The sequence below is a fragment of the Variovorax gracilis genome, assembly GCF_030317115.1.
Classification (GTDB): domain Bacteria; phylum Pseudomonadota; class Gammaproteobacteria; order Burkholderiales; family Burkholderiaceae_C; genus Variovorax; species Variovorax gracilis.
Genome location: NZ_JASZYF010000023.1, coordinates 1 through 54,851, shown reverse-complemented (window position 1 = coordinate 54,851; position 54,851 = coordinate 1). Strand labels below are relative to the sequence as shown.

Sequence of the window (54,851 nt, the reverse complement as noted above, 5' to 3'; positions counted from 1 at the left end):
GATCCGCTTCATCGCCAAGGCGCCGCCGGTGACCGCCTTCGGGCCCGGGAAGGTGCCGATTGCGATGCTGGCGCTGGACTTCGACCGTTCCGACTTGATGGAGCGGGTGGCCGTCGCCGACTTCTCGTTCCAGGCGCTCCTGAACCGGGCGACCGGGATGCGCTACCTGGACCCGAGTGCGGCCGGCTACGTGGCCGCCTTCTGCGGCGATCCGGTCGCCCGGGCGGCGACCCTCTTCTGCGCACGCGAAGCGCCCTGACCTCGAAAGCGCATCGGCTGCTGTGCGCGCCAGAAAAGGCGTCGCATGCGCACGGGCCTGCGAGCCGCTCGGTCGCACCCTGCCACGGGCCTGCCAGCCCCTGCCTTCGTCGGTCCGAGTGGGAGCAAAGCCTGTGGAGATCGAAGCCAGTCGGTATGGCCTACACGGTGTGGGCGGACCGGATGACACCCCGACGTGGGTTGCCAGCGGTATCACTCGGGCGTGCACCTCTCCCGCGGCCAGGCAGCTTCAACGTTGCGCAGCCGGGGAGGGGCCGCTGGTCCATTGCCACGCTCGCTCGGGAGACGCCGGATGATCCACCCTCTCTTCAAGGCCGCACTGAAGCGGCCGGACCTCGTGCTTCACCATTTGGCCAACTACGGCGAGCTGCTCAAGTGCGAAGCCGCAGACGCCGGAAAGGGCCTCCTGGTCCAGGCCGCCGCGGGCGTCGCGGCGGCCGTCGCCCTCCTGCTGGCGCTGGGCTTGACAGGGGTCGCCGTCATGCTGGGTGTCCTTCATGGGACCTTTCACTGGGTCCTGGTGGCCGTGCCCGCCGTGGGGTGGCTCGGCGTCATCGTCGGCGCGGTGGTGGCGACGCGTTCCGCGGTCCAGCGGGACATCCAGGACGTGCGCGATGAAGTCGAGCGCGACCTCCACCTTCTGCGACTCGCAAAGGAATTGAAGAATGAATGATTCGTTCAAAGCCCTCACGCCCAAGGACAAGCTGGCGCTGTCCCGGGCGGAACTGCTCGCCGCGATGGGTTATCAGCAAGTCGACGGCACCGTCGGGATCACCGACGTGCAAGCGCTTGCGCCGCCTCAGGGCTGGACCGCCGACGGCAGGTTGGGCTTCCTGGCCCGCTGGTGGCGCCGGCACCCCGCCAGCACCGCGCTGGAGCTGGTGAAGCCCGGACTCGCCCGCTACGCGCATCGACATCCCGCCAAGCTCGTGGCCTACAGCGCATCCGCGGGCAGCCTGCTCGTGCTTCTCAAGCCCTGGCGATTGCTGTCGGTCGGGGCCCTGATCGCGCTGCTGTTCCGTGCGTCGGACCTGTCGGGAGCACTCTACACGGCGTTGCGCTCCGCCGGTCATGCCGCGGAGCGCAGCGCGGACCGGCTCCTCGACGACGCGTCGGCCGGCACGGCCGCCCGTGTCGGCTGGCATCCGTGAATCGACGGGGAGTTTTGATGCAGTCTGGAATTCGTGGTCGATGGCATGAGCGGGTGGGCGTATCGCTCCTCGCCGCCTTGGCCGGACTGGCCACCGCCGCGGGCGCGCAACCGACGGGCAACCGACGGGCAACCCCCAGGGCACCACGGGCCCGGCGGTCGAGGGCGCGAGCGGGAAACCCACCCCTGGGCGGCCGATCCGACAGCCACAGCGCCTCCCCTCGACTCGACTCGCGGCACGGCCCCACGGAAGCACGCACGCAACGCTCCGAACCGCCGGGCGGTGGGCTCGCCGGCGGCTTGCCCCGGAAGAACCTGCAGGACGCGCCGTCCTCGCCGCGAGGCACGACGGGCCAGGGCGCTGCCGCGCCCGCCTCGGCTGCGCCCGCCCCGCGACGCTAGTCGGCGACGGCGCGGCGCATTCAACCGGCGATACGAGTGACTCCCACGACGATGCAGGTTCGCATTCCGGTGGACGGCACCGAAGCGGTCCAGGGCACGATCGTCGCGGCGCCGACGTCATTGCCCGGTGTCCTGATCGTTCACGGCTGGGACAGTGACCAGGCCCATTACCAGATCCGTGCGGAAGACCTCGCGGCCCTCGGCTGCGTCTGCATGACCTTCGATCTGCGGGGGCACGGGCGACGCGGGGACCTCAAGGCCACGGTCTCGCGCGCGGACAACCTGCGCGACGTGCTGGCAGCCTTCGATCTGCTCGCCGGCCAGGCGTCGGTCGATCCCGCGGCCATGGCGCTGATCGGCACGAGCTACGGCGGTTATTTGGCCGCCATCGCGAGCGCGGAGCGCGAGGTGCGATGGCTGGCGCTGCGGGTGCCGGCGCCCTATCCGGACGATGGATGGAACGTGCCGAAGCAGCAACTCGACCGCGCCGCGATCCGTGCCTACCGGGAGAAGGTGCAGCCGCCCGAGTCGGACCGCGCACTGGCGGCCTGCCTGGCGTTCCGGGGCGATGTGCTCGTCGTCGGTTCGGACTGCGACCGACTGGTTCCGCGCGAAGGCATCGCGAGCTACGTCCGCGCCTTTCAGGCCGCGAGGTCGATCACCCATCGCATGATCGCGGGCGCGGATCACGGGCTCAGCGACGAGCGAAGCCAGCGCACCTACGACGCGCTGCTGTCCGGCTGGCTCACCGAGATGATTCTCGGCGCGCGCACGCCAGACACCCATGAGCGGCCCGCAGCAGCACCTGCGCGCTGAGCGCGCGATGGGGTGCCCGCGGCGCCTCGCGTCCCGGCGCGCGCTGCGCCGTCCGACATGCTGGCGCGCCCAGGCGGCTCGACAGCCGCCCATTCGCCCCGTAGATTGCACCCATGCCCGCACGCGACACCCCTGCTGATCCGCTCGAACGGTACTGGTCCAAGCGCGACTTCTCGGTCACGGCCGAGCCTCGCGGGCAGCGGCAGTCCGCCACCTCGAAGGCGCTGGCCTTCGTCATCCAGAAGCACGCCGCGAGCCGCCTGCACTACGACTTCCGCCTGGAACTCGACGGCGTCCTGGTCTCATGGGCGGTGCCGAAGGGCCCGAGCTACGACCCGAGCGACAAGCGCATGGCCATCCATGTCGAGGACCACCCGCTGTCGTACGGCGCCTTCGAAGGCACCATTCCGCCCAAGCAGTATGGAGCGGGCACGGTCATCGTCTGGGACCACGGCACCTGGGAGCCCGTGGGCGACCCGCACGAGGGCCTCGCCAAGGGCAAGCTCGTGTTCCGTCTGCAGGGGCAGAAGATGGCCGGCCTGTGGGAGCTGGTGAAGATCGCCAAGGGCGGCGAGAAGCAGGAGCCGTGGATCCTGTTCAAGAAGCGCGACGAGTTCGCGCGACCGAAGGCCGAGTACGACGTCGTGAGCGCGCTGCCCGACAGCGTGATCGCGAAACCCCTGAACCAGCCCGCCGCAGCCGGGGCGCGCAGCGGGCGCTCCTCCACCACGGGGTCTTCCAAGGCGACCGCCGGGCGCAACGGGGCCCCGCCGCGAGACGGCGTTCCCGGTGCGGTCGCGGCCCCCCTTCCCGCCAGGCTCGCGCCTCAGCTCGCGACCCTCGCCACGGGCGTGCCGGCCGCGGGGCAATGGCTGTTCGAGATCAAGTTCGACGGCTACCGCATCATGACCCGGATCCGGAACGGCAAGGCCAGCCTGATCACGCGCGGCGGCCACGACTGGTCCGCCAAGATGCCGGCGCTCGTGCGCGAGCTCGAACAGCTCGGCGTGGGCTCGGCATGGCTCGACGGCGAGATCGTGGTGCTCGACGCGCAGGGCCTGCCCAGCTTCAATGCGCTGCAGAAGGCGTTCGATGGCAAGACGGGCAGCGACCAGATCGTCTACTTCCTGTTCGATGTGCCCTACTTCGAAGGTCACGACCTGCGCGACGTCGCGCTCGTGTCGCGCCGGCAACTCCTCCAGGCGCTGCTCGACGAAAAAGGAACGGAGCACGTGCGCTTCAGCGCCGCCTTCGAGGCCGATCCGGCCTCGGTGCTGAGCTCGGCCTGCCGCATGAACCTGGAGGGCGTGATCGCCAAGCGCGCCGACGCGCCCTACGCCTCGCGACGCACCGAGACCTGGCTCAAGCTCAAGTGCCAGCAGCGCCAGGAGTTCGTGGTCGCGGGCTACACGGACCGCACGGACGGATCGCCCCAGATCGGCAGCCTGCTGCTGGGCGTGCACGCGCCCGGTGGTGAACTGGTGTCGGTGGGCAGCGTGGGCACCGGCTGGAGTGCCGAAGAAGCAGCCGCGCTCAAGCGAAAGCTGGCAAGGATCGAGATTCCGAAAGCCCCGTTCGCAGCGGGCGCGGCCAAGCCAGGGCGCTGGTCGCGTCGCGCGGCCGGCAGCGAGCGCTGGGTCGAGCCGCGCCTCGTCGCCGAGGTGGCCTTCGGCGAGTGGACCCCGGACCACCAGATCCGGCACGCCACCTTCGTGGCGCTGCGCGACGACAAGCCCGCCGGCGCGATCGTGCGCGAGACGGCCAGGTCGATCGGTGGGTCCGGACCGGTGCGCACCGCAGGCAAGACGGCCGTGGGCGGCATCAAGGTGAGCAACGCGGACCGCGTCATCGATCCGGGTTCGGGCCTCACCAAGCTCGACTTGGTGCGCTACTACGAGTCCGTCGCCGACTGGATCCTCCCGCACCTGAAAGGCCGGCCCTGCTCCCTCGTGCGCGGCCCGTCCGGGGTCCAGGGCGAGCTCTTCTTCCAGAAGCACGACGAGAAGATCAGCATTCCCGGCATCAAGGAGCTCGACCCGTCGCTGTGGCCGGGCCATGGCGCGCTGCTGGAGGTCGCCACCGCACAGGCCCTGGCCAGTGCGGCGCAGATGAATGTCATCGAGTTTCACACCTGGAACTCGACGGCCCGCAGCATCGATCAGCCCGACCGGATGATCTTCGACCTGGACCCCGGTGAGGGCACCTCCTGGCAGCATGTACAGGAGGCCGCGGTGCTGGTGCGCGCGCTGCTGTCCGAGCTTGGTCTCGACGCCTGGCTGAAGACCAGCGGCGGCAAGGGCTTGCACGTCGTCGTGCCGCTCGCGCCGCGCTACGACTACGACACCGTCAAGGGCTTCTCGCAGGCGATCGTGCAGCATCTGGCCCGGGCGATACCGACGCGCTTCGTCGCGAAAAGCGGGCCCTCCAACCGCGTGGGCAAGCTGTTCGTCGATTTCCTGCGCAACGGCCATGGCGCTACGACGGCGGCGGCGTTCTCGGCGCGCGCCCGGCCGGGGCTGGGCGTGTCGATGCCCGTGGCCTGGGAGGACCTGTCGACGCTCAGGAGCGGCGCCCAATGGAGTATCGCGACAGCGCGCGAGCATCTGTCCTTCCAGCGCGAGGATCCCTGGGCCGGCTTCTGGAAGAAGAAGCAGCCGCTGGCCGCGGCGATGAAGATTCTGGGCCATGTACCGCCTCGCAAGGCGCGGGCGTGAGCGGCAGCAGCAGAGGGGTGTGGCGCTAGAGCCCGAGGGGCAGCCTGATCGTGAACTCGCTGCCCCGGTCCTTTCCCTCCGAGCGGACCTGCACGAAGCCCTGGTGCGCATCGACGAGGTCCTTCACCAGCGACAGCCCGACGCCGAACCCGCCCTCGGACTGGTGCGGATTCTCCTGCGTGAACAGATCGAAGATCTCGGGCAGCAGCGCGGGGGCGATGCCCACGCCCGTGTCCTCCACCTTGATCACCGCCTCGTCGACCTCGACGCTGCAGTTCAGCCAGATCAGGCCACCCTTGGGCGTGTACTTGACCGCGTTGTGCAGCAGATTGAACACGATCTGGTGCACACGTTCCTTGTCGGCCAGGATCAGGATCGGCTCCTGGGGGACGTTCACGCGCAGCGTCTGTGCCTTGCGCAGCGCATCGGGCTGCACCACCGCGGCGATCGCGCCCAGGTCGTCCACGAGGTTGAAGGTCTGCTTCTTCAGCTGGAGCTTGCCGACGCCCGAGCGCACGACCTCCGCGAGGTCGTTCATCATCCGCACCATCAGGTCGACCTGCCGCTGCACGATGGCCAACGGCGCGGCGACTTCGTCGTGCGCGCTCTTGCGCTCGATCAGGTGGCTCGCATGGCTGATCGGCGCGAGGGCGTTCCTCAGCTCGTGGGTCAGACGGCTGAAGAAGACATCCCGCTTCTGAAGCGAATCGTTCGCGTGTTCCAGCCGATTCGCAAGGGTTTCCATCTGCGCGCGCAGGTTGGTCCGGTCGCACATCACCTTCGCGTAGCCGACATGGCGGCCCTGCTCGCGCAATGCAAGCAGGCTCCCGCAGACCCAGATGCGCGTGCCGTCCTTGCGCACGTGCCACCGATCGTCTTCCGAACGATCGGCCGACACAGCGACCGAACGCTCCAGTTCCGGCAGGCCGAGCGCACGGTCTTCCTCCGTGAACAGGAAGTCGATGGTTCGCCCGAGGACCTCCGCCTCCGTGTAGCCGAACATCCCCGCAGCGGCGCCGCGCCAGCCGATGATGGCGCCCTGCCGATCCTGCAGCACGAAGGCCATGTCCGGCGACTGCTGCCCCATGAGCTCCAGCGCCCGTTCGGCCGTCCAAGCCTCCGGTGGGCGTGCGGCCACTTCTTCCTGCGCCGGCACCGGGGCCCGCGGGCCGTCTTCCTGTTTGCTCATCGATTCATTGTCGCCAAGGTCTGCCGAGTTTCCAAGGCCGCGCAGCGCAAGCAGCTGACGGCAGGGGTTCAGCCCCGCCGGTTGCCCGGCAGGGTGATCCCGACCGTCCTCACCGGACAGGCGATGCAAGCGCCGTCCTCTTCCCGTGGACCCCCGTTTGTGGCAAGTTTGGGTTTCCTGCGGCCGGATCGCGCCGCCTCGACACGGGGAAATCCATGGCTGCACGTTCCATCGCATCGCTGTCGCTCAGCTTCGGGCTCGTCTCGATTCCGGTGAAGCTCTATTCGGCCACGGAGTCTTCGGAGACCATCCGCTTCAATCTCCTCACGAAGGACGGCAGCCGCGTGAAGCAGCAGTACGTGTCCGAGAAGGACATGAAGACCGTCGTGCCGCGCAGCGAGATGATCAAGGGCTATGAATTCGAGAAGGATCAGTACGTGCTGTTCCAACCCGAGGAACTCAAGGCGTTGGAAGAGGACACCAGCCACGTGATCGACATCGTGGCCTTCATCCCCGAGAAGGAAGTCGATCCGATCTACTATGACAAGGCCTACTTCCTCGCGCCGGACAAGCGCGGCGGCAAGCCTTACAGCCTGCTGCGCGCCGCCATGCGCGACAGCGGCCGGTGCGCGCTGGCCAAGTGGGCCTGGAAGGGCAAGCAGTACGTGGTCCAGGTGCGCGCCGCCGAGGACGGGCTGGTGCTGCAGCAATTGCTCTACGCCAACGAGGTGCGCTCGCTCGCCGACCTCGACATCGAGATCACCGAGCCGACGCCTGCGGAACTGAAGCTGGCGCTGCAGCTCATCGACCAGATCTCGCAGGACAGTTACGACCCGACGATGTTCGAGGACGAGGAAAAGAAACGCATCCTCGCTGCCATCGACGCCAAGATCGCCGGCCAGGAAGTCGTGGCGTCACCGCATGCCGAGGGCGGGGAGTCCGCCGGCGGGCAGGTCATCGACCTCACGGCGGCCCTCATGGCGAGCCTGAAGCGCGCTCCGTCTGCGGCGGCAAAGGCGGGCGCCAAGACCCCGGCGGCGGGCAACGTGAGCGCGATGGGCAAGGAACGCAAGGGCGCGCGCCGCGCCCCCAAGGCCGAGGTGGCGGAGCCGGTGGCAGCGCCGGCACGCAGCCGCGCCAGGAAATGAACGGGAACCGAACGGGGAACTGAACGCCGGGGGTGGATCTGGAATCGCACACGATCCGACGCGTTCAGGAGATGCTCGGCCTCTCCCGCAGCGCCATCGTTCGCCTGGTCGAGTTGGGCTTCGTGACGCCGCGCAGGGGGCCGCGCCGCGCGTACCTGTTTTCGTTCCGGGACGTCGTGCTGCTGCGCACGGCCCATGCGCTTCGGGCGGCCAATATCCCGACTGCCAAGATCCTGCGCTCGTTGCGTCGCCTGAAGGACGAGCTGCCGCCCGAGGCTTCCTTGTCGAGCCTGCGGCTCTTGGCCGTCGGCGGGAACATCGCGGTGCGGGAGCGCGATGCGCAGTGGGAAGCCGAGTCCGGGCAGCTGCTGATGAACTTCGACGCCAAGGCGCCGCTGCATCGCGAAGCGATCGCACCGGCGGCCCGCCCGCTCGCCCGCCCCTCCCCCCGCGCCGCCGGGCGCAGCCCGGCGTCCGCCGAGGCGCTCTTCGCTCGCGCCGAGGCGCTGGAAGCGGTCGATGCGGATGCGGCCCGACGCGCGTACGCGCAGGCCATTGCGGCACAGCCCGACTTCACCAACGCCTACCTCAACCTCGGTGCGCTGCTGTGCGAGAACGGGGAGTGCCAGGAGGCCGTGCGGATCCTCGGCAAGGGCATCAAGCACCGGCCCGAAGAGCCTCTGCTGTACTTCAACCGCGCCGTGGCGCTGGAAGACCTGCACCGCTTCGCCGAGGCGCTGGCCAGCTATGACCAGGCACTCCAGCTGGACCCCCGGCTGGCGGACGCGCACTTCAACGCAGGTCGGCTGCACGACGAACTCGGTCATGGGCAGCGGGCCATTCGGCACTACAGCGCCTATCGGCGACTGTCGCGCGAGACCTGACCGCGTGAGACCGCAGGCCCGGCTGGTCCTGCGTCCATGCCGATCCCCTTGTATCGGGGGACCTGCGCAGGGTTATCGGGCCGGTGCCGGCGCCTTCTGCGCGGACTCGGCGCTCGGGCGCGCCAGAGGCGCGTCCGAGGTCTTCTCGCGCGCCAAGAAGTTGTAGCTCAGCGCGCCTACCACAAGGATCACCACGGCGATGACGACCCACCGCAGCACGCGCGTGTTGTCGCGCTCGTCGCCCTTGACTTGACCGGGGCTTTTCATCGCCGTCCCCTCTCAAAAAACATCAACTTGCCCCGGACTATCAGGACGCGTTGTCGGCGTGCGCCGCGTGGCGATGAGCGACAGTCGGCAGGTGCGACGGCGCCGCCGCGCGCGGGCGCAACGCATCTCTGGACGGCTCGGGGGACCCGCAAAGAACCCGCTCGATGGCATCGAGCAGCGCTTGTGCCCGATACGGTTTCCTCAGGATGACGGCGCCTTCGGTCCGCAGCAAGTTCTGCCGCGGCGTCAGGTCATCGACGTCCATGACAAGAAGGACGGGAAGGCAGAGGGTCCGGAGCCACCGGCCGATGGAGGGTTCGCTGCGCCGCGCGGTGCGCACGTCCAGGACCAGGCATCCGACGCCGCAGGCATCGCGCGCGCTCAGAAAAGCGCTCACACTGGGGAAGGTCGCGGCGCGCAGTCCCGCGCTATGGACGAGTTCGCGAACTGAATCGCGATGCGCCGCATCGTCGTCGACGATGAAAACCGTGAGAGGGTGCATGCCGGTCATGGGACTCTCTGCGCGAGCGTCACGCAGGTCAAAGCAAGCCCGCGCTTTGCGCCGCGTCGAGCACCGTGCGGGTCAGCTCGCGGAACTGCCCCCCGATGTCGGACGACGGCGACGCCGCGAAGGTGGAGGTCCACACCATCCGGCCGTTGCGCGCATCGCTGACGCGTCCCGTCGCCGAGAATCCGGTGCTCCCCCATCCGCCGATCGGCGCGCTCAGGCCGATGCCCGCACCGCCGCCGCTTCCGAAGTTGAAGCCGCCGATCCCGATCGACATGCCCGAGCCCATCGAAGTGGTCGCCGGGGTCATCGTCAGGATGAAGACGGTCTTCGCTCCGGCCGCATGGGCACTGGCCGCGAGCTGGCCTTCCCACTCGCGAGGGTTCATCGCGGTCGTGTCCACCGGGGCGGCGACGGCATTGACGCCTCGGCCTTCGAGCGCCCGCCGCAGGTCGTCCTGGCACTGCGCGCGCACCGAAATATCGAAGGTGTCGCACGCCACGAGGACCTTGCCGTCGCGCAGGATGCCAGAACTGGAGCCGAGGGCGGGATCGATCCACTCGCCCCAACGCTGTGGCGGCGCCGTCGTGCAGCCAGCCAACACGAGCGCGGCAAGTGCCATCACGGCCGTCACGCGCCGGGCAGAGAACCAGTCTTTCATGGCGAACCCCCGAATTTCCGTTGGAACCCTCGCACGGTAGGCGCTCGCGTCGTCGCGCTGGGGGCAGAAAGAACGGTCGATGCGAGTAGGAGGATGCCGGGACCGCCATGGTGCGCGCCCGCGCGGACGACGCTCGTCCGTCACGCCCTTCACGTCGCGACCCTTCGCGCGAACCTGACCAAGCGACCCACCACGTCGTGATGGCAGCCCGCCGGCCGCAACCAGGGCGCATCCCCATCCGCTGCTAGCACCTTGCGGCGTGCTCCTACGTCCTGCACCCGCGTCGCGCCCGACGCTGAGATTTCTCCCTAAACCTAACCCCTGGAGCCCCACGATGCCCACCACCAAACGAGCCGAACCCGACGCCTGCAGCCTGCTGGATGCGGATCATCGCAATGTCAAGAAGCTGTTCAAGGCCTATGAAGATCTGACCCGCTCCAAGGCCGCCAGCGCGTCGCAGCAGAAGCGCGAGCTGGCCAACGAGATTTGCGCCGAGCTGACCGTGCACGCGCAGATCGAGGAAGAGATCTTCTATCCGGCCCTGCGCGGGGCCTTCAAGGAAACCGACCTTATCGACGAGGCCGCGGTCGAGCATGCGAGCGCCAAGGACCTGATCGCCCAGATTGAGGCGGCCGCGGACGTCGATGACATGTTCGACGCCAAGGTCACGGTGCTGGGCGAATACATCGACCACCACGTCAAGGAAGAACGCAACGAGATCTTCGTGAAGGCGCGCGCCGCGCGCGGCCTGGACCTCGTGACCATGCGCGAGACGCTGGCCGCCCGCAAGGAAGAACTGATGGGCGAACTGCAGGGCGAGACCGCCTGATCTGAAAAACGTGGGGTTGGCAGCGGCACCGCCACTCCTTTGGCGGGCCTCAATGCCGAGCGCGCAATCCACACGGGTCCAGTACCCGGCCTTCCTCGAGCCTGTCCTCGCGTTGATGCGCGCTGCACCACGCGGCGGACGCGAAGACCGCCGCTGCAACGCGCTGCGCCGCAGCGAGATCGCGCCCCAATGGCTCGCGCCGCCCGGGCCGCGCGTCGCGACGCGTTGCGGAGGTCCTGCGCACCCGCGGACCTATCGCTCGTCGGCCAGGCCCGGCTCGCCCGCCTCCTGCGGCGACGCCGCGCGATCCTTCAGCACGCCGTTGACCTCGGCGCCGAAGATCAATGTCGCCGCGCTGATGTACAGGAACACCAAGGTCGCCACCACCCCCGCGAAGCTGCCGTAGACCAAGGCCAGCTTACCGGCGCTGCGCAGCGTGTAGGACAGCGTGGCCGCCGCCGCAACCCAGAGCGCCGCGCCAATCACGGCACCGGGAATCACCGTGGCCAGCCGCTGGCGAATATCCGGCAACCAGGCATAGAGCAGCGCGTACAGCAGACTCAGCACCAGGAACGCCGAGCCGTAACGCACGCCGTTGTGAAGCCACAGGCCCTCCGGTCCCTTGCCCACGCTCGCCTCCACCATCCGCCACACGACCGGCATGATGATCACGGAGCTGAACACGACCAGGACGCCGGCGCCCACGATCACCGTGAACAGGGTGACCTTGACACGCGCCTTCCAGAACGCAAGGCCGCGCTCGATGCCATACGAACGGTTCAGGGCCGTGCGCACGGCCTGCAGCCCCGAGGATGCGGTCCACAGCGTGGCGATGATCCCGATTGTCAGCAGCGCCTGGCTGCGTTGCGCCAGGACCTGGTCGATGACCGGCTGCAGCGCATCGCGCACCACCTGAGGCGCGTACTCCATGACACGGCTGGCCAGTGCCGCCGCATCGCCGGGCTGCCCGAAGAAGCCGGCCGCGGCGGACACCAGAAGCAGCAGCGGAAACATCGCCAGCACCGACGAGAACGCCAGGCTGCCCGCCTGGTTCGCGCTCTGGTGCAGGATGTAGCTGCGCAGGGCCAGCAGGAGGACGCCCAGCCCCGGCGTGGCGAGCGCGGCGTGCCGCACGCGTCCCCACCACGCGGAGGCGAGTCCGTTCATGGCCCGGAAAACTGGAGGGTGCCGCCCGCCGCTGCACGGCACGCGCGCGGGGGGCAGCGGGTGCCGACCACGGAGCGGGCGCTCGCGAGCGTCGAGCGCTTCGCTGCGGAGGTTCGCCAGGAGCCCCTGGGTCCCCCCGTGCCGTTGCCGGGGGCGGCTTGCGGGTCCGACAACGTCATGCGGGAGGTCGCATCAATCCTTGAGGTCTGCAGGCACCTTCCCGCCGTTGGCGGCGACCTTGGTCATGACCTGCCGGTGAAGCCAAATATTCATGGCGGCCGAATCGTTCATGTCTCCCGAATAGTGGAGTTCCTGGGCCAGTTCCTTGCGCGCGGTCAAGGAACTGTCGAGTCCCAATAGCTTCATCAAGTCCACGATCGAGGTCCTCCAGTTGAGCTTTTCGCTCGACTTGGCCGCCAGGCCATTCAGCATGCCTTCCACGTCGACCTCGCTCATGGCCGCAGGCGGCGCCGAGGCCGTGGCCGCGCCCCCTGCGGGAGCCGCTGCACCGGTGCCGGCGGTGGTCGGTGGCGCGTTGCCCGCCGCCGGGGCGTTGGCTGCATGGGAGGACGGAAAGATCTTCCCGAGGATGTTGCTGAGAATGCCCATGATGTTCTCCGTCGATGAAAAGGAGCAGCGTGCACCGCGCGGCGGCTGCGCGCTGTCGGACTTCGCCGCCAGGACAAGCGCACGATCGCCTAGGCCCTGCAATGCTTCGCCCGCAGGCCGCCTCTGCTCTGCCGCCGATCGCTCGCTGTCAGCCAGGCGCCTACACACACTGCGATGCGCAAGCCGCTTGCCTGTTGCGTGGGCATCGCAATGGAACCCAGGCCCCATGCGGGCGCGCGCTGTTTGAAGAGGGGTTATCCACAGAGTCATTCACAGTTGACGGGGACAAGCCAGGCCTTGACTTTTGCGGACAACCCGAGAAGAAATCGATCAGCAGTCGCTTCGGCAATGTCCTTTGGGGCGCCTCGGACGCTTCACTTCTCCACACCCCCGAAGCGCCAGGGCATTCCGCAAACACGAGGAAGCCGGGTGGCGCGGGCAAAAAAATGATGCAGGATCTCGCCTACACGGGCCACAAGGCGAAGTGCCGCCTTGGTGTCCCCGGAACTAGCCGCGCAGACCGCCGAAGCCGAAGGGCCCGTGCGCGCCGCGCGTGTCTTCCGAGGAATCCGCCTCCGGGGCCGACGGCGGCGCCGCTTCGGCGGGCGCTGACACGGCGTGGGCATCGGAGCGCCGGGGACCGGACTCGAGATCGCCCACCAGGCGTTGAAGCACCCACAGGCCGGCCGCCATCGCCTCCCGGTAGGTGTTGGAAGTCTTCTTGGCCGCTTCGATCTGCACCCAGCGTGGCGGCTTGGCCCGATGCTCGATCAAGATCCATCGAAACGTGCCGTCCCGGGCTTCGTCGACGTAGACGGCAATGCGGCGGATCGGGGCAGGAGGCATTGAGGAACTCTACAACGCGGCGCCGCAGCTGCGGCGGCGCCGCTGCGTTCACGCCGCCTTGCGCTTCGCGGCCGCGGTCTTGCGCGCGGCGGCCTTCGGCGGCGCCTTTCGCGCAGGGGCCTTCGAGGACTTGCCGCCCTTGAGGCTGCGAGAGAGAAGCTCGGTCAGGTCGATGATCTCCGCGCCTTCCGACGGCGCCTCTTCTTCCGGCTGGATCACCGTCTCTGTGTCGCCCGCCTTCACCTTCTTGTCCACCAGCTTCATGATCTCGTGCTTGAACTCGTCCTTGAAGTCACTGGCATTCCAGTCGCCGGACATGTCCTTCACAAGCTGCTCGGCCATCTTCATCTCGGCCGCGCTGATTTTTGCGCCTTTGACACCGGCGGCGGGCAGATCCAGGCCCTCGAGGGACTTCACGTCATCACCCCAGCGAAGCAGGTTCAGGACCAGCGCCTTGTCGCTGGGCACGAGCGCGGCCAGATGTTGCTTGGTGGCAATCACCACCTTGGCCAGGCCGATCTTGCCGGTCTTGTGGAGCACTTCCCGCAGCAGCGCATAGACCTTCTGCCCACGATTGATCGGCGCCACGTAGTAGGGCCGCTCCAGGTAGACGAAGGGGATCGCGTTCGCATCGACGAAGCGCTGGATCTCGATGGTCTGCGTCGTGCGCGGATACACCGCCTCGATTTCGTCGGGCGAGATCACGACGTACTTTCCGTCCTCGTACTCGACCCCCTTCACGATGTGGTCCTTGTCGATCTCCTTGCCGGTCTTCTTGTTGATGCGCTTGTAGCCGACCGGGTCCATGGTCCGCTGGTCCAGCCAGTCGAAATCGACCCCCTCTTCCGTGGTGGCGGTGTGGAGGCCGACGGGAATGTGGACCAGGCCGAACGTGATCGCGCCCTTCCAGAGCGTCCTGCTGCCTGTGGCCATCTCACTTCTTTCCGAGGTGCTCGGCGATCTGGTCGACCGAGACGCCGACCTCGGCCACCGCCTTGCGCAGGTCTTCCTCCGTCACGCCGAAGCGCTGGGTCCAGTAGCGGACCTCGTGAGACTCGTTGATGTTGATGCGGCTGCGGTCCTGTACCCCGCGGTTGCCCAAGTCGTCTGCCATGTCGTTCTCCTGTGATGAATGATCCGGTGGCGGGCGTTGACTGGCGGGCCTGAGCCAACGTCCGAATCCGCGGTGCCTACGCCTTGGCGCGCGCGGCGTTTCGCAAGTCGCGAATCTGGTCGTGATTCTTCTGCGCGCCCTCCGCCTGGCGCTCGACGACGCTGCGCACGTCGGCCGGCAGGTTCTGCTTGAGCGCCTTGCGATACCGCGCGACGGCGGTGTCTTCCCCGCGTTCGCAGGATTCGAGGATCGCCAGCTCGCTGTCCGCGCCGAGGGAGCCCTTGACGTGCACCCAGCCGCGATGCAGCGCGCCGGCGGCGGTGCCGCCCTCGGCCGGCTTGCCGCCATAGGAGGCGATCAGTGTTAGCAGTTCGCGCTCGGCCTGGCGGCATCCGTCGGCACGGCTCAGGAACAGCTGCTTGGCTGGCGCGGACTCGACTTCTTCGGCACAGGCCTGGAAGCCGTAGCTGCCGTCGCGGGTGTTCTCGAGCAGGTCGTTCAGGACGTCGACCACCTCGTCGTTGCTCAGGGGCGTGGTGTCTTGGTTGTCTGTCATGGTCAAAGTCCTTTCGAGGGCCCCCTTGTCAAAAGGGTACAGGCCGGGTGGAGAACCCGAGCCGTGGCTCGGGGCTGGGATCACTGTCGCCGCGACCCGGGTGTTCGGCCGTCAGCCGGAGGATTTGCTCCGTGTAGGGATTGACGGGCGAAGCAGACAACGGCAACGGCGGACGGCGCCGACCTCGAAGTCCGCGCGAGCCTACATGCCGCCGCACGGCGCCGCGCTAGGGTGGAGCCGTTGTCCATCCACGCACCCCCGGAGGCTCCATGTCATCGAACGACACCCCCATCGCGCCGAATTCCACCGGCCCCAGTAGCATCGACCTGAACTCCGATGCGTCGATCGCCGAGTGGGCGCGCAAGCTCGACGTGACCGAGGCCCAACTCAGGGAGGCCGTCGAGGCCGTGGGCGACCGGGCCACGGACGTCGAGCTGCACCTCAAGGGCGCGCGCAGCACCACGAACGAAGAGCAGGTTCGCGGCGCCGGAACCTGAGCTTCCGGCCACGGCGCAGGGGCGCCGGTTCGTGTCAGCGCTTCGCGGGATCCCGCTTCGCGGCCTCGGTCTGCGCGGCATCGGTGCCGCTATCGGGCGTGCCCGGAAAGCCCGACGCCTTGTCGGCCTCACGGCCCATCCGGCTGCCCGCCGCGGGATCGTCCTGGCCTATGGCGCGGTTTTGTTCGATGTTGCGACCGGACGCATCGCCTCGGTCGCCGAGTCTCGCTTCGTGCTCGCCCAGCGGGGTGGGCGGCGCCGGTCGTTGAGTGTCGTTCATGACGCTTTTCCTTGTCAGGTTGGAGAGGTTCTACAGCTTCCCCCACGGCGGCGCCGGAATCCGGCCGTCCGCGACAGCGCCTTCGCGTAGGCGTTCTTCGGATCTTCCGGTTACCACAGTCACGCACGCACTGGCGCGCGCTGAAGACGTGCTTTGCGGCAAGCACCTACATGCAACAGCTGCAGCAAGGTGTAGCTTGCCTGTGACAAGGACACCCCGAGTTCAATCATGGCCCCGGCCCCTTTTGTGCTGTATGGAGCGCCAGGCTCCGGCGCCACGCCGGTGCATGCCGCCCTGATGCTGATCGGTGCCCCCGTCAAGGTGGTGGACGTCGCGCCCTGGCAGGGAGAAAACGAGCGTGCGAGGCTGCAGCCGATCAATCCGATGCGCCAGGTCCCGGTGCTGGTCCTTCCGTCCGGCGAGATCATGACCGAAAGCGCCGCGATGCTGATCTGGCTGGCCGATCGCTACCCCCACGCGAAGCTCGGGCCGCGGTTCGACGATCCTGAGCGAGCGCAGTACCTGCGATGGATGCACTTCGTCTCCTCCTCGATCTACGCGCTGTACTGGATCCGCGACGAGCCGTCCCGGCTCGCCGACACGCCGAAGGACGAAGCGCTCGTCCGCGAGCGAACCGCCGAAAGGATTGCGGAATGCTGGCGCTGCATGGACGCGCAGATGCCCCGTCGCGGCCGCTACCTGCTCGGTGACCATCTGACGGCGTTGGATCTCTATGTCACCGTCATTTCGCGCTGGCAGCCCCGGCGGCTGCGCTTCTACCGCGAAGCGCCACGCATGGCGGAGGTGGTGCGGCGCGTGGACAACGAGCCTCGCCTGCTCGAGCATTGGGCGGCGCGCTATCCGTTTGCTGGTGCGTGGGAAAGCGAGGGACCCTGACCATGCGGGACCTTGTCGTCATCGGCGGCTCGCTCGCTGGGCTCAGGAGGCTGTGCGGGCTCATCGATCAACTGCCTTCGACATTTCAGGCGCCGATCCTGGCCGTGGTCCACGCCTCACCCGACCGCTCCGCGTCGCCCGTCAAGCTGCTCGGGGCCTGCACCTCGCTGCCGGTGACATATGGCGCCGAGGGCGCGAATCCCGTGGCGGGGCGGGTCTACCTCGCCCCTGGGAATCAGGACCTGATCGTGCGATCACCCGGGGTGCTCGGCCTGGCCGCCGCCGGTCGGTCCGGCCCTTCAACCTCCCCCTCCGCCTCCGACCGTTTGTTCGAGTCTGCGGCCCGCGCCTGCGGGCCACGGGTGATCGGCGTGCTTCTGGCCGGCGGCGACGTCGAGGGCCTGGACGGACTGCGCGCCATCAATGCAGCCGGTGGGATCGGGGTGTTCGAAGCCGCGGAGGACGCTGAGGAAGCCGTGCATGCGCGTACCCGGTCGCGCGCGGGGGGCGGCGGCCGCCATTTTCCGGAGGCGCAGTACTGCCTGCCGCTCGACGACATCGCGGAGCTGCTGCGCCAGTTGGTCGACGGCGTGGACGTTACGCCCGCGTAGGTCGCCCCGAGCGCTGCGCGCGCAATCGCAAGCATCGCGGCCGACCAAGGTTGCGTTGAGTCGCAACCCATGGGCACCCCTTGAACGCTTTCCTTCGTGCACATGCTCCAAATGCCTACGCCGGAGGAGGGGCCCCACGCGAAACTGCGTTCGCCGTTGGACCAAGGAAGGATGCGCGCTTGCCCTGCACAAACCCATATTGCAATCTCGATGCTGATTCGAGGAACCCTCCAGAGCATGCGTGAGGCACACGAATTCGAATTCTTCCGCGCCGGAGGCGTGGAGCAGGTCCTGATCCGCAGCGGCGCCGACATTGCACACATCGGTGAACTCGACCAGAAACTCTGGGTCGCCCTCGCCTGCCCGACCCGCGGCATCGAGTTCGACAGGCGCACGCTCGACTTCATCGACACGGACCACGACCTGCGCATCCGGCCGCCCGAGCTGATCGCGGCGTGCGAGTGGGCATGCGCCCACCTGCACAGCCCCGAGGAACTGATGGAGGGCGGCGACGGCATCGCGCTGAGCGCGTTGCGCCAACCCGCGGGCGAAGACGACGCACTGGCGGACGAAGCGCGCTACGTGCTGCGTCTGCTGCAGAAGGAAGACGCGAGCGTCATCACCCTCGACGATGTCATGCGACGCACCGGCATGCTCGCTGCCATGCGCTTCAACGGCGACGGCATCGTCACACCCGAGACCGCCACCGAGGAAAGCGTTCGCTGCACGTTGCGCAGCATCGCGCAGACCCATGGCAGCACGCGGGACTGCAACGGCCGCGACGGCGTCGACAAGGAGCGCGCACAGGCCTTCTTCGCCGAAGCCGAAGCCATGCGGCTCTGGCAGGCGGGAGACGGCACGGCCTGCGGCAGCGCGGCCATGCTGGAGGCGGCCGAGGCCGTGGGTGCGGTGCGCGAGAAGGTCGAAGACTTCTTCACCCGCTGCCGCCTCGCGGCCTACGACAGCCAGGCCGCCGCGGCGCTCAATGCTTCGCACGAGACCTTTCTGGCGCTGGGCGGGCAGGAGCTCACGCTCGACCACGAGCGCATCGCCGCGCTGCCGCTGGCACCCATCGGCCCGGGAAGGCCGCTGCCGCTGCGCGCGGGCGTCAACCCCGCGTGGTCCGAGGCGCTGGCAACGCTGCAGCTCAAGGCCATCGCGCCGCTGCTCGGCGACGCATCGGTCGACCAGATCGACGAGTCCGCGTGGAACGAGCTTCAGCGCCGAGTCGCGTCCTGCCAGGCCTGGCTTGCGCAAAAGCCGGCGTCGCCCCTGTCGCATCTGGACGGCCCGGCGCTCTCGGCACTGCTCGAGGCACAGGGGGCGGTGATGGCGCTCATCGAAGAGGACGAACGGGCCGCGCCGCACAACGCGCGCTTGCGGGACCTGGAAAAGCTGCTGCGGCTGAAGCGCGACCTGCGGCGCCTGCTTGAGAACTTCGTGTCGTTCAAGGCCTTCTATCACCGCGAGGGCGCCATCTTCCAGGCGGGGACGCTCTACCTCGACAGTCGCAGCTGCGACCTCACGGTGCGGGTGGATGACGTCAAGCAGCACGCAGCACTGGCGGGGCTGGCCAAGACTTGCCTGGCCTACTGCGAATGCCGGCGCGGGAACGAAAGGATGCACATCGTCGCCGCCTTCACCGCAGGCGATGTCGACTTCCTCTTATCGGGCCGCAATTGCGTTTTCTACGATCGACAGGGCCACGACTGGGACGCCACGATCACGCGGCTGATCGAGAACCCAACCAGCGTCACCCAGGCCTTCTTCTCGCCCTACAAGAAGTTCGTCCGCCTGATCGAGGAACAGGTCGCCAAGCGCGCCGCCGTCAGCGAGGCCGGAGCCCAGGGAGCGCTGAGTTCGCTGGCAAGCAGCCTCGGGACCGCCGACAAGGCCATCACCCCCGCTGCGGCAGCGGGGCGACTGCCCGGCAGCCGCATCGACGTCGGCACGGTGGCGGCGATCGGGGTCGCGATGGGCAGCATCAGTGCCGTGCTCGTGGCGCTGTTCAGCAAGTTCATCGATCTCGGTCAGTGGATTCCGATCGCGCTGGGCGGCATTGTCATCGCGATCTCCGGTCCGAGCATGCTGATCGCGTGGCTGAAGCTGCGTCAGCGCAGCCTGGGGCCGATCCTGGATGCCAGCGGCTGGGCCATCAATGGGCGCATGAAGGTCAATGTGCGACTCGGCGCCTCGCTGTCCAGGACCGCGCACATCCCGCGGCATGCGATAAGGCTGTTGCGCGACCCTTTTGCCGAACGCCGAGGCATGGCGCGCCCGCTCGCGGCGGCCTTGACGCTGGCCGCGGTGGTTGCCGCGCTGGCGTGGCAACTGGATCTGCTCGATCGGGAATTACCGCGCGCGCTGCAACACACGCGGTCGATGCCGGGAAACTGACATGGAGGCGACCCGTCCAGTGGCTGCGTTGCGCGGTGCTGGGCGGGTGGCCCACCGTCGCTGGGCCGGCGCCCGACCGCCGCGAGAAGCGGATTACTGCGGCGTGCCTGTCTTTTCCTTCGGGTTCGTCGGCACGTCCGGCCGCTCACCCTTCACGCCGGCCTGCGGCTTCAGCTCGTTCTTGGTCGGCTTCACTTCGGCCCGGCTCATGGCGCCCGTGGGCTGCGGCGCGTTGGGCTGGTTGTTGGTCATGGTGGAAGGCTCCCCCTTGGGGACCACCGTGTTCGCGGGACTCTTGTTTTCCGCGCGCGCTTCCGACTTCACCGCTTCGCGCGACGCGGGATTGCTGCCGTCGGGACGCTGCGTCGGATTCGCGACGCCCGCGGGGGTCTTGGTGCTCGCCTGTCCGCCCTTGGCAGGATCGGGGGCCGCGGGCACGGCGGTGGTCTGTGCAAGGCCGGCGTTGGATAGAGTCAAGAAAACGGCCGCTGTTGCGGTGATGAGTTTCAGCTTCATGTTGTCTCCAATGCGTTGAAAAGCTTCCAATCTAGGAACTTTGCAGCCGAAACGTGTGGGGAATGCGCAGCGCTGCCTGTAGGTCAGCGCTCTCGCTGCCTCATCGCTCGGGGTGCGGCTTCTCGACCTTGTGCGCCTGCGCGCAGGCGGGAGGCCGCGGCCGTTCACCCGTTGCTCGTGAAGCGCTCGCCTGCGCGTCCTGTTGCCTGAGCCACTCCGCGGCCGAGGGTTGCCGCAGCGCTTCGTCTCTGGACAGCGTCTGGATGGTGTGGACGAGTTCGTCGCGCCGCGTCATGCGGCCCACTTGTACAGGGAGGACTTCTTCGACTTGTAGGCCCGGCGCGGGACGCAGGGTTCCGGCTTGCCTACACCGCGTGCCTCAGGACCGGTCCAGGATCGCTCGCACCTTGGCCGCCAGGTCAATGAGCTCGAACGGCTTCGTCATGAGGTCCATGCGGGGTGCCAGGTGTCCGTCGCCGATGACGGCGTTCTCGGCGTAGCCCGTGATGAACAGCACCTTGAGCGCCGGCCGGGTCGTGCGGACCGCATCGGCCACCTGCCGGCCGTTCATGCCGCCGGGCAGGCCCACATCGGTGATCAGCAGGTCCACGCGGCACCTCCCGTCAATCAGGCGCATGCCTTCGGCACCGGTGCCTGCTGCGAGCACCTCGTAGCCCGCTTCGCTCAGCACATCGGACACCAGCATCCGAATGGCGGGCTCGTCATCGATGAGCACGATGGTCTCGCCGTTTCCACCCTCGGAGACCGGCAACGCCACCGCGGGCGGCGCAGCCGCCATGCTTTCCGCGAAACTCGGCAGGTAAAGGCACACGGTGGTGCCTTGCGCGACCGCCGAGGCGATGCGGACCTGGCCGCCCGACTGGCGCACGAAGCCGTACACCATGGACAGGCCCAGACCCGTGCCCTGCCCGATCGGCTTGGTCGTGAAGAACGGATCGAATGCGCGCTGAATCACCTCCGGGGTCATGCCCGAGCCGGTGTCCGTCACGCTCAGGCCGATGTACTCGCCGGGCTTCAGGTCGTGCTCGCGCGCTTCGCGCTCATCCATCGACTGGTTGGCGGTCTCGATCCTCAGGCGCCCTCCGCGCGGCGCCATCGCATCGCGTGCATTGATGCACAGATTGAGCAGCGCACTTTCCAGTTGCGACGAATCGATTTTCGTGACCCGCAGGCCTGCGGCGCCAAACACCTCCACACTGACGTCCGGACCCACGCTGCGACGGATCAGGTCTTCCATGCCCGCAATGAGCTGGTTGACGTCCGTCGGCCTCGGGTCGAGCGCCTGACGGCGCGAGAACGCCAGCAGGCGGTGGGTGAGCGACGCGGCACGCCGCACGGCGCCTTCGGCCGTGTCCACGTAGCGCGTGAGACGCTCCGAGTCGTTGGGCAATTGATGCTTGATGAGTGTCAGGCTGCCCCCGATGGCGGCCAGCAGGTTGTTGAAGTCGTGCGCCAGGCCGCCGGTGAGCTGTCCCACCGCTTCCATCTTCTGCGCCTGACGCAAGGCTTCCTCGGCCTTGAGCAACTGGCCCGTGCGTTCCTGCACCCGTTGCTCCAGCACGAGGTTGAGATCGGACAGCGCCATCTGCGTTTCCTTCTGGTCCTGGATGTCGCTGTTGGAGCCGATCCAGCGAACCACCCGCCCATCGGTGACCAACGGAACCGCCCGCCCGATGTGCCATCGATAGGCCCCGTCATGGCGCCGCAGCCGAAACTCCGTCTGATAGGTCTGCGCGCTGGCGAGCGCCCTGCCCCAGCGCTCGCGGGTCTCCGGCAGATCCTCCGGGTGGACGATCGCCGCCCAGCCGTGTTGCTCGAGCTCGCCCGGGGGCGTGCCCGCATAGGCATGGACCGTGTCGTTGACCCAGTCGAGCCTGCCCGCCGCCGAGGCCGTCCAGACCTGGTTGGGCAACGCGCGCGCCAGCGTCCTGAAATTCTGTTCGCTGGCCCTCACTCCGGCCTCCGCCGCCACGCGTTCCACATGCGCCCATGAACGCTCGGTCACTTCGCGAATCAGCGCGATCTCGCTGTCGGTCCAGCTTCGAGGCTGCCTGTCATGGACGGCCATCAAGGCCTTGAGCCTTCCGAGCTTCACCAGCGGCATGCAGATCGTGGCCGTGATCCCGATCGCCTGGAAGGTGGCCGCCTCATGCGGCGCGATCTCTTGCGTGTTGTCGTTGATCACCAGCGGCAGCCCGGCGCGCAGCCGATCGACCGCGAGGCTGCCGAAGTCCTGGAGGCGGTAACGTCCCACGATGGTCGTCAGGCCCGGGGCGACCCAGTCGCCCCGGATCGTGAAGCCGTCCTCGTCCTCATCCATGTCGGCGTAGGCGCAGATCGACACCTTCATCGACTCGCCGGTCATGCGGGTGGTCAGGGCCAGCACCTCGTCGGCGTCCTGCGCGATGCCCACGGCCCGGTTGAGTTCGTCGAGGAAGCGGAAGCGCCCCTCGCTCAGGCGCAGGTCGCGCACGGCGCGCACCCGTTCGACCGCGGAGCGCGTGCGCGCAGCCACTTCGCGTGCCAATGCAACATCGAGTTCGGAGGGCTCGTGCGCATTCTCGTAGTGAACAAACATCATCGCCACGAGGCGCCGGCGTTCCATCACCGGGACGTTGATGAAGGAGCCGACGCCCACCCCGGCGAAGGCCGCCGCATGCGCGCGGGTGCGCTCGTCGCTGCCGACGTCCGCAACGACCACGGTCTGGCCCTCCTTGAGTTCTTCGACGAATCTGCCGTAGTCGCCGAAGCTGAAGGCGCCGGACAGCGCGGCGACGGCGGGCGCGTGCCATCCGTCACCGACGCGCACCGTCTCGGCGCTGGCGTCGACCGTGGCATAGCCCACCCGGTCCGCGCCCAGCGCGGCGCCCAGGGCCTCGGAGGCGCGACGCACGATGTCTTGCGGGTCGTCAAGACTGGCGAGCGCGTCGGTCAGGCCCATCAGCACTTCCCTGCGATGCTCGGAGTGCACCCGCTCCGTCACGTCCACGCCCTGCACGAAGATGCCTGTGGTGCGGCCCGCCTCATCGCTCACCGGCTGGTAGACGAAATCCAGGTAGTACTCGCGCTGCCGACCCGTCAGTTCGTCGTAGAGCACCACCTTCGCGTCCACCGCCGAGAAGGGTTCGCCCGTCTCGTACACCCGATCGAGAATCCGCGTGAAGCCCTGGCCCACCACCTCGGGCAACGCCTCCGCCACGGTGCGCCCGAGCAGCGTCCGACCGCCCACCAGGCGGTCGTAGCCCGGGTTGCTCAGACGATAGCGGTGCTCCGGACCCTCGAGCAACGCCATGAACGTGGGCGCCTGGGCGAACATCTGAGCGAGCCGGTCGCGCTCACTCGCCGCCCGCATCTGTGCCAGCACGCGCTCGGTCGTCTCGACCACGATCGCGACGACACCGCCGGGTCTGCCGTTCTCCGCGATCACGGGCGAGTAGCCCAGATCCATCCAGCCCTTCTCCATCACGCCACGGCGGTCGAGGACCAGCTCGCGATCGTGGTAGGTCAGCGTGCCGCCCGCCATCACCACCCGCATGATGTTGGCGTTGAATTCCGCCACCTCGGGCCACGCCTCGAGCACCTTGGCGCCCAGGATCTGAGGATGGCGACGGCCCGCAAATTGCGCATAGGCGTCGTTGTAGACCATGATGCCGTCGGGCCCCCACAGCAGCACGATGGGAATCGGTGAATGCACCAGAAGGCCGACAGTGGTCTTCAGGCTGGGCGGCCAGTGCTCGATGGGACCGAGTGACGAGCGCCAGTCGAAGGCCCGGATGAGGGCCGCCATGCCGCTGTCGCCGTAGAGAAAGGAGTCCGCCGCCGCGCGGGACGCTTGGGAATCGGGCACGTGTCACCTGTGGCCAAGGGGAGTACTGCGCCGTGCGTGGCCCGACGGCGTGGGCCGATTCTATGTGCCTCGCGCAACCCGGTGCGCCCGCCGCAGGCGTTGGTGCGGCACGCCTTCTGGCGATGCCTGCGGTCCCTTGCGGTGCCGCGCAGTGCCTGCTAGCGCCGTTCCAGCGCCGCCACGGCCTCACTCAGCGCCTCGAGGGAGATGGGCTTGTTCAGGTGCAGATCGAAGCCCGCAGCCTTGGACTTCGCCACGTCCTCGGGTCGGCCAAAGCCCGTCAGCGCGATCGCCGGCCAGCGGCGGGCGTGTGGCAGCTGGCGCAGCCGCGCGATCAGCTCGAATCCATCCATGCCGGGCATGCCGATGTCCGAGACCACGACGTCGAAGGCGCCGCGCCGCGCCTCCTCCAGCGCCGCATGCGCGCTGTGGGCCGTCGTGACCTGGGCGCCTTCCGCGCCCAGCAGCTCGCCGAGCGTCTCGAGCGTGTGAGCGTCGTCGTCCACCAAGAGGATGCGGCGTCCTGCGAGGGCCTGGTGCGGGACCAACTGGAAGCCCGGCGCCTCGCCACCGAGCGCACTTTCGAGCAACGGCAGCCGGACCCTGAACATGGCCCCCTTGCCGGGACCTTCCGAATCCGCCTCGACGCGGCCGCCATTGCGCGTGGCGCCCTGAAGGATGGTGGCCGCGTGACTCTCGTGCTCGGGCGACAGGTGCAGCACGACCACGAAGGCCATGCCGGGCTGCTCCGGCAGTCCCTCGAGCAGCCGCAGGGCCGCCGCCATGCCACCGGCCGACGCGCCGAGGCCGACGACGGGAAACTGGAGGGAGGAGCGCCGCGGCTCGTTCCCTTCGTCCCAGTCGTTGTCGTGCCTTGCCGCCTGCGGGTGCATGCACTCTCCTGTCCTCGCAGAATTAATCTGGCGATCCACGCCGACGTGGTGCGGGTCGAGCAGATCTTCTGGAACTTGGCGAGCAATGCGCTGAAGTTCACGCCCGCGGGCGGCACGGTGCACGTGCGCCTGACCCGCGACGGCCCGTGGGCGCTGCTGGAGGTGCGCGACACGGGCCGCGGCATCGAGCCGGATTTCCTGGGGCAGGTGTTCGACATGTTCCAGCAAGGCGACCACAAGCCCTCCACGCGGCGCGAAGGGGGCATGGGCATCGGCCTGGCGCTGGTGAAGAGCCTGGTGGAGATGCAATGCGCGGGTCGCTCTGGAGTTCGTTCTGCAAGGCCACGGCCAGGGCATGGATGGCGGGAGGAGGCGATGATGCAATTGCAATGACGTGATGGCAATGGCGCGAGCAGGATGGCGGGATCGCGGCAGTCCAGAGGACCCAGCCGTCGCGGAGCGCGACGCGCCGGTCTCGCTGGTCGACAGCGCGCCCAGCGCGCGGCGCATCCGTGGCGCGAGGGGATCAAAAAGGCAAACGGGTGGTCGAGGCAAGGGACGGATCACGAACGTTTGAACCGCGCCGCCGGCGCCGGGACCTCGCGCTTCACCTTGACCCAGTCGGCGGTGCGCGAACCTGGAAGGTAGCGACTGTTCACGTGCTTGGCGACAATCCCTTCCAAGCCGAGTTCGTGGACGGCTTTGCTGAACAGGAGGTCTCCATCCTGCCCGAAGTAAGCGACCAGCAGGACGCTGGGCAACGGCGCTTCGAGCATCATCGACAGAGCTTCCTTGCGGGCGGACAGCGGCGAAGCCGTGATGTCAACGCCGTGGTAGACCAGAAGATCGAACACGGCGTAGACCACGGGGGCGGCGCCCTCGTGCCAGCGGCGCCTGCGGGCGCGATCCTGCAATCGGTCGAAGTCTGAGCGCCCCCGGTCGTCGAACACGCAGACTTCTCCATCAACCACGTAAGGGCCGCCCTTGAAGCGCGACAGCGAGCGGGCGATCTCCGGGAACCACTCGGTCGCATTGGCCCCGTTTCTCGTCTTCAGAATGCACTCACCGTTCCCGAACTCCGCCAGCAGGCGATAGCCGTCGAGCTTGATCTCGTAGATCCAGCCCGGCTCGCCGAAGGTGAAGGGCCGCTCGTCGAGCAGCATCGGCGCGAGGTCATCGAGCAAGCGGGGTTTGGGCGGCGGAGGGCGCGACATTGCCACAGGCTGCGCGTGGCGGCGGGATTGCGCTGTCAGAAGATGGCGCGAGAACGACTTCTTGCAGCTTGGGCCAGCGGCAGTGCCGAGTCACGTTAAGTCTCAGGACGTGGCCGAGCGCCCTACGAATCATAGGACTGTCGTCCGATAACGGAAGCAGCGTTCAGGCCTTAAACAGTCAGTACCGTAGCGACGAGGCTGATCCCCGCGCTCGGTTCACACCGGAGACCGTGATGACCATTCAGAATGATGCCAAGAAGGGACAGGACGAGCGCGCCTCTGTCAAATCGAACATGGAAAAGGCCACCGAGAAGGAGCCGAGTGAATTCCGAGATGAGGCGAACGAAGAGAAGCGCGTTGAAATCGGCAAGGATCTGACCAAGCATCCGATCCGCGGAATCGACCCCAAGACCTGACCTCGGGCGCGCCTTGCGGGTGACACCAACGTCCTCCCCTTACCGAGAGGGGTCAAGGTCAGCCTTCGCCCCATCCCGGGCGTCCGGGAGCGCGAGTCGTTGGGATCGCCAAGTGCAGCCGCCGCCGCCGGTTCATGAACCCTGAACGCGCATGGGACAACGCCGAACGAGAAGAGTCAGCGCTGCGGCGGGGGAGTGGGCAGGCATGAATGCCCCCGCATGGCGCGAGCCCGTCCCCTCGTGCGCCAACCGGCAAATACGATCCCGCGTGCCCGACGCAAACCCCGACGTCGCCGCCGCGTCCCCCGGAGATGCGGCGCACACGCACGCATTCCTGATGCCGGCATCCGGGCGTGCGCCGACCCCCCGCTTGAGGCGTTCAGATTCCGCGGGGCGGCTTCATCGGCAACTTCATCCAGCCGCCGGTCCAGAATTCGATGACCTGCCTCTCGAATTCGGCCTGCATGTCGGCGGCTTGACGCTGCGTCAAGGCCGCCGCCACGCCATGGGCTGTGCTCATCATGTGGTTGGCAGTGCTGAGCCACATGCTCATGAAGGGGTTGCTTGTCATCCAGGGATGGGTCATTGGGATTCCTCGATTGGGATGGGAAGGCGAAATTTCGATTCACAAGCCCACTGCAACCGTAGGACAAGCGCCGGATCCCGTGTCTGCAGAAATTGCGGCGACCGACATGTTGGCGATTGCGGACACATGGCCAGGCGACCCAGATTCTCCAAAGCGTCCGTGTCGAGTACCCGCGCCGAGGGCCGTGGCGACCGGCAAGCGATGCGGCATCGGGTTTCGGTGAAGCAGTTTTCGATGCCACACGGTCTTGCGGGATGGACGACTGCCAGCACGACGAGGGCCGATGCCGGCCGATCGCTGGAGACTCGACAAGACGTCGCGCAATAGACTCAGCGACATGCACGCCCGGCGCCAACTTCCAGATGAAAGTGGTCGGCATGCACCGCGTTGTAGTCGGGGCCGAGGACGCTGTCGAACAGCCCGCACGCGCCCTTGTGCGCCTCGCGCAGGAAGGCGGCTTCCGGTGTCAGCGCGATCGATGCGCCGGGCATCCAGTCGCGCCGGATGACGATGACGCCGCGACGGTCTGCGCGGGTGTACGCGCTCACGTCCAACGCGTCGGCCGTTGCATGCTGGCTGCGTCGGCCGGGTGCACCATCTTGCTGCTGCCGCCCGACCACCACATTGCGGCAGGCATAGCCGCCCAGGTGATCAACGCGGACGATACGCGTGCCCAACGATTCGGCGGCCGCGGGCTGGATCACATGGCGCTCCCACAACGCCAAGGCGAGCGCGGCGCGGCAGCTCAGCAGCACCGGCGTGCCCAGCATCAACTCGCGCGCGCGAGTCAGGCGTACCGTGTTGCGCAATGCGCAGCCCTCAGCTGTGGTGCGGTCGGGCACCGGCTCGAACTGCATCCCGGAGGCTTCCAGCAGCGCGAGGCAACGCGCGGGATCACGCTGCACGCGCGAGAGCTTCACGGAGGTGAGGAGGTTGGGCGCTTCGGCCGTGTCCAGTGCGGCCCCGGGGTTGTAGCGCTCGGGAATGGCAACCCAGCCCGCCTTGAGTGCCCACGCGCCGAAAAGTAGCGCCACCACGGACACGACGCTGGCAATACGGGCTGGGCTCGGCAACGAAGTCATGCACGCCCAGGGTTACTCATCGTCCAACCGGCCGATGTAGGCGCCGACCAGGTTTGCGACGCAGCTTTGGAAGGACGACAGCGACGCGCTGGCGCTGGAGCGGGGGACCTCGGCAGCAGGGGCCGGCCTTGGTTTCGAGCACGGGCGTCCCGCGTCACCTGCCAGGACACGAGCCGGTGCATGGGCCTCACGGCCGCCATCGGCTTGGAGAGCACTCGACCCGTTTGAATCGACGCACTCCGCGAGGATGTCCGTCCGCCCGCATGAAGGGCGGTACGTCGCGCGTGGCCGCGCTGGCAAGGCCCTGCGGGCACGACCGACACGCATGTGTGAATGCCACCCAGTCCACCGCCCCCAGTCAGCCAGGGGCACGTGGCCGGCCACCGCGTGTGGTTGGGCATCGTGACCCGTGCGATTCGGATGCGCGGACTGTTCCGTGGGGTGCAGAGGCGTAGAGACTGAACCCACACGTCTCGGAAGCGCCTTCCTACGTCGGAATTGCCCGGATGGGCGTGACAGTGCCCGCATGCAAAACGCCTCCCTCTCAACTGCCGCGTCGCTTCGGGCGGGGGCGCTGCCTCGGGCCGTGCGCATCGGAGAAATTGCCGGCCGCGCGGCGGCATATTCGCCGAGGTCGGCCACATCTTCGCGCGGCGGCCGTTTCACCATGCACCGCCGGAACGCTGCGGGCCTGACGGAGGACAGCGCGCCGGCGCTGCCAGGTCGCGCCAGCGCGCGATTCAGCAACCTTCGCAATCCACGCCATGTCACCTCCTCCGCAGCCTGATCCGATCGCCCCTGAAACTGCCGCGGGCGCGACCGCGCTTCTGATCGTGGACATGATCAGTTGTTGGGACTTCCCCGACGCCGACAAGCTGCTGGCCGGCGCGCGCCGCGTTGCACCGGTCATCGCCCAGCTGAAGGCGCGATGCAAGCGGGCCGGGGTTCCGGCGATCTACGCCAACGACAACCGCGGGCGCTGGCGCTCCGACTTTCCGGCGCTTGTCGGCGCGTCGCTGGCCGGCGGAGGTCCCGCTGCGGCCATCACCGGGGTCGTCGAGCCCTCGCGCGAGGACTACTTCGTGCTCAAGCCGAGCCAGTCGGCGTTTTACGGTACGCCGCTTGAGTTGCTGCTGCGCCATCTCGAAGTGAAGAGGATTGTGGTCACGGGCGTGGCGAGCGACCAGTGCGTGCTGAGCACGGTGCTGGACGCACGCATGAGATCGCTGGCAGTTGTCGTGCCCCGTGACGGCGTTGCGACCCAGTCGACGCCGCGCAATCGGGCCGTCCTGCGGCAGTTGGAGGAAGTTCACCAGGTGGCGACCACCCCGTCCGCTCGCGTCCGTCTCGCCCAAAGGACAACTTCATGAACACCCTGCCCGAGCTTCTCGGATCCAGAACACCGAGGGCGCGACCAGGCGAGCGATCCCGCTCCTTGTTTTGGATGGAACTGGCCCCGCCCCGGTGAGCAGCGGCGCTGCAGGAGGCGCCCACTCCGACGCGACCAGGCACGACATGTCACGGGTCTCGCGGGGCCCCTCACGCTCGCGCGGAAGTAGCGCGGCCCGCCCGCTGGCCCAGCAACAGGTCGACCAGCAGAAGTGCCGGACCGGCATCGCCCTCCAGCCGCGCGCCGTCCAAGTTGCCAGCCGCCTGCGCGCTGCGGAACAAGGGGTGCTCCCTGAACGCGTGATTGAGAAATTTGTCGTCGATGCGGCGCGGCAAGCGCTTGCCACTTTCGTGAAGCCTGTGCAGCACCGCAATGGCCAGTCGTTCGACCTTTGGGGACAAGATGCTCGCTCGGCAGAGACGCTGAGCGACGCCCGCCACGTAGCCCATGACCAGGATCTCGGACGCCTCGTCGACAGCGGCAACGCCTTCGTCGTCCGCCAAGCCAAGCTGGACCCCGATGGCATCAACCATGCGGGCCGCGCGCTCGCCCTCTTCTGGCAATCCGGCGGACGGCGAGGTTCCGGCGTCGAGGCAGAAGCCTTTGTTTGCAATGCAGTCTTGCAGTCCGAAGGGAAGCCCACCCCCCTTGACACGGCGCCCGTCAGTCCGGCCGAGCGTGTGATCACTTCGGTATTCGGTCGTATCACGCTCGGCGCGCTGGACCAACGAGGTCATGAACTCGACGGCCTCAGCCGGCGGCGTGTCGCAGAACTGCGCGAGTGCGATCGATGCAATGAGTTCCGACGCGTCCGCGACTTCGGTTTGGTCGCAAAGCGCGAACGCGAATCCCAAGGCGTAAGGCTCGACGGTGCTGCGGTGTCCCAGCCACAGGTTCGCGCACGTCATGTCCAGATCCCGCAACTGGGATTCAAGGGCCGATTGCAGCATGTGCGCAAACCGCAGCACCATGACGCGGTCGTGTCGCGTGAGGGGGCGGTTGCCAAGGATGGTCATCGCCGTGGCTGATTCCTCGACCCGCGCCCCTCGAAGCCAACTCTCGAGCTTGTCGAACATGAGAACCTCCGCACGGATTGTCGGCCATCCCCCAGGAGACGGTGAGCGGTCGCGTTCCGTCGCCTGCGCTGGCCGACGGGTTATTCACCTCCAGCCTGGCGGACCTCGGTGCCCTCCCAGCGCGCACCGGGGAGAGGACTGGCCCGCCTCGCGGCAGGCGACCCTGGCCCGGTCTGCAGCCCAAGGCGGCAGCGCAGGTAGCAGGATCGAGGTGACTGCGTCAGGCACGTCGCCCTTGGTTGTCAGCCGTCCTGTGCCGTCCCCGGCGCCGCCAGCTTGCGATGCTGCTCCGCCGTCACCTGGGACGGCAGGATCTTGGCCATCGCGACCTGCAGCTTGTTCTTCAAGCCGGCCACGACATCGGCTTCTCCGTCCTGCATCGCCTTGAATCCGATCTGGGCCACCTCGGCCGGGTCCATCTTCTCCTCGGTACCAACCTTCGTGTCAAGCAGTCGGCGCGCGCGAAGAACTCGGTGTCCGTGGCGTCGCGCATCAGGCAGGTCACCGTGACGCCGCTGTCCTTCAGCTCGTTGCGCAAGGCCGCCGCGAACGAGTCGACAAAGGCCTTGGTGCCGTTGTACACCGCCTGGAAACTGCCGGGCATGAAGCCGGGGATCGAACCCGTCACCAAGATCTTTCCCCGGCCCTCGGCCTGCATGCGGCCCCCCAGCTTGTGCAGCAGGTACAGCGTGCCCGTGATGTTGGTGTCGATCACGTGCTGCAGTTCGTCGAAGTCTGCGCCAGGAAACTCTTGCCCAGCCCATGGCCGGCGATCAGGGCGTCGATGCGGCGAGCCGTGACGGCCGAGACGAGCTGGCGACGCCGGCGCGCCCGGCGAGGTCGACTTGCAGCGTGTCTCGCGCCATCGCGCGAACAGTGGCCAAACTGGAACGACACGGTGCGGACTCATCGGCCCCGTGCGGATTCAAAGGTGGGAAGACTCCTACTCCATCCGCGACGCAAGACCGACAGTCGCTGCGCACGCGGGTCGGGAAGCTGCCTGCTTCGAAAGAGGGGCCCAAGAAAGAGCGGGGGTCCAAGGAGAATCCATGCAAGCGCTGACCTACCAGGGTTCCAAGAACGTTCGCGTCGAGACCGTGACCGACCCCGTGTTGATGGCCGAGGACGACATCCTGCTGCGCGTCACCGCGACGGCCATCTGCGGGTCGGATCGGCACATCTACCGCGGCAAGATTCCGATGATGAAAGACGGCGACATCCTCGGCCATGAATTCATGGGGGTGGTGGAGGACGCCGGCCGCGGTGTCACCGGCCTCCAGCGCGCTGACCGGGTCGTGATCCCATTCGTGATCGCCCGCGGATCCTGCTTTTATTGCAGCAAGACCCTGTTTGCGAGCTGCGAGGCCACCAACCCCGGGCGCGGCGCCATCATCAACAAGAAGTCGTCCACGCCCGGCGCCGGCCTCTTCGGCTACAGCCACCTCTACGGTGGCGATCCCGGCGGAAAGGCCGAGTTTGTTCGTGTCCCGAAGGCCAACGTGGGCCCGCTCAAGATTCCCGATGCGCTCAGCGACGAACAGGTGCTGTTCCTGTCGGACATCCTGCCCACGGGCTACCAGGCGGCCGTCAACGCGCAGCTCGGCCCGGGCTCCAGCGTCGCGATCTTCGGCGCCGGCCCCGTCGGCCTGATGAGCGCGGCGTGCGCCCGGTTCCTGGGCGCCGAGCAGATCTTCATGATCGATCACCATGACGATCGCCTCGCCTTCGCCAGCGCGACCTATGGGGCAGTCCCCATCAATTTCGACAAGGACGACGATCCGGCCGAGACCATCCCGAAGGCCACCGGAGGCCACGGCGTCGATGCCACGATCGACGCGGTCGAGTTCGAAGCCAAGGGCAGTGCGCTGGAAACGGCGCTGACCGCCGTGAAGCTTGAAGGCTCCAGCGGCAAGGCACTGCGCCAATGCATTGCGGCGACGCGGCGCGGCGGCGTGGTGAGCGTGCCGGGCGTCTACGCGGGCTTCATCCATGGCTTCCTGTTCGGCGACGCTTTTGAGAAAGGGCTCATCTTCAAGATGGGACAGACCCACGCGCAGCGCTACATGCCAGTGCTCCTCGAACACATCGGCAACGGCAGGCTGAAGGCGGAGGTCATCATCACCCACCGCATGCGGCTCGCGGATGCAGCGCGAGGCTATGAGATCTTCGAGAAGAAGGAAGAGGACTGCCGCAAGGTCGTCCTCACACCATGAGGGCCGGACGGGCGACGGCCAGCCGTCATAGACGCGCGGCTGCGCGCGCGGTCGCGCCACGTCTTGCTGGCATTGCGCCCCGATCGTCTGAATCCGCCCGTCACCCCGGAAAGGCAGGCCCCTGATGTCAACTCCCAGCGAAGCCGCGGACGATGGCCTCGGCTCGATGCCGACCACCAACACGCCCGTCTACGCCAATCGCTCCGCCCTCCTGACGGCCTTCGACCGCTTTGCGTCACGCGTGACGCGGTGGGCCGGCTCTCCTCTGGCGTTTGCGCTGGCCCTCGCATCCGTCGTGGTCTGGGCCGCGCTCGGGCACTTTTTTGGCTACTCGGAGAACTGGCAACTCGTGATCAACACCGGCACCACGATCGTGACGTTCCTGATGGTGTTCATGATCCAGCAGAGCCAGAACAAGGACAGCGTCGCCTTGCACCTGAAGCTCAACGAGTTGCTCGCTGCCACCAAGCAGGCAAGCAACCGCATGATCGGTATCGAGGACCTGGACGAGCAGGACCTGCGGGAGGTGGCCGAGTTCTACGTGCGCCTGGCCGCACGCGCCAAGAGCGGGGGCAAGGGCAAGGAGACCCATTCCATCGATGAAGAGGGCATGCCCACCGACCGCAAGCCCGAGGCCGCTCAGGCGCACGTGGCGACGGCGCAGAGGGCTTCCGCAGCCTGACTGACCACGCTGGCGAGCAGGCCCGTGCGCGCTTGGGCATTCTGTCACCTCTCGAGGCAGAACGCGAAGAACTCCTCGAACAGACGGCAGCGGTCGCACGGTTCGTGAGTTCGACAAGTCGCTGGTGCGGCTCGCGCTCGCGGCACCACGTCACCACAGCCCGCCCGCAGCCTTGGGGCCAGGCGCAGATCGATCACTGCCAGATCCCGACCCCTTGGGTGTTGCGCCTCGCTGCTCGGAACGGCAACAGCGTCCACGCGGGCCGATCTGAAACTCCGACACGCGGGGATCTGATGATTTCGAGGATCGGAGTTGTCTTGCACCACGAAGATTGACGGTCCGCCAAGGAGGGGTGGGAGGGCGAATCGCGGATGAATGGGGGCGTGCGCACGTGCACGGCTCAGAAGAATGCCTTTTGTAGGTCGGCGCTGGCAGTGTGCGGGGGTCGACCCCTTCACAGCCCATGGCGCCGACGCCCTCGCGCCGCTGCTTCTGAACGCGCAGTCTGGAGACTCCATAAACCGACAAGGAGACTTTCATGGCTGAGCTGAAGAATTCCGGCGTGACCGGGGAAACCGCGGATTCCAAGACCGCCGCGACGGGCGTGGGCGCCGTGGTTGGCGGGGTGGCGGGTGGTGTGGCCGGCGGCGCGGCTGCGGGCGCCGCCGTGGGTGGCATGACCGGTCCTGTCGGGGCCGCCGTCGGTGCGGCCGTCGGCGCCATTGCGGGGGCGCTGGCTGGTCGAGCCGTCAAGGCCGATCCGGACGTCGAAGACGCCTACTGGCGCGAAAACTACTCGGGCCGCTCGTATGTCGAGGGCGGATCGAGCTACGACGACTATTCCCCGGCTTACCGCTACGGCGTAGACGCCTATACGCGCTATCCAAATCGTTCATTCGATGACGTCGAGCCGGAGCTGAGCAGGGACTGGGGCACTGCGCGCGGTCGCTCCTCGCTCGAGTGGGAACGTGCCAAGCATGCAACCCGCGACGCCTGGCAGCGTCTGAGCGACAACGTCGAGCGCGCGATCCCGGGAGACTCTGACCGCGACGGCCGCTGAACACTCCTGTTCGACCAAGGAGGGCCCGCCCGCACGGGGCGGCCCCTCTTCCGCACGGCCAGGATGCGCGGGTCGCCCGACCCTCGTCTTGACGGCTTCTGAGGCCATCGATATCGAAACGGCAACTTCCATCGCGCCAGATGCGGGCCGCCGCCGACCACGGCGTGCAGGACTTCGGATGTGCGCGCGCGCGTCTGTCAACGCGCGCCAGACCCGGGCACGAAGCGCTTGAACACTGACAGCCACGGCCGAGTCAGGCGATGCAAGGCACCGGCCGGTTCTTGAGCCTGAGCAGCTCCTTCTTCCTTGCGTATTGCGAAGACGACGTCCGTGTCGCGGGCCGCGAACCCGACAAGGGGTGCCGTCCTGCGGCCCACGCCAAGAACTTGCTGACCGCCGGCGCGACCTCCACGCGCAAACGCCGCGCCAGACGGACTCTGCAAAGGCACGGTTCTGAAACGGCCCGCAGGCGCACAAAGCCCGCGCCCACCACCCAAATGCGCCCCCAAGCGCCGACGTGCCGCGCTTCAAGCCGTCGCCCTTGTCGCAGCATCTGGCGGCCCCACCAGTCCGGTCGATCCTTCGACCTCTTCGAGAGCTCGTCGTGACCAACGAAGCCATTTTTTTTGTATCGCGGTGTCCGGTTCGCCTGCTCAGTGAAACCGTCCGGTCCCGTGCGGGTCTGGGCAGAGCTCGAGGACCTTGGCGGTCTGCGCGGCGTCAGGCGCTGCAGTTGACCCCCAGGATGCCGACCCCCAGGCCGCTGAGGCAATGCGGCACGCGCAACAGCAAGCGATGCGCTCGGTCAACGACCGCACGCCGGCCAAGGCCCGTTCTGAGCAGCTCGGCGCGCCACGGATCGCGCCCAAGCGAATCACGGTCAGAGGCTCTGACGACGACCGAAGAATCCTGGGCGAACGACGGATACGGGAGATCACGGATCGTCCAGCGCGAGGCGCGAAGCGCCGGCGGCGTGCCGCGGCCCTCCGCTGGCCCCACGGACTGAGCGTGCGGCGCGCGGGCTCGTTCCCGGCCAGTGCGCCAAAGGCGATGCCCGCATCCAGGTCGGCGTGCCCGTTCTCCGTGAGCGCCGGCCGTGCTCGATCGCCCGCTCCTCCCTTGTCGCGCGGAAACCGGAAGACCGGCGAAGCCGCGCCTTGGAGACAGGCCAAGCGTCGGCATGCGACGTCGCCGGACACGGCCGCCGCCTCCCTTGGAACACGTCCGACATCCGCTATGACCGGAAATGCGAGATTTCACGAGCAGCGCTTCTGCCACGCGAACTGAAGAGGAGATGCCATGAAAATCGCCCAGATCGCCCCGTTGTACGAAGCCGTGCCGCCCCGCTTGTACGGCGGCACGGAAAGAGTCGTGGCGCACCTCACGGACGCCCTGGTGGACCAAGGCCACGAAGTCACGCTGTTCTCCTCCGGCGACGCACGCACGCGGGCCAGGCTCGTTGCGACCCGCGAACAGGCCTTGCGCCTGGATCCGAGGCCCCTCAAATCCGACTTGGCAAGCCACCTGTCGCTGCTGCAGGAAGTGCGGCGCAGGGCCGATCAATTCGACGTGCTGCATTTCCACATTGACATGTTGCATTTCCCCTTGTTCGAAGAGCTGGCGGGTCGTACCTTGACCACCCTGCACGGCCGACTCGACATTGCCGACCTGCCGGACACCTACGCACGATGGAAGGAGTACCCGCTCGTGTCGATTTCGAATGACCAGCGCAAGCCGCTGCCCGACGCCAACTGGTACGGCACGGTGCATCACGGCGTCGCGCACGAGCACCTTCGGTTCAGCAGCACGGCGCGCGGCGACTATCTTGCGTTCCTGGGCCGCATATCCCCGGAGAAGCGCCCGGATCGCGCCATCGAGATCGCCAAGGCGGCGGGCGTGCCCCTGCGTCTCGCGGCCAAGGTGGACCACGTGGACCGCGAGTACTTTCAAGGCGAGATTCGCCCGCTTCTCGATCATCCGCTGATCGACTACGTCGGAGAGATCGGAGACGAGCAGAAGAGCGGCTTCCTCGGAAACGCTCGCGCGCTGCTGTTTCCGATCGACTGGCCCGAGCCCTTCGGACTGGTCATGATCGAAGCCATGGCCTGCGGCACGCCCGTCATCGCCTGGCGGCGCGGGTCGGTCCCCGAAATCATCGACGAGGGCGTGACGGGCTTCATCGTCGACGACGTGCCCCAGGCTGCCGACGCGGTGAAGGCAGCGCGCGATCTGCCCCGAGGCCGAATCCGTCAAGTCTTTGAGGAGCGTTTCACCGCACAGGCCATGGCGCGGCGCTATGCGGAACTCTATTGGCAACTCGCGCGCGACCACCGCGCCGCGCTGCGCGAACCGGAGGCGGCGTGAGCGAGACCGGCGCCGCCGCGCGCCCGACAGAACCATCCAAGCCCGCAGCCAAGAACGACGAATGGCCGGCGCCACCTGCACGGTCGGCGCAACGGCTTTTCGTACTGAAGGAGGGCGACACCTTCCTGGTCGCGGACACCTACGGCGACATCACGGGTGAAGGCGACGGGCTGTTCCACAACGACACGCGCCTCTTGTCCACGTTCCGCCTGCTGATGAACGGGCAGCAGCCCTCGCTGTTGTCGAGTGCGGTGAGCCAGGACAACGCCTTCTTCACGGCCCACATGGTCAATCATCCGCTGCCGCCGCTGGGGGAAAGTTCGATGCCGCAGGGCGTGATCCATTTGGAACGGCGCCGCTTCCTCTGGGGCGATGGCGTGTACGAGCGCGTCGCGCTGGCCAACTACAGCGACACGGCCGCGAGAGTGCCCCTGCAGCTGCTGTATGCGGCCGACTTCCGCGACATGTTCGAGGTGCGTGGCCAGAGCAGGAGCAAGCGGGGCGCCCTGTCGGAGGCGCAACTCGACGATCGCGGCGTGGCGCTGCGCTACCAGGGGCTGGACAGCGTCTGGCGCACAGTCGTCGTCTCCTTCTCGGAAGTGCCGAAGCGTCTGACCGGTGTCGGTGCCGAATTCGAGGTGCTGCTGCGCGGCGGCGGCGAATGGGCGCTCTACATCGAAGTCGCCTCTGCGCGGACGCAGCCGTCTCGCCAGCGATTTCGTGATGCGGCAGCCAAGACGCGGCGCAGCCTGCGCACGCACCGTCGCCGCGGCGCGCGGCTGCGCGTGTCGAACCGCCTGTTCCAGGCATGGATCGACAAGTCCGAAGCCGACCTGGCCCTGCTGACCACCGAACTGCCGACCGGCCCCTATCCGTACGCGGGCATTCCCTGGTTCTCCACGCCCTTCGGCCGGGATGCTGTCATCACGGCCATGCAAACGCTGTGGCTGGATCCGGCGCTCGCACGGGGCGTGCTGTCGTTCCTTGCCGCGCATCAGGCCATCGAGACATCGACCTTTCGCGATGCCGAGCCCGGAAAGATCATGCATGAGACTCGCAAGGGCGAGATGGCTGCGGTCAACGAATTGCCGTTCGGCAAGTACTACGGCGGCGTGGACACGACGCCATTGTTCATCATGCTCGCGGCTGCCTATGCGCAGCGCACCGCCGATGCCGCTTTCATCGACGGGATCTGGAAGGCGCTGGTGGCCGCCACGTCATGGATCGAGAACAACATGTCGCGTCACGCGGGCTTCGTGGGCTATGCTCGCGGCGAGCACACGGGGCTGGCGAACCAGGGATGGAAAGACAGCCACGACTCGGTATTTCACGAAGATGGGACATCGCCGACCGGTCCGATCGCGCTGATCGAAGTGCAGGGATACGCCTACGCGGCCCTGCGTGGCATGGCCGCCCTGGCGAGAGGCCGCGGCGATGAGGCGGCATCCGTGCGCTGGGACGATGGCGCCAGCGCGCTGGCCGCGCGGGTCGAGCAAGCCTTCTGGCAGGACGACCTCCAGTTCTACGCACTGGCGCTCGACGGCCACGGCCAAGCCTGCAGGGTGCGCGCCTCCAACGCAGGACATCTGCTGTTCAGCGGCTTGCCTTCAGCGGAACGCGGCCGCCTGGTGGCGCGACAGATTCTGTCGGGCGCGTTCGACTCGGGATGGGGCGTGCGCACGCTCCCTTCGAACATGCCGCGGTTCAATCCGATGTCCTATCACAACGGGTCGGTCTGGCCCCACGATGTCGCGCTTTGCGCGGCGGGCGTGGCACGCTATGGGGATCGCAGCGGCGCGGTCCATCTGCTGGGCAATCTGTTCGAGGCGGCTGCATACTTCGGCCTGCGACTGCCCGAGCTCTTTTGTGGCTTCAAACGCGCCTCGGGCGAATCGCCGATCGCCTATCCCGTAGCCTGTCTTCCTCAAGCATGGGCTGCGGGCTCGGTGTTCATGCTTTTGCAATCCTGCCTCGGCATCGAGATCGATGCCCATGGCGGCAACGTGCTCGTCAACCGGCCTCAGCTGCCGGCCGGCATCGAGTCGCTCGGCATTGCAGGATTGGCGGTCGGACAAGACCGCTTCGACCTCGCATTCCGCCGCGTCAATGGCGGCGTCGTCGCGTTTGTCGAGGCGAACGACGCATCGATGATCGCCCGCGTGGAAATGCGCCTGTAGCTGCGCGTGACGTGGTCGATCAGCGGCACTCCGAGGGCTTCCGCGATCGCGTTGACCCGCCAGCCGGAGCCCGTTCCAAGCATGCAGCAATCGTCGCCCTGGGGATTCACCGCAGATAGGACGGTCGCCCACCTAGAGGCACCGGCGAGCTTCAGACGACGGCGTCCAATGCGCGCGTGGCTGGCCACTGGTCGGGTCCCACGCGATTGACGGGTCAATCCTCAAGCCAGCGGAGGGTGCGCTGTCAGCTGCCAGGTGATCGCAGGGGGTTGAACGCTCGCGCACACGGGCCCCCCATCTCGCGCGGTGCCCAGGATGCGGGCTTCGATGGCACGTCCCGGGTCGTCCAATGCGGCCTCCACCAGGTGCCGAGGAATGCCGGCCATCTTGATCTTCGCTCTACGCACCCAGGGCGACTCGGATTGACCCGCCAGGGTGCCGGAGTTCAGATAGACGAATCGGTCGGTGGGTGTGCCCTGCGCGAAGGCACCGCGGAAGTTGAACGATCCGTCTGCAAGCACCGGCCCGAGATCCATGGTGATGCCAAACGCGAGGGAATCCCCCGTCGATGCATACGGCGGCAGCAGTTCATCGCGCCCTTTCTGCAGGGCGAACCGGACTCCGGGAGGCGGTGCCAGGACGACCACGATGACCTGGAGTTGAGGTGCGGTTGCGCTCTTCATGTGCTTGTCCAAACACGAAATCGATGCCGGCTTGCGCCAAGGTCTCAGGATAGCGCACGGTGCCGGCGGACCGACCGGGCATGCGAGACACGGCGCATCGCGCCCTGCCCGAGAGGGTCGGGCCATGCCGACAGAGCCGACCTGCCCGGCGATGATGGGGGCCACCTCGACCTTGGCCACCGAGCAGGATGCGCAGGTTCGGAATCGGGACGCCTTTGCCTTCGGAATCGACGTTGCTGCGGGCGAGTTTGATTTTCGGGCCGAAGCGACCCACGCGTCCGCTGGCGCACCTGCGCAACCCATTGGGCCCGGCGGCGGTATGCTGGACACAGGTCACATTCCCAGGAGTTGGCGATGCTCTACACCTACGTCACCGAGAACGAAGACAACGACCCGGTCGGCCCGCGCGACCCCATGGAGTTGTTCAGTCAGGCGGCTGAGCAAGCTGGGTTGATTCGGGCCGGGGATCCGCTTGATCAGAACGTGGTGGATTACGCCAAGCTGGTGGTGCAGATGTGCGCATCGATCGGCGACAACTATGTGCAGCCCGAAAGTTCGGACGGCCAGACGGTAGGGGACCGCATCCGAGTCGAGTTCAACCTACCGTGAATGGCGGCAACGCGCAGGCCGGCCCGAGTCCCGGTGCGCGAAGCGACCTGTTCGCACCGAGGGCCGGGAAGTCGCGCGAATGCTCGCCGGCAAAACCACCCGTGTTGGCCCCGTCCGGCATTCCGTCAGGCTTGCCAGAAATGAGGCTGCCGCACAGCGTCGTCTTGCCTCGGTCCGGCGCGCGCTCTACTCAGCTGGATCGAGCGCGGAAGTTCGGCGTCGGCGCGAGAAAGCCACGCCGTGCAAGTTCTGCAAATTGAAGATTCATTCTTGCATTTGCAGTATGGCGGTCTTCAAACCTTGCAGGGCGCGCAGCGCAACAGGAATGATTCGCCTCCGATTCCCGATGCGCGAACCCGGCTTCAATACTCCGGTGTCTTCTTGAAGAAGTGCCTCGTGGAACAGCCTCGTGCGTATTGACGACCGCCCGAGCCGCCTGCCCGGGCTGAGACGTTTGGCAATCATCTTCACAAAGCAGACGTGACCCTTGGCGGTGGCTCGCGCGTTGAGGGACGGCAGAGGGGTTTTCCTCTGCCGGAGTACCAATGAACCGAATCGTTCTGCCCACCTCGGGGTGTGTGCCGTCACCGCCGCGCCGGCCGGCGCGCTCTTCGCCACGGCCCCGGCTCATGCGAGCCCGAAATCAGCGCTCGGTGACATTTCCGCACACGAAGCGGCTGTCGACGGCGCCAGTCCGTGCCCCGTTTGCGATCCATCCGCAGGCGTTCACTCCTGTCCCCTGCCGAGGTACCACCGGCAGTCGCGGGCGTGCGACCGATCGAGCTGTCATCGGCACTATCCGGCACGAGCATCCAAGGCGCGTCCGCACTTGTGGCGTGCATGCCGCATTCCGTCCATTCCGAGATGGCTCGACACGATCTGGTTGAGCTCATGGCCCGACTGGCGAGTGACGGTTGCGCGCTCTCATCAAGCGACGCGATCTCGTTGCTGGCTGAGTTGCTGGAGAGGCTGCGGCCAACGCTTGACGGTGCCGACTATGAGACGCTCCTTCTCATTGGTGCGTCCATGTGGCGATGCATGCCGTTCGAGCAGGGGCGTGGCGCTTGGGGTCTTGCATCCGGCGGCACAGGCTAGGGGCCATCCGGGTCGGACCGGGCCGCGTGCGCCCACGAAAGTCGGTTCTCCCTGCAATGACGCGTCCGGACCGTGAGCGCGCGGGATCTCGGTTCAAGCCTCATATCACGGGCGACCGCTTGGATTGCCAAGTTGAACTCGGCCTGAAATGAATTGACGGCGCTCACAATCATTCTTCAGTTTTCTTGTCTGGGCGGGTGCATTCGACTCGCGGCGCGTCGAGCAGTCCGAGGTTCCCTCGCCTGAGGAACTTCTTCGATCCTCGGCTGCCGACTGCCAGCGGGTCGCCAAGCAGCGCATGTTGGGGACGCATGGATCCGGTCGGGTCGGACGCAACGCCGCTGGTGCCCGCGCCAAGCTCCTACGAGAGGGGACCACCGGTTCTGAGATGCTAAAAACATCAGTTTGGTGGCACGATCATGCGAACCGACGTATTTCGAGCGCTTGGATCCGACGGGCGCGTGCATGTCGTCTTCCGCCGCACCCAAACGTTCGTCGAAAAGACCACGCGCGGCGTTGTCGAGAAGCAACGGGAGCCGAGGTTCTATCTCGGCAACGGAGATCCGCTGGACTGTGCCGATCGCTACGACACATTCAAGACGCTCCAGGGAGACTTGGTCGTCCGGCTGCTCACCCCGAACCCACCGAAGCTGCGCCCGACCAGCCAAGGTCGCCAGGTGCCTGAAGAGAACTGGACAATGGCGTCCGATTCCTGTTTTCGCTAGGGAGTCGCCTCCCTGGCGTGGCCCGCCGATCACGGCCGCCAGCTGGAAGGCCAAGTTCCCGGAGACAGTGGAGACCTACGAGCGCCTGAATCCCGAACCGGACTTCCCGCGTCTGGTGTCCGCCGTGGTCCCGGGGTGGCTCGACGAAGGGCCGTCCGGACATCCGGGCGGCACTGTGTCGCGAATTCAGGCGCGCGTCCTCGTTGTGCGAGAAGATGAGGATCACCTCACGTCGGCCGCCGACGCTGTCGAGTTGCGGGGCCTCCTGCCTCATGCGCATTTGCTGAACATTCCGTTCGCAGGGCATGTTGCGCATGCGGACGGTGCCGAGGTCTTCCTCGCGGCGACGAAGCAGTTCCTGAACCAGCCGCTCCCAGCGAAGTAGGCCATGGCAAGATGACCAGCGCTGAATCGCAAGATCCGGCGGCGCACGGCGCCCGCGCAACGGGCGACCAGGCGCTCGCATAGACTGCGGCGACCAAGGAGACCGCCCATGAAGACGTTATGGACATGCGCAGCCGCAAGTCTGTGCATCGCCGCCCTCGCGGGCTGCGCGACCGGTGCGCTCCAAGTTTCGGAGGTCGGCAGCTTCCATGTGGGTGGACGCGCCGTCACCCTCTCCGGCTTGCCGGAGAAAGAGTTGAGCTTCACGCCAGGAGCCCCTCCTCTGAAGCTCGATCCCAATGGCGACTTCGAAGTCGAGGCGCTTTACGCGCGCTACACCCGACTCGCAAGCCCGAAGGCGAAGTACCCGCTCCTGATGTGGCACGGCGGTGGCCTGTCGGGGGTGACCTTCGAGACCAAGCCGGACGGCGCGCCGGGCTGGGAAGACTACTTTCTTCGCGCCGGATACGACGTCTACGTCAGCGACGCGGTGGAGCGGGGGCGAGCCTCCTGGGCGCGATACCCGGAGATCTTCAAGAGCGAGCCTTTCTTCAGACCCAAGAAGGAAGGCTGGGAACTGTTCCGCATCGGCGACACGGGCTCTTACGCCACTGATCCGGTCCAACGCAAGACCTTCCCCGGAACCCAGTTTCCGGTCGCCGCCTTCGACCAGTTCGCCAAGCAGGCGATCCCGCGCTGGGGCACCAACGACGCGGCCACGCAGGCTGCCTACGACGCCTATGTTCAGAAGGTCTGCCCCTGCGTCATTCTGGTGCACAGCCAGGGCGGCAACTTCGCATTCAACTCGGCGCTCAAGTACCCGGACAAGGTCAAGGCGCTGGTCGCGGTGGAAACGTCGGGCTCGCCGAATCCCGACACCACCGACTTCGCGCGCATCAAGGGTGTGCCGATGCTCTGGGTCTGGGGTGACAACCTCGACAAGTTCCCGTTCTGGGGCCGGATCACCGCCCAGCAGGAAAGATTCCGGACGAACCTCGTGCGCGCCGGGGGGACCGGTGACCGGCTCCTGCTGCCGGAAGTGGCCATCCACGGAAACACGCACATGCTGATGATGGACCGCAATTCAGACCAGATCGGCGGCTTGATCGACCAGTGGCTGACCAGGCAGGGCATCAAGAAGTAGCCTTGGGGACGCTTCGACGCAGGGCTGCGATCGCCGCGCGTCACGGGCGCCATTCAGCGTCCGGCTGCTGCCGATCGCCTCCGGATGGAGAATGTCCACGGCTCGCCAGCCAGGCAGCAGCTTCGATCTCAACCCCACGACGGCAACGGATGCCCATGAAATCCACTTCGGTACAGCGGACTGCGGGATCGGCGCTCGAGGGCGTGCGCGAAACGCTGGACGCGCTGTACCGCGACGAGTCGCGCCGCATCTTCGCCACGCTGGTTCGGCTTCTCGGCGATTTCGATCTGGCCGAGGAAGCCTTGCACGATGGTTTCCGCGCTGCGCTCGAACAGTGGCCCACGATGGGAGTCCCTGAACATCCCCGGGCGTGGCTGGTGTCGGCGGGGCGTTTCAAGGCCATCGACGCCATGCGCCGCCGTGCGCGTTTCCAGGCGTGGGATGACGCGACGGAGGCCGTCGAGACGGCGCCGGATGCCGCACCCGCTTGGGACGAAGAGGCGGACGTGCTCGAGGACGATCGTCTTCGGCTGGTCTTCACCTGCTGCAATCCTGCGCTGGCGCCTGACGCACAGATCGCGCTCACGCTGCGCGCGGTGTGCGGGCTCGCGACCGAAGACATCGCCAGCGCCTTCCTGGTGCCCGCACCCACCATGGCCCAGCGCATCGTTCGCGCCAAAGCCAGGATCCGCGACGCGCGCATTCCGTACCAGGTCCCTTCGCCAGCGGACTTGCCGCAGCGGCTGGATGCCGTGCTGCGCGTGATCTACCTGGTCTTCAAGGAGGGCTATGCCGCCTCCTCGGGCGAAACGCTGACACGGGCCGATCTGTCCGCCGAGGCGATCCGCCTGGGACGGCTCCTGCACGATCTGCTTCCGGAGTCCGAGGTCAGGGGGCTGCTGGCGCTGATGCTCCTGCAGGAGTCGCGCCGTGCCGCGCGCACGTCCGCGTCGGGCGATCTGGTGCTGCTCGACGAGCAGGACCGCGGCCTCTGGAGGCGGGACCTGATCGCCGAAGGGTCCGCGCTGGTGACCCGCGCCTTGGCGTCGCGCCGCATTGGCCCCTACACGCTGCAAGCCGCCATCGCGGCCGTCCATGCGGAAGCCGCCGATGCGGCCACGACCGACTGGGCGCAGATCGTCGGTCTCTACGAAGTACTGTTGAGGGCCGAGCCCTCGCCAGTGGTGGAGCTGAATCGCGCCGTCGCGATCGCCATGTGCGACGGCCCGGCAGTCGGCCTGGCGCTCATCGACGGCATCCTCGCGCGCGGCGAACTCGGGGACTATCACCTGGCGCACGCGGCACGCGCCGATCTCTGCCGTCGGCTCGGCCGCACGGCGGAAGCCCGTTGCGCGTACGAACGCGCACTGACGCTCGCGCGCCAGGGGCCCGAGCGCAAGTTCCTGGAACGAAGACTGGCCGCGCTGCCGGCCTAGGCTGCGACAAACGGCAGGCGATGCATGCCGATACAAATTTCCTGTGCGGCCCCGGCGGACGGATGTCGATCCCCGGGCCTGCCATTCGACCAGTGGGTGTCCCATCACCCCATGTCCTGGAGAGTTCCATGAAATACCTGTGCCTGGTCTATGTCGAAGAGGCGCTGCTCGACGCGCTGTCCAACGACGCGAGTGCTGCGCTCGCCGCCGAATCGATCGCCTACCACGAAGAACTTGCGTCGCGTGGCCAACTCGCTGTTGCGCATGCCTTGCAGCGCGTGAGGCACGCCAGGGTCGTACAGCTGCGGCAGGGAGGCAGGATGACGCGGACGGGCGGGCCCTTTGTCGAGACCAGGGAGCCACTCGGCGGCTTCATCCTGATCGAAGCCGATGATCTCAATGCAGCCATCCAGATCGCTTCGAAAGTTCCGCTCGCGCGCGTGGGCAGCATCGAAGTGCGGCCCATCGCCAGGGTCGATCGCATGGAAGTGAGCGCGGCATGAGATACCTCTGCATGATTTTCGCGACGCAGGCGCAGATGGATGCGATCCCGCCGGGCGAGCTGCCGGCCTTCGTGAACGCGCACCTCGACTACGACGATGAACTGAGCGCGAGCGGCCACCTGATCGCCTCCGAAGGGCTGGAGTCCGCCGACAAGGCGGTGGTCGTGCGCATGCGCAACGGCAAGCTGTCCGTGACCGATGGTCCTTTCGTCGAGACCAATGAGCAGCTCGGGGGCTTCTATCTCGTGGACGCGGCAAGCGACGAGGACGCCCTGCGCATGGCTGCAGGCATTCCCTCGGCACGCGTGGGCAGCATCGAGGTGCGCCCGGTCCTTGCGCCGCTCGAAGGCGCTGCGGGAGATGCGCGATGAGCCCGCTCAACACCAGCGCCGGCGCCCATCGGAAGGCGACGGCGCGCGAATGGATCGGGCTCGCCGTCATTGCGCTGCCGTGCCTGCTCTATTCGATGGACCTGACGGTCCTCAACCTGGCGGTGCCGCACCTGAGTGCGGCGCTGCGCCCCACGAGCGCGCAGATGCTGTGGATCGTCGACATCTACGGCTTCATGCTGGCAGGTTCGCTGATCACAATGGGGACGCTCGGTGACCGCATCGGGCGGCGCAAGCTGCTGCTGATCGGCGCGGCCTGCTTCGGCGTGGCATCGGTGTTCGCCGCCTTCTCAACAAGTGCCGAGATGCTGATCGCCGCGCGCGCGCTGCTGGGCGTGGCAGGCGCCACGCTCGCGCCCTCGACGCTCTCGCTGATCCGCAACATGTTCCTCGATGCCCATGAGCGCACCATCGCCATCGGCGTCTGGGTGACCAGCTTCGCGGTCGGCGGCGCCATCGGCCCATTGGTCGGCGGCGTGCTGCTGGAGCACTATGCGTGGGGCTCGGTGTTTCTGGTGGGCGTGCCGGTCATGGCATTGCTGCTCGTCATCGGTCCCTGGCTGCTGCCCGAGTACCGCGACGACACGGCGAGCCGCCTCGATCTGCCGAGCGCTGCGCTCTCGATCGTCGCGGTGCTGGCGGTGATCTATGGGCTCAAGCGCATCGCCGAGTCGGGCATCGGCGCGTTGCCGATCGGGATGATGGCAGCGGGCGTGGCGACGGGCTTCGTCTTCGTCAGGCGCCAGGCAAAGCTGGCCGATCCGCTGATCGACTTGCGGCTTTTGCGAGCGCCCGCCTTCAGTGCGGCGCTGGCCATCAACACGCTGGGCTTCTTCGTCGGATTCGCGGCCTTTCTGCTGATCGCGCAGTACTTGCAACTCGTGTTGGGCCTGTCGCCGCTCCAGGCGGGGCTGTGGTCGTTGCCGTCGAGCCTGGCGTTCGTCGTCGGGTCCAACCTGGTGGCGCGCGTGGTGCGCCGGATTCGTCCGGGCTTCGTCGTTGCGGGCGGCCTGGTGCTCGCCGCCGCCGGCTTCGGGCTCCTGGCGGCGCTGGAGCGCGAGAACGGCTTGCGGATGCTCGTGATCGCCTATGGGATCCTGTCGCTCGGGCTGTCGTTCGTGTTCACCCTGGCGGTCGACATGCTGGTGAGAACCGCGCCGCCGGAGCGCGCCGGTGCGGCGTCGGCGCTTTCCGAGACCAGCTCGGAGCTCGGCGGTGCGCTCGGCATTGCGATCCTGGGCAGCGTGGTGGTTGCCGTCTACCGGCGTGCGCTGGCGGCAGCCGCGCTGGACGGCGTTCCCCTCGAAACGGCGCAGGCCGCGCGTTCCAGCCCGGGTGCCGCCGCGGATCTGGCGGCGGGACTTGCCGGACCGGCGGGTGATCGCCTGAAGGATGCGTCGCGCGAGGCGTTCGCCCAAGCCTTCGAGGTGACGGCACTCATCAGCGCCGCCGTCGCGCTGGCGGCCGCACTGCTGGCAGCGATCATCCTGCGCGAAGTCGAAACGCCAACGCCAAGTTCGCCGCCGACGCAGCCACCGTCCCTGGCATGAAGGCCTCCGAAAGGGATCCAGGCCTTCTTGTGACCCTGGTTCCCCGTCGACTTGTCGATTCGTGAGCGCGGCGATGTCGACGGCACGCGGGCTGCGCATTCGAGGCGAAGGTCAGATCGGCCGGTTCGGCGGTGCCCGGTAGAACTCGACGAAGAAACGCACGGCGCCCTCGGGCTCGACGCTGTGCCGCACTTCCGGCACCACGATGCCTCGTTGGGTCGCCGTGAGCACCACGTCCAGGCGCAATTCATCCACGCGGTAGCGCAACTGGCCCTCCAGCACCTGGATCTTCGCCCACACGCCCGACGCCGTTGAATGGTCCCTGCGCAGGCCGGATGGCACGGTGAGCTCTGTCAAGACAGGCGTTCGCTTGTAGCCTGCAAAACCATCGGGCATCTCGAATCGATTGCATCGGATGCACTCGAGCCGGGCACCCAGCTTCGCATTCCTGCCTTCCGCACTCGTGACCCAAGGTCGTGACACCAGCGGCGGATGGTGTCGAACATGCTGGCGGTGTCCGCAGTCGAGGCAGGCTACCCAGTCCGAGACTTCATCCTGGACAAAAGCGCTGATTGAACGTTGCATGCAGCCGCTCCTCAATGCGTGCAACTTGACAACAAGCCCCGCCCGGTGGCTTGCGAGCCGTCGAGGCGGCGTTGTCCATGGGCGACACCGGATGCCTTGGTCATGGCTTGCCCTTCAGACACCGGTGCGATCGGCTGGATGTCGTCAAGCCTTGGTGACCCGACGGGCCGGCTTGGCAGGCACCTCGGCAAAGAGGGTTTCCGCCGTGTCTGGCGTGACCTCCAGGCTCGGCTGCAGGACTCGTGAAGGCCATGTCACTTCCTGCCACAGCGGGAGCGTCAAGAGCGCCGGGCTGGCGCTGGCGACGTCGGCCAGGCTGTAGCGGTCCATTTCCTCCAGGAACGCTTGCATCGCCCGGGCCAGAACCGCAGCCAGCTCGCAACCCCCGTGAGGACGCAGCGGTTGTCTTACCCGAAGCATTCGACCAGGGCGACGTCGGTCTCGAAATGACGGATGAGGGTGGTGCCCAGCTTCAGCCTCGAGGGATGGACTGAAAGCCGCATGCCGCCATGGCGACCGCGCACCGTATCAACCCAGCCCGACTTGCCGAGCAGGTGCGTGACCTTGGTGAGGTGCGCGTGCGAGATGCCATAGACATCCGCAAGATCGCCGATAGTCACGAGCGACTCGGTTCGCGTGGCCAGCACCGGAAGCACCCGCAGCGAGTAGTCGGTAAAGAGTGTCAAGCGCATGGTTGCGGCTCCGGATGCCAAAGGCAGGGACGGCGAACTACAGGATGGCCGCTTGCGCCGGGTTGCTCGCGGCCAGCGCGTCGGCAAATGCATGGTTGACGTCGCTATGACCGGCCTCGTCGGATGTTCACCGCGCGTCGCTTAAACGCTCAATTTATATCTGTAAGTCGGAGCGCCAAGTCCCTTCCAAGTACCGACCGCTTTGTGCCCGGGCAAGCAAGGCCCTCCCCCGATCTCCGGGGCTGTTCGGTCGACACCGTAGGTCGATACGCCAGATCCTGGCCGAGACAGGCGGGATCCGCCCGGCGGCGCACCACCGGTGCGGGTTGGCGCGGACCTTGTCCGGGCGAGAGGAGATCCCGCGGTACCGCGGCGACTGCTTTCGCATCTGCGCAATCGCCACGATCCATCCGTCTTTCACACCGCATCATCGGTAGGGCGACAGGGCAGAGCTCAGCTTTCGACACCCATGATCACGATCTTCTCGGCGCCACCCAAGCCATCGAGCTTGCGCGGAGCCCTGCAGGCGGCCGACGCGGTACCCTTAGACTCATGGGCAGATGATCGCCATTTCCGCTGTCACGCGCGAGCGACTGCGGCGCTTCATGCGCATCCTGCGCATGGCCGCGGTCATCGGTGCGGGCGTCGGCGCACTCTACGCCGGCGCGATGGCCGGCCCGGGCGCTCGCTCGCTGCTCGCTTCCCTGCTGATCTCGATACCGATTGGTGTCATCAGCGCCCTGCTCACGGCTTCATCGATCGCCAGCATCGAGATCTTCCTGCTGCCTCGCACTTCGATGCGATGGCTCGACGCGTTGCCGTTCGCTGCGGTATTCATCCTGAAGACGCTTGTCTACGGCGCGATCGCAGGGGCGGTCCTCGCCGGCCAGCCGGGGCAGCGCTTGATGGGCGTCGTCACCGTCTATAACGCGCGCACCGGCCTGATTGCGATTGTCCTCTCGCTCGTGCCCGTTGCCGTTGTGGTGATGATGTTTCAGGCCGCGGGCCTGGTGGGCTACCGCACGTTCATGGCGCTTCTGCTTGGAAAGTATCGCCGGCCGTACGCCGAGCGACGCTTCTTCCTCTTCGCCGACGTGGTGGGCTCGACCGCGATCGCCGAGCGGCTCGGGGCCCTAGAAGCGCATCGCTTCCTCGCCGCGGTGTTCTCGGCAATCGCCGAACCGATCGAGCTGTGCCGCGGCGAAATCTACCAATACGTCGGTGACGAGATCGTCATCACCTGGGTCGAGGCCGATGGCGCTGCCGATGCACGGGCGTTGCGCTGCTTCTTCGCGATGCGCGCGGCGCTCGCCGCGGACGCCAACCGGTTTGTCCAACGCTTTGGCGTGCTGCCAGAGCTGCGTGCGGCCCTGCATCTGGGCGAGGTCATCGCCGGCGAAGTCGGCCAGGTGCGCCGTGCGATCGTCTTTCATGGCGACGTCATGAACACGACCGGTCGCCTCGAGCAGGCGACCCGCGAAGTCGGATGTTTCTTCATCGCATCGGCGGACGCGCTCGCCTCCCTGGGTCCGCCGCCCGAAATCCATACCCACGATCTTGGTGCGCTGGCGCTGCGCGGACGAGTCGAGCCCATCCAGGCGTTCTGCGTCGAACATTCGGACAGGAGGGCCTTGAAGAGTACATGAACGCCGTGCGACGAGAAGGGGTCCTCACTCGCCGTTTCACTTCCGAAGAATCCGAGTGCTAGCTCCGTCGGAAGCTGAAGTCCTTCGATGGTTCGAATGTCAGGTTTCGGACGGCTGGCTGTGCTCAGGCGCATGTCAGCAACGGGCCGGCACGGTCGTTCGGCGACAGGAGAAGCCGGCCTAGTCAAAGACACTGAACGGCCAATTCTGTTGAAAAACTCGTCTTGAACGCTGGGGCGTTGACGCTACGCCGAATGGGCCTTTTGCATTTCGAGTTCGTCACCAGGATCGAATCTGACGCGAAGCTCCTTCGGGACCTCTTACGCCGGCTTGAAGTGCATGGTTTGTGCGCTCGGCATCAACCGCTTTGCCATGCGCCTCAGGTTCTGAGCGGTTGCCGCCCACATGAACTCATCTTGCGCACCCGACAGCCCGCGCAGTCGCAGGCGATCCAGCTTGAGGATGCGCTTGAGGTGCGCAAAGAGGATCTCGACTTTCTTTCGATCGCGCCGAGACTGCTTGTACTGCGGCGTGGCGGCGAGTTCGCGGGCGACATTCCGAGATCGCTCATGCACGCTGCGCGTGATCCTTCGGTCTCGGCATATTGGGACAGCGCTGTTGCTTCATCAGGCATCCGGTGCAATCGTGCTGACTCGCGCTGTAGAGGATCGTTCCGGCCTTGGTGATGCGCTCGTGCGGCTTGGCGAATTTGCGGCGATCACCGAGATCGCATAGCCCTCGCTCCGTGCGATCTCGTCAGCCACCGCCGAGCGACGCCCCGATTTGTTCTGCGCCACGTGATGGGGCCGCCGTTGTCGACTCTCAAATGCACGAAGGTGAATCACCGACGCTCGAGACGCTGCCGCCCGGTGCCGCGATGTCCTCGCACAGGAGGTGCACTTCCGTGCCACAGACCGTCGCGCGCGTGAGGCGGATCACCGCATCGGTGCTCATCTGAAGGGTCGGCTTGGGGCGGTCCTCCACGTTCTTCTTGCCGGGGCCGTTGAACACGAGGCCTTGCATGTGGGCTTTCATCGCAATGGGTCGGGAAGCGCTGCTCGGAGTTCGGTGCTCACGGATCCTCGCGAGGCCCGCCAGAATCGGGGACAGTCACCGGCATCGAGGAACCTCCCATGATGGGAGGGCGCCGAAGCGACCTCTACCAGCGCCGAATGACCGTCCTTTGCATCGTGAGGCGATTTAGGATGCGTGTCTGTGCGCCGCCGCACGCCGTGCCTGCAGGCCTTGTGCGATAGCGAACACTGAATTCGCTCATGTGCCTATACTGGCCAAGGCGGTGGTCAGGAACACCCCAACGTCATCCCGAAGCCAGCATTTCCGGAGGAAGCGATGGCCATTCGGCCCGAACCAAGAAAGAACCATCTGCTTGGGGCGCTGCCCGATGCCGAATGGCAGCGCTGGTTACCGCAACTGGAAGCGGTCGAGATGCCGCTGGGCCACGTGCTCTATGAATCGGGCACCACTCTGAGCCACGTCTACTTCCCGACAACCTCCATCGTCTCCCTCCTGTACGTCATGGAGAATGGAGCTTCCGCGGAGATTGCCGTGGTCGGCAACGAAGGCATCGTGGGCATCTCGCTGTTCATGGGCGGAGAGTCGACGCCCAGTCGTGCCGTCGTGCAGAGCGCAGGCCATGGCTTTCGGCTCAAGGCAGAGGGGATCAAGGAGGAGTTCAAGCGAGCCCCTGTCCTGCATCTCCTGCTGCGATACACCCAGGCGCTGATCACGCAGATGGCGCAAACGGCGGTTTGCAACCGGCACCACTCGCTCGATCAGCAACTGTGCCGCTGGCTGCTGCTGAGCCTGGACCGGCTGCAGGGCAATGAACTCGTGATGACGCAGGAACTGATCGGCAACATGCTTGGCGTGCGCCGCGAAGGCGTGACCGAAGGTGCGCTCAAGCTGCAAAGGGCGGGGTTGATCAGTTATGCGCGGGGTCACATCTCGGTGCTGGACCGACAAGGGTTGGAGCAGCGCTCCTGCGAGTGCTATGCGGTGGTCAAGAAGGAGTACGACAGGCTCCTTCCGGCCAGGCTGGCAATCTAGGCCCAGCGCCCAGCCCTAGCTGGAGCCTGCCGGGTTCACGATCTTCGTGACATCCGCGACCTGCTGGGACATGCGGGCCTGTGCTTCGGCAGCCATCCCCATGAGGCTCTCGGCGTGCTCTCGCGCGAAGGTCGAATAGTTTTCCGTGAGACTGCGGATCAGGTCGGCCTGGGCCCCGGAGGCGGCTGCCCCTCCAAAGGTCTTCTGTGCCAGCTCCATGTACTTTTGCGCGCTGGTGTTGACCAGGTCGACCATGTCCTGCGACTGTGCAAAGCGCGTGATGAGTTCCGCATTCGCGGTGGAAAGCTTGACGAAAGGCTGAGTGAGTTTTTGCATGGGGACCTTTCCGGCGGGTGAGGATCAAAGCCCACTTGTAGGGCGCCCTCGGACTGCCGTCTGTGCGGTGGCAGACAGTCGCACCGGCCAATTGCGCGCAGAGTGGGTCCTCCCGCCTCACACGGAGCATGATTGGCCGCCATCGAGAACCACCTGATCGAGCTGCTCCCACGCAACGACCGCCGGCGTCTGTTGGACATGTGCGAACCGATCCAACTGGTACTGGCCGAAGTGATCCACGAGCCAGGGGTTGCATCCCGGCACGCCTACTTTCCCGTCGACGGCTTCATTTCACTGGTTGCGCGCATCGACCAACATCCTGGGCTGGAAGTTGGCATGGTGGGTCGCGAGGGGATGCTGGGCTCCAACCTCGCACTCGGCGTGGAGATCGCACCGCTGCGCGCGCTGGTGCAAGGCGCCGGCGCGGCCTGGCGCATCACCGCTCTCGACTTCCGGCGCGAAATGGCACGCAACGCGCCACTCAAGGCGGTGCTGGACCGGTACATCCAGGTTTCGATGTCGCAACTGGCCGCATCGGCGGCCTGCCTGCGCTTTCACCAGATCGGACCACGGCTCGCACGCTGGCTCCTGATGAGCCAGGATCGCGCGCATGCCGACAGCTTCCACGTCACACATGAGTTTCTCGCCTACATGCTGGGCGTGCGCCGCGTGGGCATCACGCTGGCCGCCGGTGGCCTGCAGCGCAGCGGATTGATCGAGTACAACCGCGGCACCCTCACAGTGCTCGATCGTCCAGGGCTCGAAGCGACGGCCTGCGCTTGCTATGCCGCGGACGAGAAAAGCTATGCGGGATTGCTTTGACCCACCGTCTGTGCGCTACCGAACCGACAAGCGGCGGTGCGCGCGGTACAAGGGAACATTGGGCTCAGCCCCTGTTCGAGCAAGACACCATGGACTACTGCGACTCCACGCGCCTCTCCTACCATGGCTGGGAGATACGCAGCCACCTCACCAGTGTTTCCTTCGACGGCACCGTGGCCGCCGGGGCGATGCTGTACTTCGAAGAGGCATGTCGGTGCCACATCATCTCGTGCAGACAATTCGCCAATGGCGTCGATGCCATCCACGCCATTGAAACCAAGGCCTCGCTCTGGATCGATGACCGCGAAATCAATCCCAGGAACGATCATGTCGAACCCTCCCTTCTTTCATGAGGCCTCGGGTGCCGTCCATTTCTGGGTTCCTGTCAATGGCACCCTGATCGGGGCGAGCATCGGCAAGGAAACGCTGCACTACTGCTATCGGTCAACCGCCATTGACGACCAGCCGCTGGAGACCTACCAGCTGCACGCGCAGGAGCTCGATGCGGCCGTGCGCCGACGCGTCGCGGGCGGCTCCGTCGAGCCGGTGATGTTGCGCGACTACGACCTGCACGAGGCAGTGGGCAAGGGCATCGAATAGGCCGACGGGGCTTGGGGCGCAGCCCCGGCGCCTACAACAGGCTTCGCAGCTTCACGAAGGCAAGGCCGGCCATGACCGCATCGTCCAGCGCATCGTGCGCGGCGCGAAGCGGCAGTCCCAGGTCATCCATCATCGTCGCGAAGCGAAGGTCGATGGTGCCGCCGCGCAGGTGCGCCGGGAGCCGTCGGTTCCTGTAGTCGTAGTACATGGCCGACACCTCGATCTTC

59 protein-coding genes and 2 pseudogenes (1 of these 61 running past the window's edge) are annotated in these 54,851 nt (G+C 66.9%); 33 read left to right on the top strand and 28 right to left on the bottom strand.

What is annotated here, in order from left to right; all coding sequences use genetic code 11:
* The 5 genes from QTH97_RS28170 to ligD form a co-directional block, all read left to right on the top strand.
* Positions 1-259 carry the 3' portion of a hypothetical protein gene (locus QTH97_RS28170; RefSeq protein WP_286571831.1) on the top strand. 428 nt of this gene lie to the left of the window's left edge, so the window shows 259 of its 687 coding nt (coding positions 429-687); the start codon falls outside the window, past its left edge; it ends in the stop codon at positions 257-259.
* Positions 260-571: 312 nt separating this feature from the next.
* A complete protein-coding gene (locus tag QTH97_RS28165; protein ID WP_286571830.1) occupies positions 572-952 on the top strand; it encodes a hypothetical protein in 381 nt (126 codons plus the stop codon).
* Positions 945-1,430, top strand: a complete 486-nt coding sequence (locus tag QTH97_RS28160; protein ID WP_286571829.1) for a hypothetical protein — start codon at positions 945-947, stop codon at positions 1,428-1,430. The genes QTH97_RS28165 and QTH97_RS28160 overlap by 8 nt, the downstream gene beginning before the upstream one ends.
* A gap of 437 nt (positions 1,431-1,867) precedes the next feature.
* Positions 1,868-2,647: an alpha/beta hydrolase family protein gene (locus QTH97_RS28155; RefSeq protein WP_353655665.1), complete on the top strand. Its 780-nt coding sequence runs from the start codon at positions 1,868-1,870 to the stop codon at positions 2,645-2,647.
* Positions 2,648-2,760: 113 nt separating this feature from the next.
* Positions 2,761-5,361 carry a DNA ligase D gene (gene ligD, locus QTH97_RS28150; RefSeq protein WP_286571828.1) on the top strand — a complete coding sequence of 867 codons (2,601 nt, stop codon included), beginning with the start codon at positions 2,761-2,763 and terminating at the stop codon, positions 5,359-5,361.
* Positions 5,362-5,386: 25 nt separating this feature from the next.
* Here the strand turns inward: ligD and QTH97_RS28145 are convergent, their stop codons facing one another.
* Entirely contained in the window at positions 5,387-6,550 is a 1,164-nt protein-coding gene (locus tag QTH97_RS28145) for a PAS domain-containing sensor histidine kinase (protein ID WP_286571827.1), read from the bottom strand.
* 215 nt (positions 6,551-6,765) lie between these two features.
* Here QTH97_RS28145 and ku (QTH97_RS28140) point away from each other — a divergent pair, with 215 nt between their 5' ends.
* Together ku (QTH97_RS28140) and QTH97_RS28135 are read left to right on the top strand one after the other, a co-directional pair.
* The gene (ku, locus tag QTH97_RS28140) at positions 6,766-7,698 is read left to right on the top strand and encodes a non-homologous end joining protein Ku (protein WP_286571826.1); all 933 of its coding nucleotides are present in this window, start codon (positions 6,766-6,768) and stop codon (positions 7,696-7,698) included.
* Positions 7,699-7,730: 32 nt separating this feature from the next.
* The gene (locus tag QTH97_RS28135; protein ID WP_353655664.1) at positions 7,731-8,582 is read left to right on the top strand and encodes a tetratricopeptide repeat protein; all 852 of its coding nucleotides are present in this window, start codon (positions 7,731-7,733) and stop codon (positions 8,580-8,582) included.
* 72 nt (positions 8,583-8,654) lie between these two features.
* Here QTH97_RS28135 and QTH97_RS28130 read toward each other — a convergent pair whose 3' ends face one another.
* The 3 genes from QTH97_RS28130 to QTH97_RS28120 are packed head-to-tail and all read right to left on the bottom strand — an operon-like array spanning position 8,655 to position 9,979.
* The gene (locus QTH97_RS28130) at positions 8,655-8,849 is read right to left on the bottom strand and encodes a hypothetical protein (protein WP_286571824.1); all 195 of its coding nucleotides are present in this window, start codon (positions 8,847-8,849) and stop codon (positions 8,655-8,657) included.
* A gap of 40 nt (positions 8,850-8,889) precedes the next feature.
* On the bottom strand, positions 8,890-9,360 hold the full coding sequence (locus tag QTH97_RS28125; protein WP_286571823.1) for a response regulator: 471 nt from the start codon (positions 9,358-9,360) through the stop codon (positions 8,890-8,892).
* Between the two features lie 28 nt (positions 9,361-9,388).
* On the bottom strand, positions 9,389-9,979 hold the full coding sequence (locus QTH97_RS28120) for a hypothetical protein (RefSeq protein WP_286571822.1): 591 nt from the start codon (positions 9,977-9,979) through the stop codon (positions 9,389-9,391).
* A 373-nt stretch (positions 9,980-10,352) separates the two neighbouring features.
* Here QTH97_RS28120 and QTH97_RS28115 point away from each other — a divergent pair, with 373 nt between their 5' ends.
* Positions 10,353-10,847: a hemerythrin domain-containing protein gene (locus QTH97_RS28115; protein ID WP_286571821.1), complete on the top strand. Its 495-nt coding sequence runs from the start codon at positions 10,353-10,355 to the stop codon at positions 10,845-10,847.
* 252 nt (positions 10,848-11,099) lie between these two features.
* Here the strand turns inward: QTH97_RS28115 and QTH97_RS28110 are convergent, their stop codons facing one another.
* From QTH97_RS28110 to QTH97_RS28085, 6 genes are all read right to left on the bottom strand, one after another.
* Positions 11,100-12,014 (bottom strand): YihY/virulence factor BrkB family protein, encoded by a 915-nt coding sequence (locus tag QTH97_RS28110; protein ID WP_286571820.1) that lies wholly within the window; start codon positions 12,012-12,014, stop codon positions 11,100-11,102.
* Between the two features lie 192 nt (positions 12,015-12,206).
* Positions 12,207-12,623: a DUF3597 domain-containing protein gene (locus tag QTH97_RS28105; protein ID WP_286571819.1), complete on the bottom strand. Its 417-nt coding sequence runs from the start codon at positions 12,621-12,623 to the stop codon at positions 12,207-12,209.
* Positions 12,624-13,130: 507 nt separating this feature from the next.
* Positions 13,131-13,469, bottom strand: a complete 339-nt coding sequence (locus tag QTH97_RS28100) for a hypothetical protein (protein WP_286571818.1) — start codon at positions 13,467-13,469, stop codon at positions 13,131-13,133.
* Positions 13,470-13,517: 48 nt separating this feature from the next.
* On the bottom strand, positions 13,518-14,402 hold the full coding sequence (gene ku, locus QTH97_RS28095) for a non-homologous end joining protein Ku (RefSeq protein WP_286571817.1): 885 nt from the start codon (positions 14,400-14,402) through the stop codon (positions 13,518-13,520).
* A 1-nt stretch (position 14,403) separates the two neighbouring features.
* Positions 14,404-14,583: a DUF3606 domain-containing protein gene (locus tag QTH97_RS28090; protein ID WP_286571816.1), complete on the bottom strand. Its 180-nt coding sequence runs from the start codon at positions 14,581-14,583 to the stop codon at positions 14,404-14,406.
* A gap of 76 nt (positions 14,584-14,659) precedes the next feature.
* Entirely contained in the window at positions 14,660-15,139 is a 480-nt protein-coding gene (locus QTH97_RS28085; RefSeq protein ID WP_286571815.1) for a ferritin-like domain-containing protein, read from the bottom strand.
* A gap of 269 nt (positions 15,140-15,408) precedes the next feature.
* Here QTH97_RS28085 and QTH97_RS28080 point away from each other — a divergent pair, with 269 nt between their 5' ends.
* Positions 15,409-15,636 (top strand): DUF3606 domain-containing protein, encoded by a 228-nt coding sequence (locus QTH97_RS28080; RefSeq protein ID WP_286571814.1) that lies wholly within the window; start codon positions 15,409-15,411, stop codon positions 15,634-15,636.
* A 34-nt stretch (positions 15,637-15,670) separates the two neighbouring features.
* On the opposite strand, the gene QTH97_RS28075 is transcribed toward QTH97_RS28080, so the two are convergent.
* Positions 15,671-15,916, bottom strand: a complete 246-nt coding sequence (locus tag QTH97_RS28075) for a hypothetical protein (protein ID WP_286571813.1) — start codon at positions 15,914-15,916, stop codon at positions 15,671-15,673.
* 228 nt (positions 15,917-16,144) lie between these two features.
* Here QTH97_RS28075 and QTH97_RS28070 point away from each other — a divergent pair, with 228 nt between their 5' ends.
* From QTH97_RS28070 to QTH97_RS28060, 3 genes are all read left to right on the top strand, one after another.
* Positions 16,145-16,813: a glutathione S-transferase family protein gene (locus tag QTH97_RS28070; protein ID WP_286571812.1), complete on the top strand. Its 669-nt coding sequence runs from the start codon at positions 16,145-16,147 to the stop codon at positions 16,811-16,813.
* Between the two features lie 2 nt (positions 16,814-16,815).
* Positions 16,816-17,424, top strand: a complete 609-nt coding sequence (locus QTH97_RS28065) for a chemotaxis protein CheB (protein WP_286571811.1) — start codon at positions 16,816-16,818, stop codon at positions 17,422-17,424.
* Positions 17,425-17,661: 237 nt separating this feature from the next.
* A complete protein-coding gene (locus QTH97_RS28060; RefSeq protein ID WP_286571810.1) occupies positions 17,662-19,821 on the top strand; it encodes a hypothetical protein in 2,160 nt (719 codons plus the stop codon).
* A gap of 93 nt (positions 19,822-19,914) precedes the next feature.
* Here QTH97_RS28060 and QTH97_RS28055 read toward each other — a convergent pair whose 3' ends face one another.
* From QTH97_RS28055 to QTH97_RS28040, 4 genes are all read right to left on the bottom strand, one after another.
* Positions 19,915-20,337: a serine/threonine protein kinase gene (locus QTH97_RS28055; protein ID WP_286571809.1), complete on the bottom strand. Its 423-nt coding sequence runs from the start codon at positions 20,335-20,337 to the stop codon at positions 19,915-19,917.
* A 100-nt stretch (positions 20,338-20,437) separates the two neighbouring features.
* Positions 20,438-20,632: a hypothetical protein gene (locus QTH97_RS28050; RefSeq protein WP_286571808.1), complete on the bottom strand. Its 195-nt coding sequence runs from the start codon at positions 20,630-20,632 to the stop codon at positions 20,438-20,440.
* 84 nt (positions 20,633-20,716) lie between these two features.
* A complete protein-coding gene (locus QTH97_RS28045) occupies positions 20,717-24,205 on the bottom strand; it encodes a PAS domain-containing protein (RefSeq protein ID WP_353655663.1) in 3,489 nt (1,162 codons plus the stop codon).
* A 158-nt stretch (positions 24,206-24,363) separates the two neighbouring features.
* On the bottom strand, positions 24,364-25,098 hold the full coding sequence (locus QTH97_RS28040; RefSeq protein ID WP_286571807.1) for a response regulator: 735 nt from the start codon (positions 25,096-25,098) through the stop codon (positions 24,364-24,366).
* 45 nt (positions 25,099-25,143) lie between these two features.
* Between QTH97_RS28040 and QTH97_RS28035 the strand changes: the two genes are divergently transcribed.
* The gene (locus QTH97_RS28035) at positions 25,144-25,491 is read left to right on the top strand and encodes a sensor histidine kinase (protein ID WP_286571806.1); all 348 of its coding nucleotides are present in this window, start codon (positions 25,144-25,146) and stop codon (positions 25,489-25,491) included.
* A gap of 170 nt (positions 25,492-25,661) precedes the next feature.
* On the opposite strand, the gene QTH97_RS28030 is transcribed toward QTH97_RS28035, so the two are convergent.
* Positions 25,662-26,282 (bottom strand): ATP-dependent DNA ligase, encoded by a 621-nt coding sequence (locus QTH97_RS28030; RefSeq protein WP_286571805.1) that lies wholly within the window; start codon positions 26,280-26,282, stop codon positions 25,662-25,664.
* Positions 26,283-26,542: 260 nt separating this feature from the next.
* Here QTH97_RS28030 and QTH97_RS28025 point away from each other — a divergent pair, with 260 nt between their 5' ends.
* Positions 26,543-26,728 (top strand): hypothetical protein, encoded by a 186-nt coding sequence (locus QTH97_RS28025; protein ID WP_286571804.1) that lies wholly within the window; start codon positions 26,543-26,545, stop codon positions 26,726-26,728.
* A gap of 379 nt (positions 26,729-27,107) precedes the next feature.
* Here QTH97_RS28025 and QTH97_RS28020 read toward each other — a convergent pair whose 3' ends face one another.
* Together QTH97_RS28020 and QTH97_RS28015 are read right to left on the bottom strand one after the other, a co-directional pair.
* Positions 27,108-27,314, bottom strand: coding sequence for a hypothetical protein (locus tag QTH97_RS28020; protein WP_286571803.1), 207 nt, complete (start codon positions 27,312-27,314; stop codon positions 27,108-27,110).
* 329 nt (positions 27,315-27,643) lie between these two features.
* Entirely contained in the window at positions 27,644-28,396 is a 753-nt protein-coding gene (locus tag QTH97_RS28015; RefSeq protein ID WP_286571802.1) for an extensin-like domain-containing protein, read from the bottom strand.
* 764 nt (positions 28,397-29,160) lie between these two features.
* On the opposite strand from QTH97_RS28015, the gene QTH97_RS28010 reads away from it, so the two are divergent.
* Positions 29,161-29,766, top strand: a complete 606-nt coding sequence (locus QTH97_RS28010) for a cysteine hydrolase family protein (protein ID WP_286571801.1) — start codon at positions 29,161-29,163, stop codon at positions 29,764-29,766.
* 169 nt (positions 29,767-29,935) lie between these two features.
* Here QTH97_RS28010 and QTH97_RS28005 read toward each other — a convergent pair whose 3' ends face one another.
* Together QTH97_RS28005 and QTH97_RS28000 are read right to left on the bottom strand one after the other, a co-directional pair.
* Positions 29,936-30,862: a hypothetical protein gene (locus QTH97_RS28005; protein ID WP_286571800.1), complete on the bottom strand. Its 927-nt coding sequence runs from the start codon at positions 30,860-30,862 to the stop codon at positions 29,936-29,938.
* A gap of 343 nt (positions 30,863-31,205) precedes the next feature.
* Complete coding sequence (locus QTH97_RS28000) at positions 31,206-31,577, bottom strand: SDR family NAD(P)-dependent oxidoreductase (protein ID WP_286571798.1); 372 nt, start codon at positions 31,575-31,577, stop codon at positions 31,206-31,208.
* A gap of 334 nt (positions 31,578-31,911) precedes the next feature.
* On the opposite strand from QTH97_RS28000, the gene QTH97_RS27995 reads away from it, so the two are divergent.
* The 5 genes from QTH97_RS27995 (at position 31,912) to QTH97_RS27975 (ending at position 39,358) form a co-directional block, all read left to right on the top strand.
* Entirely contained in the window at positions 31,912-33,075 is a 1,164-nt protein-coding gene (locus QTH97_RS27995) for a zinc-dependent alcohol dehydrogenase (protein ID WP_286571797.1), read from the top strand.
* Between the two features lie 124 nt (positions 33,076-33,199).
* Entirely contained in the window at positions 33,200-33,757 is a 558-nt protein-coding gene (locus QTH97_RS27990; RefSeq protein ID WP_286571796.1) for a low affinity iron permease family protein, read from the top strand.
* Positions 33,758-34,295: 538 nt separating this feature from the next.
* Positions 34,296-34,817 carry a glycine zipper domain-containing protein gene (locus tag QTH97_RS27985; RefSeq protein ID WP_286571795.1) on the top strand — a complete coding sequence of 174 codons (522 nt, stop codon included), beginning with the start codon at positions 34,296-34,298 and terminating at the stop codon, positions 34,815-34,817.
* 1,299 nt (positions 34,818-36,116) lie between these two features.
* Entirely contained in the window at positions 36,117-37,181 is a 1,065-nt protein-coding gene (locus tag QTH97_RS27980; protein ID WP_286571794.1) for a glycosyltransferase family 4 protein, read from the top strand.
* Positions 37,178-39,358: an amylo-alpha-1,6-glucosidase gene (locus QTH97_RS27975; protein WP_286571793.1), complete on the top strand. Its 2,181-nt coding sequence runs from the start codon at positions 37,178-37,180 to the stop codon at positions 39,356-39,358. Before QTH97_RS27980 ends, QTH97_RS27975 begins: the two co-directional genes overlap by 4 nt.
* A 221-nt stretch (positions 39,359-39,579) precedes the next feature.
* Here QTH97_RS27975 and QTH97_RS27970 read toward each other — a convergent pair whose 3' ends face one another.
* Positions 39,580-40,041, bottom strand: coding sequence for a DUF5990 family protein (locus QTH97_RS27970; protein WP_286571792.1), 462 nt, complete (start codon positions 40,039-40,041; stop codon positions 39,580-39,582).
* A gap of 354 nt (positions 40,042-40,395) precedes the next feature.
* Between QTH97_RS27970 and QTH97_RS27965 the strand changes: the two genes are divergently transcribed.
* The 8 genes from QTH97_RS27965 (at position 40,396) to QTH97_RS27930 (ending at position 47,876) form a co-directional block, all read left to right on the top strand.
* On the top strand, positions 40,396-40,650 hold the full coding sequence (locus QTH97_RS27965; RefSeq protein WP_286571791.1) for a hypothetical protein: 255 nt from the start codon (positions 40,396-40,398) through the stop codon (positions 40,648-40,650).
* 1,514 nt (positions 40,651-42,164) lie between these two features.
* Positions 42,165-42,470, top strand: a complete 306-nt coding sequence (locus QTH97_RS27960; protein ID WP_286571790.1) for a hypothetical protein — start codon at positions 42,165-42,167, stop codon at positions 42,468-42,470.
* A gap of 67 nt (positions 42,471-42,537) precedes the next feature.
* The gene (locus tag QTH97_RS27955; RefSeq protein ID WP_286571789.1) at positions 42,538-42,855 is read left to right on the top strand and encodes an alpha/beta fold hydrolase; all 318 of its coding nucleotides are present in this window, start codon (positions 42,538-42,540) and stop codon (positions 42,853-42,855) included.
* A 108-nt stretch (positions 42,856-42,963) separates the two neighbouring features.
* Positions 42,964-43,998, top strand: a complete 1,035-nt coding sequence (locus QTH97_RS27950) for an alpha/beta hydrolase (RefSeq protein WP_286571788.1) — start codon at positions 42,964-42,966, stop codon at positions 43,996-43,998.
* Positions 43,999-44,153: 155 nt separating this feature from the next.
* Positions 44,154-45,434 (top strand): RNA polymerase sigma factor, encoded by a 1,281-nt coding sequence (locus QTH97_RS27945; protein ID WP_286571787.1) that lies wholly within the window; start codon positions 44,154-44,156, stop codon positions 45,432-45,434.
* Positions 45,435-45,562: 128 nt separating this feature from the next.
* Positions 45,563-45,937 (top strand): YciI family protein, encoded by a 375-nt coding sequence (locus tag QTH97_RS27940; RefSeq protein ID WP_286571786.1) that lies wholly within the window; start codon positions 45,563-45,565, stop codon positions 45,935-45,937.
* An 11-nt stretch (positions 45,938-45,948) separates the two neighbouring features.
* Positions 45,949-46,308 carry a YciI family protein gene (locus QTH97_RS27935; protein ID WP_286571785.1) on the top strand — a complete coding sequence of 120 codons (360 nt, stop codon included), beginning with the start codon at positions 45,949-45,951 and terminating at the stop codon, positions 46,306-46,308.
* A complete protein-coding gene (locus QTH97_RS27930; protein ID WP_286571784.1) occupies positions 46,305-47,876 on the top strand; it encodes an MFS transporter in 1,572 nt (523 codons plus the stop codon). Before QTH97_RS27935 ends, QTH97_RS27930 begins: the two co-directional genes overlap by 4 nt.
* 111 nt (positions 47,877-47,987) lie before the next feature.
* Here the strand turns inward: QTH97_RS27930 and QTH97_RS27925 are convergent, their stop codons facing one another.
* From QTH97_RS27925 to QTH97_RS27915, 3 genes are all read right to left on the bottom strand, one after another.
* Complete coding sequence (locus QTH97_RS27925; RefSeq protein ID WP_286571783.1) at positions 47,988-48,461, bottom strand: DUF3565 domain-containing protein; 474 nt, start codon at positions 48,459-48,461, stop codon at positions 47,988-47,990.
* Between the two features lie 144 nt (positions 48,462-48,605).
* Positions 48,606-48,812 (bottom strand): hypothetical protein, encoded by a 207-nt coding sequence (locus tag QTH97_RS27920; protein ID WP_286571782.1) that lies wholly within the window; start codon positions 48,810-48,812, stop codon positions 48,606-48,608.
* Between the two features lie 56 nt (positions 48,813-48,868).
* Entirely contained in the window at positions 48,869-49,153 is a 285-nt protein-coding gene (locus QTH97_RS27915) for an RrF2 family transcriptional regulator (protein WP_286571781.1), read from the bottom strand.
* Positions 49,154-49,713: 560 nt separating this feature from the next.
* Here QTH97_RS27915 and QTH97_RS27910 point away from each other — a divergent pair.
* Positions 49,714-50,799, top strand: a complete 1,086-nt coding sequence (locus QTH97_RS27910) for an adenylate/guanylate cyclase domain-containing protein (RefSeq protein WP_286571780.1) — start codon at positions 49,714-49,716, stop codon at positions 50,797-50,799.
* Positions 50,800-51,119: 320 nt separating this feature from the next.
* On the opposite strand, the pseudogene QTH97_RS27905 reads toward QTH97_RS27910, so the two are convergent.
* Positions 51,120-51,489: pseudogene (locus QTH97_RS27905) on the bottom strand (transposase); the annotation flags it as partial.
* Between the two features lie 132 nt (positions 51,490-51,621).
* Entirely contained in the window at positions 51,622-51,822 is a 201-nt protein-coding gene (locus QTH97_RS27900) for a hypothetical protein (RefSeq protein WP_286571779.1), read from the bottom strand.
* 327 nt (positions 51,823-52,149) lie between these two features.
* Between QTH97_RS27900 and QTH97_RS27895 the strand changes: the two genes are divergently transcribed.
* A complete protein-coding gene (locus QTH97_RS27895; protein ID WP_286571778.1) occupies positions 52,150-52,866 on the top strand; it encodes a Crp/Fnr family transcriptional regulator in 717 nt (238 codons plus the stop codon).
* Positions 52,867-52,881: 15 nt separating this feature from the next.
* Here the strand turns inward: QTH97_RS27895 and QTH97_RS27890 are convergent, their stop codons facing one another.
* The gene (locus tag QTH97_RS27890) at positions 52,882-53,202 is read right to left on the bottom strand and encodes a hypothetical protein (protein WP_286571777.1); all 321 of its coding nucleotides are present in this window, start codon (positions 53,200-53,202) and stop codon (positions 52,882-52,884) included.
* Between the two features lie 132 nt (positions 53,203-53,334).
* Here QTH97_RS27890 and QTH97_RS27885 point away from each other — a divergent pair, with 132 nt between their 5' ends.
* The 3 genes from QTH97_RS27885 to QTH97_RS27875 all read left to right on the top strand — a co-directional run bounded on the left by QTH97_RS27885 (position 53,335) and on the right by QTH97_RS27875 (position 54,624).
* The gene (locus QTH97_RS27885) at positions 53,335-54,024 is read left to right on the top strand and encodes a Crp/Fnr family transcriptional regulator (RefSeq protein ID WP_286571776.1); all 690 of its coding nucleotides are present in this window, start codon (positions 53,335-53,337) and stop codon (positions 54,022-54,024) included.
* An 89-nt stretch (positions 54,025-54,113) separates the two neighbouring features.
* Positions 54,114-54,377 (top strand): hypothetical protein, encoded by a 264-nt coding sequence (locus QTH97_RS27880; RefSeq protein ID WP_286571775.1) that lies wholly within the window; start codon positions 54,114-54,116, stop codon positions 54,375-54,377.
* Complete coding sequence (locus tag QTH97_RS27875; protein ID WP_286571774.1) at positions 54,352-54,624, top strand: DUF1488 family protein; 273 nt, start codon at positions 54,352-54,354, stop codon at positions 54,622-54,624. Before QTH97_RS27880 ends, QTH97_RS27875 begins: the two co-directional genes overlap by 26 nt.
* A gap of 31 nt (positions 54,625-54,655) precedes the next feature.
* Here the strand turns inward: QTH97_RS27875 and QTH97_RS27870 are convergent.
* Positions 54,656-54,851, bottom strand: a pseudogene (locus tag QTH97_RS27870) (3'-5' exonuclease); the annotation flags it as partial.

Bases quoted from the DNA above. Each gene is read 5' to 3' on its own strand.
- QTH97_RS28165 (WP_286571830.1), top strand. From the start codon at position 572: ATGATCCACCCTCTCTTCAAGGCCGCACTGAAGCGGCCGGACCTCGTG.
- QTH97_RS28160 (WP_286571829.1), top strand. From the start codon at position 945: ATGAATGATTCGTTCAAAGCCCTCACGCCCAAGGACAAGCTGGCGCTG.
- ligD (WP_286571828.1), top strand. From the start codon at position 2,761: ATGCCCGCACGCGACACCCCTGCTGATCCGCTCGAACGGTACTGGTCC.
- QTH97_RS28145 (WP_286571827.1), bottom strand. From the start codon at position 6,550: ATGAGCAAACAGGAAGACGGCCCGCGGGCCCCGGTGCCGGCGCAGGAA.
- ku (WP_286571826.1), top strand. From the start codon at position 6,766: ATGGCTGCACGTTCCATCGCATCGCTGTCGCTCAGCTTCGGGCTCGTC.
- QTH97_RS28130 (WP_286571824.1), bottom strand. From the start codon at position 8,849: ATGAAAAGCCCCGGTCAAGTCAAGGGCGACGAGCGCGACAACACGCGC.
- QTH97_RS28125 (WP_286571823.1), bottom strand. From the start codon at position 9,360: ATGACCGGCATGCACCCTCTCACGGTTTTCATCGTCGACGACGATGCG.
- QTH97_RS28120 (WP_286571822.1), bottom strand. From the start codon at position 9,979: ATGGCACTTGCCGCGCTCGTGTTGGCTGGCTGCACGACGGCGCCGCCA.
- QTH97_RS28115 (WP_286571821.1), top strand. From the start codon at position 10,353: ATGCCCACCACCAAACGAGCCGAACCCGACGCCTGCAGCCTGCTGGAT.
- QTH97_RS28110 (WP_286571820.1), bottom strand. From the start codon at position 12,014: ATGAACGGACTCGCCTCCGCGTGGTGGGGACGCGTGCGGCACGCCGCG.
- QTH97_RS28105 (WP_286571819.1), bottom strand. From the start codon at position 12,623: ATGGGCATTCTCAGCAACATCCTCGGGAAGATCTTTCCGTCCTCCCAT.
- QTH97_RS28100 (WP_286571818.1), bottom strand. From the start codon at position 13,469: ATGCCTCCTGCCCCGATCCGCCGCATTGCCGTCTACGTCGACGAAGCC.
- ku (WP_286571817.1), bottom strand. From the start codon at position 14,402: ATGGCCACAGGCAGCAGGACGCTCTGGAAGGGCGCGATCACGTTCGGC.
- QTH97_RS28090 (WP_286571816.1), bottom strand. From the start codon at position 14,583: ATGGCAGACGACTTGGGCAACCGCGGGGTACAGGACCGCAGCCGCATC.
- QTH97_RS28085 (WP_286571815.1), bottom strand. From the start codon at position 15,139: ATGACAGACAACCAAGACACCACGCCCCTGAGCAACGACGAGGTGGTC.
- QTH97_RS28080 (WP_286571814.1), top strand. From the start codon at position 15,409: ATGTCATCGAACGACACCCCCATCGCGCCGAATTCCACCGGCCCCAGT.
- QTH97_RS28075 (WP_286571813.1), bottom strand. From the start codon at position 15,916: ATGAACGACACTCAACGACCGGCGCCGCCCACCCCGCTGGGCGAGCAC.
- QTH97_RS28070 (WP_286571812.1), top strand. From the start codon at position 16,145: ATGGCCCCGGCCCCTTTTGTGCTGTATGGAGCGCCAGGCTCCGGCGCC.
- QTH97_RS28065 (WP_286571811.1), top strand. From the start codon at position 16,816: ATGCGGGACCTTGTCGTCATCGGCGGCTCGCTCGCTGGGCTCAGGAGG.
- QTH97_RS28060 (WP_286571810.1), top strand. From the start codon at position 17,662: ATGCGTGAGGCACACGAATTCGAATTCTTCCGCGCCGGAGGCGTGGAG.
- QTH97_RS28055 (WP_286571809.1), bottom strand. From the start codon at position 20,337: ATGAAGCTGAAACTCATCACCGCAACAGCGGCCGTTTTCTTGACTCTA.
- QTH97_RS28050 (WP_286571808.1), bottom strand. From the start codon at position 20,632: ATGACGCGGCGCGACGAACTCGTCCACACCATCCAGACGCTGTCCAGA.
- QTH97_RS28040 (WP_286571807.1), bottom strand. From the start codon at position 25,098: ATGCACCCGCAGGCGGCAAGGCACGACAACGACTGGGACGAAGGGAAC.
- QTH97_RS28020 (WP_286571803.1), bottom strand. From the start codon at position 27,314: ATGACCCATCCCTGGATGACAAGCAACCCCTTCATGAGCATGTGGCTC.
- QTH97_RS28015 (WP_286571802.1), bottom strand. From the start codon at position 28,396: ATGACTTCGTTGCCGAGCCCAGCCCGTATTGCCAGCGTCGTGTCCGTG.
- QTH97_RS28010 (WP_286571801.1), top strand. From the start codon at position 29,161: ATGTCACCTCCTCCGCAGCCTGATCCGATCGCCCCTGAAACTGCCGCG.
- QTH97_RS28005 (WP_286571800.1), bottom strand. From the start codon at position 30,862: ATGTTCGACAAGCTCGAGAGTTGGCTTCGAGGGGCGCGGGTCGAGGAA.
- QTH97_RS27995 (WP_286571797.1), top strand. From the start codon at position 31,912: ATGCAAGCGCTGACCTACCAGGGTTCCAAGAACGTTCGCGTCGAGACC.
- QTH97_RS27990 (WP_286571796.1), top strand. From the start codon at position 33,200: ATGTCAACTCCCAGCGAAGCCGCGGACGATGGCCTCGGCTCGATGCCG.
- QTH97_RS27985 (WP_286571795.1), top strand. From the start codon at position 34,296: ATGGCTGAGCTGAAGAATTCCGGCGTGACCGGGGAAACCGCGGATTCC.
- QTH97_RS27980 (WP_286571794.1), top strand. From the start codon at position 36,117: ATGAAAATCGCCCAGATCGCCCCGTTGTACGAAGCCGTGCCGCCCCGC.
- QTH97_RS27970 (WP_286571792.1), bottom strand. From the start codon at position 40,041: ATGAAGAGCGCAACCGCACCTCAACTCCAGGTCATCGTGGTCGTCCTG.
- QTH97_RS27965 (WP_286571791.1), top strand. From the start codon at position 40,396: ATGCTCTACACCTACGTCACCGAGAACGAAGACAACGACCCGGTCGGC.
- QTH97_RS27960 (WP_286571790.1), top strand. From the start codon at position 42,165: ATGCGAACCGACGTATTTCGAGCGCTTGGATCCGACGGGCGCGTGCAT.
- QTH97_RS27950 (WP_286571788.1), top strand. From the start codon at position 42,964: ATGAAGACGTTATGGACATGCGCAGCCGCAAGTCTGTGCATCGCCGCC.
- QTH97_RS27945 (WP_286571787.1), top strand. From the start codon at position 44,154: ATGAAATCCACTTCGGTACAGCGGACTGCGGGATCGGCGCTCGAGGGC.
- QTH97_RS27940 (WP_286571786.1), top strand. From the start codon at position 45,563: ATGAAATACCTGTGCCTGGTCTATGTCGAAGAGGCGCTGCTCGACGCG.
- QTH97_RS27935 (WP_286571785.1), top strand. From the start codon at position 45,949: ATGATTTTCGCGACGCAGGCGCAGATGGATGCGATCCCGCCGGGCGAG.
- QTH97_RS27930 (WP_286571784.1), top strand. From the start codon at position 46,305: ATGAGCCCGCTCAACACCAGCGCCGGCGCCCATCGGAAGGCGACGGCG.
- QTH97_RS27925 (WP_286571783.1), bottom strand. From the start codon at position 48,461: ATGCAACGTTCAATCAGCGCTTTTGTCCAGGATGAAGTCTCGGACTGG.
- QTH97_RS27920 (WP_286571782.1), bottom strand. From the start codon at position 48,812: ATGCAAGCGTTCCTGGAGGAAATGGACCGCTACAGCCTGGCCGACGTC.
- QTH97_RS27915 (WP_286571781.1), bottom strand. From the start codon at position 49,153: ATGCGCTTGACACTCTTTACCGACTACTCGCTGCGGGTGCTTCCGGTG.
- QTH97_RS27910 (WP_286571780.1), top strand. From the start codon at position 49,714: ATGATCGCCATTTCCGCTGTCACGCGCGAGCGACTGCGGCGCTTCATG.
- QTH97_RS27900 (WP_286571779.1), bottom strand. From the start codon at position 51,822: ATGCAAGGCCTCGTGTTCAACGGCCCCGGCAAGAAGAACGTGGAGGAC.
- QTH97_RS27895 (WP_286571778.1), top strand. From the start codon at position 52,150: ATGGCCATTCGGCCCGAACCAAGAAAGAACCATCTGCTTGGGGCGCTG.
- QTH97_RS27890 (WP_286571777.1), bottom strand. From the start codon at position 53,202: ATGCAAAAACTCACTCAGCCTTTCGTCAAGCTTTCCACCGCGAATGCG.
- QTH97_RS27880 (WP_286571775.1), top strand. From the start codon at position 54,114: ATGGACTACTGCGACTCCACGCGCCTCTCCTACCATGGCTGGGAGATA.
- QTH97_RS27875 (WP_286571774.1), top strand. From the start codon at position 54,352: ATGTCGAACCCTCCCTTCTTTCATGAGGCCTCGGGTGCCGTCCATTTC.